Below are 57428 nucleotides of genomic sequence, written 5' to 3' on the forward strand. Positions count from 1 at the left end.
GGGCGACAGCTTGGCCAACCAGCGGCGCACCTGGTGAATGCTGGGGTGAGGTGGTTCGGTCTGCTCGACCAACTGCTGGTAGGCGGCTTCCACACTGGGCTTCTGCGGGCGTTGGTAGCGCTTGAGAAAGTCCCCAGCCCAGGGCGGCATGCTCATGTCGGCCTTGCGACGCTTGGGGGCCAGGCCGCGCTCTCCCTCCTTGCGGAATGCCGATACCCAGCGCTTGAGAGTTCGCTCACTGAGCGTGCGGGTCTCCGTCTTGCGGTCGTTGGCGATGGACACCCGTTCATTGAGGTATGGCGACAATTCGCCCGCCGAGGCCATATCGACCAGGGCCTGGATCGCACGTTGCTGGCTGACCATCTGGCTCATGCGCTCGATTTCACGCACGAACGCCACGCGGGCGGCCATGACGCGGCGCTGGGTATCGGAAAGCCGACGTGTCTCGACTGAGTCTTTCTCAGGTTCGACGACAGGTTCCGGTTCGGCCTGGCCGATGGTCTGGGCGATCAGGGCGTTCTGGGTCTCGGCAGGAAGGACAGCAAAGGAATACTCAACCGCCTTGGAGCCGATACGACGCTGGGCCTCCCAGCCCGCACGATCTGCAGCCTTTTTTACGCCGCGCTCAGTACCGGGCAGCCCCGGCAAACCAGCCAGTTCCTTAGCGGTGTACCAGTTGCGCATCATCGATGAGGTCTGGCAGTTCATTCCTCTTCCCCCATCAGCTTCTTCAGCTCGCGCATGTCGGCCTTGAGCTTTTCCATCATCCGCTGGCGCTTGCCGTACTCGGCCGCTAACGCCTCGCGGCCATAGGCCACCCGGCCGCCGCGTAGATGCACTAGCCAATCGGTGAAGGCGTGGCTATGACACACCTCCTCGAGCAACGGAGCGCGATAGAGGGGGATGTTGTGTTCGGTGCGTGCAGGCGAGCTCCAGGCATCCAGCATGTGCTTGGAGACGTCGTCACCTGAGAGCCGGCTCATCTGTGCCGCCACTTCATAACGGTCGACCAGGCAGTCCTTCAGCACCCCGCCGACCAGTTCGCTGACCTGGGCGGCATAGTTGCCACTGCCTGGGGCGGGCACGACAGGAGTAGGAACTTCAAAGATGTCTAATGTCTGGGTATCTCGGACACGCCGCATGTCTACGCCTCCACCACACGCTGACGATGCGTATTAGCGTTAGAGCCGCTAAGATGAAGCGTTGTTGATATTGATGCGCTCTTTTCCGCACGATTCGGGCGCTGGCGGTTAGGCGTGCCATCGGCATTCCAGCGCTCTGGCCAGATCGCACCAGGGTGGAGCCCGAGTTTCTGTGCAATAGCACGCTCAACTCGCGGGTACCGACGATGCTTTGCGTCCTTAACGGCGCTGCTGCCGATACCGAGCTCGTCGGCGAGCTTGTTTAGAGAACTGCCCCTGACGCGGAGTTGGTACTTCAACCACTCCCATCGATGTGCTGGTTCAAGAGGGACATCAGTAGCTTTCATAGCGTCACCTGGGTGGTGTTTTTTGGGATGTCTAACCCGTCCTTGGTCGTAAACATAACCCGAACATGGGATGATGTAAACCCATATTCGGAGTTCTGATTCCCCGTAAATGCATTCTTGCAACCCAAGTTTGGCTTTGCGCGAGGTTTCAGGTACTTGGAGAGAAACGGAACTCATGAGCTACGACTCAAACTCGGTTCCGAATGCCGAGAATGGAATCGGAACCCGTATCGCTGAGGTTGCTGACGGGATTGGCAATAGAAAGAATGCAGCGGAGGCGGCTGGGGTTTCGTTGTCCACGCTGAATAGGTGGATCATGGGAGAGTCAGTGCCCGTATTTGCCGGCGTTGCCCGGCTGGCTCAAGCTGGCGGTGTTTCCCTAGACTGGATAGCCACCGGACGCGGCGAAAGGACAGCAATGCGTAACCAGCCACACGAGGCAGGGGGCTATCGTCAGGAGGCCGACGACTTCGTATACATAGAAGAGATGGCAAGCACTGAAGAGGGGGTGCTCAGCCGTCGACATGCCGTGCGCCGTGACTGGCTGGCTGCCCAAGGCCTAGAGCCCAGCCGCCTCAGCTTCCTGGAGACGCGTGAAGACGCCATGGCGCCCACTATCCAGCCTGGCGACCTGTTGCTGTGTGAAACGTACCAGCACCGCACCGAAGGGCAGATCAAGACAGGGCTCACTCCTGGTGAACTCCCGCCGCAGGACGGCATCTACATCGTCCGCTTCATCCTGGACAACGCCACCAACTCGGCCATTCGCCGTCTGCGCCTGGATATGGCAGGCGGGCTGATATCCATCATGGAGGCTGAGGATCACCACATACACTTGTCCGAAGCCAAACAGCTCGAACGCATCCAGATCGTTGCTCGCGTGGTTGCTTCGTGGCGCTCTCTATAGGCGGTGCCATAAACCCCACAAAAAAACGCCGCTCCGGTTAGGAAACGGTGTTTTCTTATTTGCGCGTCTTTGGCACTGATTTCCCGCTCACCTACCGGAACGACCCTCTCTGAAACCCGCATCACTGCTGGGCTCGTTCCATGGGATCCCGTGTTTTCCCGCCAAATACCGCCGCTTGGTCTCTAGTGCCATATCTACCGCCAACCCACAGTAGGGGTAACGTCGGCTAGGTAGCGCTTGAGCGCGGCTTCGAGCGTCATGCGCTCCGAGGCGCTGCGCTGGATATAGACGCCACGCACCATCTCGTCTTCGGTGCGGCGTGCCCAGTCCTGAGCGTCTCGTTTGGTACGGAAGGTCTTGGCGGTGGTGGGCCAGCCGGTCTTGCGGATGACGGCTTTCCAACTACCGGCAGGGGTCTTGACGATGGTGGCCATGAAAGTCTCCAGGAGGCTGAAGGATCGGCACTGTACCGAAACTGTACCCTTGGACTATGGGACTCACCAGAGATAATTCGTAAGATACTGATTCCATTGGTGGGCCCAGCTGGACTCGAACCAGCGACCAAGGGATTATGAGTCCCCTGCTCTAACCAACTGAGCTATAGGCCCGCATCAGCGGCTGCGTATGATATCGAAAGCCGCCGGCCGAGGCCAGTGGCGATTCGCTCCAGTGCGACCAAGGATAACGTGGGGCGCGATCTCGTGGTCGTATCCCGTGGCGTGCGACGAGCCCTCACCGTTGATAATGCTTATCAATGTCATATTTGTTCATTATAATCCCGCCCGTCCCGAAACATTCCGTTCCGTTTTGCTCAACACAATTTACAAGGCACGACATGCATTCCATACGCTTGACAGCCGGACTCGCGGCACTGGCCGGCACCCTGCCCAGCCTGGCACTGGCCCAGGAGACCACCGAACAAGACACCATGGTCGTGGTCGGTTCGCGCACACCTTCCGAAATCAGCCAGATTCCCGGTGCCGTCTGGGTGATTGGCCAGGAGGAACTGCAGGACCAGGTACGCGCCGGCGCCGATCTGAAGACTGCGCTCGGCAAACTGGTGCCGGGGCTGGATCTCGCCCCGCAAGGCCGCACCAACTACGGCCAGAACATGCGCGGCCGCACCGCCCAGGTGCTGATCGACGGCGTCTCGCTGAATAGTTCGCGCGGCATCTCGCGGCAGTTCGATTCCATCGATCCGTTCAACATCGAGCGCGTCGAGGTGCTCTCCGGTGCCAGCAGCCTCTATGGCGGCGGCGCGACAGGTGGCTTGATCAACATCATCACCAAGAAGGGCGAGCGCGAGGGGTTCCACCTGGCCACCGAGACCAGCATGACCTCCGGCTTCAACGGCGGCGATGACCTGAACTACCGTCTCGCCCAGTCGATCAGCGGCGGCAACGAGAAGGTCAAGGGCCGCATCGCCGCTGCCTACGAGGACAATGGCCGCCACTACGACGCCAACGGCCAGGAGATCTTCCCCGACATCGCCCAGACCGATCTGCAGGACAACCGCAGCATCGACGTCATGGGCAGCCTCGACATCCGCCTGGCCGAGCAGCAGACCCTACAACTCGCCGCCCAGATCTACAAATCCGGCTACGAGGGAGATCGCGGTGTCTACTTCCCCGACCTGGATGCCGCCACGCCGAATCTCGGCGACGCTGGAATCCGCGACGGCTACGACTCCGACCGCGACCCAACCACCGACCGCAAGATGCTCAACCTGCAGTATCACCATGGCGACCTGCTCGGCCAGGACTTCTACCTGCAGGCCTTTCATCGCGAGGAAGAAGCCAGCTTCCAGGCCTTCCCCTATCCGGTCGTAGGCGGCTACCAGTTCAAGGCCTCCAAGCAGAACACCGATCTTTCCGGGCTCAAGGCGCTGTTCGATGCCGACCTGACCGACAGCCTGTCGCTGACCTACGGGATGGATCTGGACCGCGAAACCTTCGACGCCAACCAGATGTCGTTCGACAAGGCCGTCTCCGACGCCAGTGGCGGCCTGGTACAGCAGGATGCCGGGACAGAACCGCGTTACCCGAGCTACCAGGTCGACGGCATCTCCGCCTTCGCCCAGAGCGAATGGCAGGTCACCGAGGGGCTTAAGCTCTCCGCCGGCGTGCGCCAGCAGCACATGGATGTCGAGGTCGAGGACTTCAAGGGCGTTCCTGGCGGCGAAAACGACTATGACGCCACCCTGGTCAATGCCAGCGCTCTCTACGACTACGGTAACGGCCACCAGAACTGGTTGCAGTTCAGCCAGGGCTTCGAGCTGCCCGACCCGGCCAAGTACTACGGCAAGAGCGCGGACGTAAGCGTGGCCGAAAACCCGCTCTCCGCCATCAAGACCGATCAGGTCGAGATCGGCTGGCGCTATCGCGGTGCCGACTGGATGACCCAGGCGGCCCTCTATTACGCCTGGTCCGACAAGGCCGTGGAGAACGCCGAGGACCTCAGCGTCAGCGTGGTCGAGCAGAAGAAGCGTGACTACGGCTTCGAGGGCGCGGTGACCCGCTATTTCGACAACGGCTTCGAGGTCGGCAGTACCCTGCACATGGTCCGTTCCGAGCAGAAGAACGACGAGGGCGACTGGGAAAAGCGCGACGCCCGCTATGCCTCGCTCTCCTCCGCCACGGCCTATGTCGGCTGGCATGATCCGAATGGCGAGCGTTCCGCGCGTCTCCAGGCCAGCCATGCCTTCGATCTGGAGGATGCCGAAGACCGCGAGATCGAGGGCTACACCACCCTGGATCTGTCGTTGAGTCAGCGCCTGCCGGTGGGCGAGCTCAGCCTTGGCGTCTCCAACCTGCTCGACAAGCAGTACTCCACGGCCTGGGGCCAGCGTGCGGCGATGTTCTACTCGCCCTACTACGGCCCGGAATACCTCTACGACTATCAAGGACGCGGTCGCACCTTCACGCTCGGCTGGTCAATGGACTACTAAGCGCCTCGCCCGGGCGGCGGCCTCCGGGGACGACACCTGTCGTCCCCGCTTTGCTTCCCGCCACACCGCTTGCCTTCCCCTCCTCCCTAGCCGCTTCATCAACCGGCCTTTTGCGCCTCCGCATTGCCTCTGCGTGAAAAAAATTTCTCATCCGGGTTCAGAACTCGCTGCCTCATACGTCATCCCTGTGCTTGAACAAAAATGATAGGCATTCGTACTAACAGGTAGCCGCCTCATCTCATGGGTCTTGCAGGCCCTGGAGGCATCCGGCGCCGGGCCAACAGGCCCGGCGAAGAGGAACGAACAAGGTGATCTCATGACATCACGGCTAGAGGACAGACGAGAAGACAAGGCGAGTGGGCTCGGCACCGAGCCCGCTCCCCTGGCGGCCGATCAGCTATTCAACGCCCGACACGCCGAGGCGTACTGGCAACAGGCGACGCGCTGCATCGATCTGGTTCGCCGCAAGGTGGCCGATGTGGAGCGTCCCTTCAGCGGCGCCAGGCCCGAAGAACTCCGCGGCCACTTCGATGCCATCGACCTGAACGCACCGCTCGGCGAACTACGCCCGGCCCTGGATGAGTTGGAGCGCATCTATCTGGACGACGCCGTCTACTTTCACCATCCACGCTACGTGGCCCACCTCAACTGCCCCATCGTGCTGCCCGGCATCCTCGCCGAGACGATCCTGTCGCCAATCAATTCCTCCCTGGACACCTGGGACCAGAGCGCTGGCGGCACCTTCATCGAGCAGTCACTGATCGACTGGACGACACAGCGCATCGGCCTGGGCGATGAGGCCGACGGCGTTTTCACCAGCGGCGGGACCCAGTCGAACCTGATGGCCCTGATGATCGCCCGTGACCACCACGGCGCCTCGCTCGAGCGCCCGGGCGGCAACAAGCAACAGGGCCTACCGGCGGACTACCGCCAGTTGCGCATCCTCGGCTCGGAGATCAGCCACTTCAGCCTGCAGAAATCGGCGGCGATTCTCGGCCTCGGCTACCAGGCGGTGATGCCGGTGGCTTGCGACGCCGACTACCGCATGGACCCACAAGCCCTCTGCGAGCGTCTCGAGGAATGCCTGGCCACGGGACTGACACCCATCGCCGTGGTGGCCACCGCCGGCACCACTGACTTCGGCAGCATCGACCCGCTCGAGGAAATCGCCGCCCTGTGCCGGGAACACGGCATCTGGCTGCACGTCGACGCCGCCTACGGGGGCGGCCTGCTGTGCTCGTCTCGCGAACGCCATCGTCTGTCCGGCATCGAGCATGCCGACTCGGTGACCATCGACTACCACAAGACCTTCTTCCAACCGGTGAGTTGCAGCGCCTTTCTGGTGCGGCGCAGTGCCGACCTTCGGCACGTCACCCACCATGCCGACTACCTGAACCCGGAGAGCCAGGCCCTGGAGGGCACACCGGACCAGGTCAACAAGAGCCTGCAGACCACCAAGCGTTTCGACGCCCTCAAGCTATGGCTGACCCTGCGCATCATGGGCGCGGAGGCGTTGGGCGAGATGTTCGAGCGCGTCATCGACCTGGCCGGCGAAGCCCATGCCCATCTGGCGGCCCGGCCCGACTTCGAGATGCTGCTCGACCCACCGATGAGCACTTTGGTCTTCCGCTACCGCCCGGCGGAACTCGACGAGGCCGAACTCGACGCCATGAATGCCTGGATCCGGGAAGCCCTGTCGCGCGGCGGCGAGGCGGTGATCGCCGCCACCCGTGTCGAGGGGCGCCGTTACCTCAAGTTCACGCTGCTCAACCCGGATACCCGCCTCGACGATCTCATCGCCATCGCCGAACGCATCGCCCATCACGGTCACGCCTGGCGCGAGGCTCAGGCCAGCGCCACCGCTTCCTGATTCCGAGAGGACTCCATGACCCAGCACGTCCACGACTTCATCGCCATCGGCCTCGGCCCCTTCAACCTGGGGCTGGCCTGCCTGACCGACCCCATCGACGACCTCGACGGCCTCTTCCTCGAACGTCGCGACGGTTTCGACTGGCACCCCGGCATGCTGCTGGAAGACGCTCACCTGCAAACGCCCTTCCTGGCCGACCTGGTTACCATGGCCGACCCCACCAGCCGCTTCAGCGTGCTCAATTACCTGAAACAGCGGGGCCGGCTCTACAACTTCTATATCCGCGAGGACTTCTTCCTGCTGCGCGCCGAATATAACCGCTATTGCCAGTGGGCGGCGGCCCAGCTCGACAGCATCCGCTTCGGCACCGAGGTCCTGCGGGTCGAGCATGATGACGCCCTGGATCTCTATCGGGTGGGCTGCCGCAACACCACAAGCGGTGAGATGACCGAGCACCTCGCCCGTCGGCTGGTGCTCGGCACCGGCACGACCCCTTTCCTGCCGGAAGGCTGTCGCGATGTCGCACCGCGGCCCCTGCATTCCAGCGAATATCTCGATCACAAGGCCAAGCTGCAGCGCCAGCCGGCCATCACCCTGATCGGCAGCGGCCAGAGCGCCGCCGAGATCTACCACGACCTGCTCGCCGACATCGATCGCTTCGGCTACCGGCTCGACTGGATCACCCGCTCACCGCGCTTCTTCCCGCTCGAGTACGGCAAGCTGACCCTGGAGATGACCTCGCCGGACTACATCGACTACTTCCACGCCCTGCCCGAGGCCACCCGCAATACGCTGATGCAGCGTCAGAAGGGGCTCTACAAGGGCATCGACCTGGAATTGATCAACGCCATCTACGACCTGCGCTACACCAAGGAACTGAACGGCGAGGTCCAAAGCGAGCTGCTCACCAACACCAGCCTCGAAACCTGCCGCTACGACAGCGAGCATGGCGAGTATGACCTGACCCTGTGGCATACCGAACAGCAACGCCACTATCGCCACCGCACGCCGGCCCTGATCATGGCCACCGGCTACCGCTACCACATGCCGGACTTCCTGGCGCCGATCGCCTCGCGCATCGCCTTCGACGAATCCGGCCGCTATGCCGTGGGGCGTTTCTACGACATCGACGGCGGCCGCGGCGAGCTGTTCGTGCAGAATGCCGAACTGCACACCCACAGCCTGGTGGCTCCAGACCTGGGTATGGGGCCCTATCGCAACGCCTGTCTCATTCGCGAGCTGACCGGCCGGGAAATCTATCCCGTAGAAAGGCGCATCGCCTATCAGCGCTTCGGCGCCCCCAGCGAGGCGGTCTTCGAACCCCAGCGCCCGGAGCCCGCATGAGTCCGACGCCCTGGCTGGTAGCCGTGACAGCAGTGGCGGTGATCAGCGATGCCATGCTGCTGCCCTTCTACCCGCAGTTCTTCGCCGCGCGCTTTGGGGTGACCGATCCCTCGCACATCGGCCTCTACCTGGCGATGTGCGGTCTGGTGGTCATGCTGGCCCTGCCCGGCTGGGCACGCCTGGCGCGACGCATCGGCACCCTGCGGCTGTTGCTCGGCACCCAGTTGCTGGCCGGCGGCCTGAGCCTGTCCTGCGCGGAGGTCGCCTCGCTGCCGCTGTTCTGGGGCCTGTCGCTGGCCATGCTGGTGGCCAAGGCCAGCTATCTGCTGGTCTATCCCTACCTGATGCATGTCGAACCACAGGCACGCCACGCCACCCTCATCGGCACGCTCTCGGTGGTGGTGCACGCCGGCGGCATCCTCGGCGCCGTGGTCGGCGGCCTGGTACTGGAACACTGGCAGGCGGCCCAGATATTCCGGGTGATGGCGGTCAGCGATGCCCTGCAGGTCGTCGTCTGCCTGCTGCTGCTCCGGCGTGGTCGAGTGCCCCACTCAACCCCCAGCACCCCGTCGGTACCAGGCACCAGCGCCGCCCTCTTGCGTCTTGGCATGGTGATGCTGCTGTTCTATTTCAGCGCCCACCTGACGCGCCCTTTCTTCGCCCGTTACTGGGAGATGGCCTCGGGGCTACCGGGCGAGCTGCTGGCCGGCGCCGTCTTCGCCATTCCCGGTGGCGTGGCCGTGGCACTGCTGGCCTTCGACCTGCTGGGGCGTCGCGCCAGCGGCAGCGCCATCGTCTTGCCGCTGGCCATCGGCCTGATTGGCCTGCTGTTGCAGACCAGTGGCGACACAACCGCCATTTTCGCCGGGAGGATCCTGTTCGGTTGGGCGCTGTTCCGCGTCACCGTCCGCCTCGAGCTGCGGCTGTTCCAGCTCAGCACACCCGACCGATACGCCAGCGACTTCAGCAAGATCCACATCTTCCAGGGGCTCGGCGTGCTCATCGCGTCGTGGAGCGCCGGCCGACTGGTCGATGCCCACGGCCTGATCAGCCCCTTCATCGTCGCCGCGCTGGGCTTCGCTCTCTGCGCCCTGGCCTACCGCCTGCTGCTGACCGGAGACACGACAGCCGAGCGATCCACCGACTCCGTTTCTGCAAGGACTTGACCCATGAACCTCTTTCAACCGACACCGACCACCCGCAGCCTCTACTCCCGCCACGCCCATGGCCTGGGCACCTTCAGCCTGCGCCCGCTGCACCTGCCCGACGACCTGGCGCTGGTCCATGCCTGGGTCAGCGCCCCGCGGGCCCACTTCTGGGGTATGCAAGGGCACTCGCCGGAACGTGTCCTGGCCTTCTATCGCGACCTTCAGGAGAGCGACCACGCCCAAGGCTATCTGGGGCTGTTCGACGGCGAACCCGCCTTCCTGGTGGAGTGCTACGACCCACGCCACGACCCCATCGGCGAGCACTATGACGTCGCCGAAGGCGATAGCGGCATGCACTTCCTGGTGGCCCCGCCCGAAACGCCCCTGCCCGGCTTCACGACCCAGGTGATCACCACCATCCTGGCCTTCATGTTCGAGGATTCCGGGACGCGGCGCGTGGTGGTCGAACCCGACATCAACAACGCCGGGATTCACCCGCTCAACCGACGCGCCGGGTTTCACTATGAGCGCATCGTGGAACTCGAGGAAAAGACCGCGCACCTGGCGTTCTGCGACCGCGAGACCTTCGCCTCGGCGGTTAGCCGCCAGAACCCGCGCCTCGACCCGTCGCTGGCCGCCGAGCCGGGCCGTGCCACATCCCACCTCAAGCCCGAGCTCTGGAGCCATGCCAACCGCTGGCTGATCCGCAAAGCCATCGCCGAGTTCAGCCACGAACGGCTGATAGCGCCCGAGGCACTGGCCGTCGATGCAGCAGGCCACGGCGAGTATCGGCTCGTCGCGCCCGAAGGCAACATCGAATACCACTTCCGCGCCCGCCGTCTGGCACTCGATCACTGGGCGATCGATCTCGGCTCCCTGGAAAAGCGCGTCGACGGCGCCTCCGCCGAGCTCGACGCCCAAGGGTTCATTCTCGAGTTTCGCCAACCGCTGGGCATCGGCGAAGCCATGCTGCCGGTCTACCTCGAGGAGGTCGCCAGCACCCTGTTCGGCGGTGCCTACAAGCTCGATGACACCCGTCCCGACGCCGACGGCCTGGTCGGAGCCGACTTCCAGACCCTGGAGGCCGCCATGACCGAGGGCCACCCGGTCTTCGTCGCCAACAACGGCCGCATGGGCTTCGATGCCGTGGATTACCACGCCTACGCGCCGGAGGCCGCCGCGCCCATCACCCTGGTATGGCTGGCGGTTCACCGTGAGGATGCCCACTTCAGCGCCATCGAAGGCCTCGACTACGAACGCCTGCTGCACGAGGAGCTCGGCGAGGCCGGCCTGGCCGACTTTCATCGCCGGCTCGAAGCGCGCGGGCTCGCGCCGGACGACTACCTGCTGATGCCGGCTCATCCCTGGCAATGGTTCCACAAACTGGCCATCACCTTCGCCGCCGAAGTGGCGCGCCAGCGCATCGTCTGCCTGGGGCATGGGCACGACCAGTACCAGGCCCAGCAGTCGATCCGCACCTGGTTCAACATCAGCCAGCCTCGGCGGCGTTACGTGAAGACAGCGCTGTCGGTCCTCAACATGGGCTTCATGCGCGGTCTCTCGCCGCATTACATGTGCGCTACCCCGGCCATCAACGACTGGATCAAGCAACTGGTCGATGGCGACCCCGAACTGCGCGCCCAGGGCTTCACGGTACTACGCGAGCAGGCCGCCATCGGCTATCGCCGCGACGCCATCGAACCGGCCTTCGACCACTACAGCGCCTACAAGAAGATGCTGGCCTGCCTATGGCGGGAGAGCCCGATGCACTACCAGCAGGACGGCCAACGCCTGATGACCATGGCCGCCCTGCTGCACGTGGACGCCGAAGAGCACGCCCTGCTGCCACGGCTGATCGCCTCATCGGGACTCACCACCCTCGACTGGCTCGACCGTTACCTGCGCGTCTATCTGCGTCCGTTGCTGCACTGCTTCTATGCCCATGACCTGGTGTTCATGCCCCACGGCGAGAACCTGATCCTGCAACTCGAGGACGGCGTGCCGGTGCGGGCCATCATGAAGGATATCGCCGAGGAGATCGGCATCATGAACACCGAGGTGGAACTGCCCGGGGCCGTCTCGCGCATCAGCGTGGACGTCCCCGAACCGCTCAAGGTGCTGTCGATCTTCACCGATGTCTTCGACTGCTTTTTGCGCTTCATGTCGGCCCTGCTGGTCGAGCAGGGCGATATCAGCGAGGCGCGCTTCTGGGAGCGGGTCGCCCACTGCGTAATCGACTACCAGCGGGCGCATCCCGAGTTCACCGAGAAATTCGCGCGCTACGACCTCTTCGCGCCGGAGTTCACCCTTTCCTGCTTGAACCGACTGCAACTCAATGACCACCAGCAGATGATCGACCTGGCCGACCCGGCCGGCAACCTGCAGTTCGCCGGCACCTTGATCAACCCGATCGCCGCCTTCCGCCCCGAGAAAGAGGAGAAAGAGGAGAAAGAGGAAAAAGAAACGCAGGACGCAACGCGCGACATACCGGCCCAGGTCTAGGTGAACCGCTCAGTACCACCGCCCGGATCCCGCCAGGAGCCGGGCGGTGCTCAGTGATACCCCTCATGATCCCCGATACCACGGTTCCCAGGATGGAGCTACCCATGACGCCTTCTCTCGATCTCGACGCCCTCTTCCGGCGCCATGCCCAGGATCTCGCCGGCTATCTTCAGCGCCGGCTGTCCCGCCCCGAGCTGGCCGAAGACCTGTGCCAGGACGTTTTCCTGCGCCTCGGCCAGCATCCAGACCCCGATGCCCTCGAACAGCCCAGGGCCTATTTGTTCCGCATCGCCCGCAACCTGCTCATCGACCACCAGCGCCGCTGCCGCGTCCGTCCCGAAGGCCCGCCTGTGGATGCCTCCGGCATGTGCCTGACCTGCCCGCATGCCGACCCCGAGGCCGACGCCGAGCGCAGCCTGTGCTGGAAAGGGCTGCAGAGCGCCCTGGCGGAATTGCCGCCGCGACAGCGTCAGGCCCTGACCTGGCACCGGCTAGAGGGCCTCACCCAGGCCGAGATCGGTCGGCGCCTCGGCGTTTCGGAACGCATGGCGGGTCGCTACATCTCCCAGGCCCTCGAGGGCTGCCGGTGTCGACTGCTCGAATCGACCGCCTGAGCGACTCAATTTTGATAACGATTCCCATTTGTTTTACTATTCCGACACATCCATCCTCGACGGTGTCCCATGTCCTTCGCGCTGTCATCGCTGTACATCGGCCCCATGGAGCAATTGACACCACCGCGTGTGTCGACTCGCGCCACGCCCGATACCATTGCGGCCGCCGAGCTTCTGGACCCCGCCCGTCTCGAAGCATTGATGGCCGATTTCAGCGCCCGCTATCCCGGCGGCGACCGCCGCGCCCTGGTCTCGCTCTGGACCAAGTGGCATTTCGCCACCGTGGCCGCCACGACCCTGGCCGCCAACCTGATCCTCGAGCGCGACCTGCCCCTGGCGCTGGACGACCTGCGACTGATCCTGGCACCGGAGGGCCATATTGCTGGCCTGTGCCTCAAGGACGAAGGCCGCCCCCTGGCCGAGCTGGATGGCACCGCGCGCTTCACCACCCTGATCGATGAGCACCTGACACCCTTGATCGAAAGCCTGGCGGCCTATTCCGGGGCCTCGCCCAAGGTGTTCTGGAGCAATGCCGGCAACTACTTCGAGTACTTTGTCAGCGTCTTGCCGGCGCATCCCATGGCCACGGAGGCGATGGCCGAGCCGGCCCAGCGGTTGATGGCGTCCCGCAGCCTGGCCGACGGACGCCGCAACCCGCTGTACCAGCCGGTGCGCTATGTCGCAGCGAACGAGGCCTCCCCCAAGCGGGTCCGCCGGCTGTGCTGTATCCGCTACCTGATCGACGAACTCGGTTACTGCGAGAACTGCCCATTGGAATGCCGGGGCCACCGACGGCGTCAGGCGGAAACGACATGACGCGCCTCACCACCGAGCGCCAGCGCGTCCGGGCGCATACCTCGCAGGACCTCAGGGCCTATGGACAGCATTACGGCATCGACTACCACTTCCCTCATCTGGGCGACCGACCGCGTACCGTGGTGCGCGGCCGGGTCCAGGAGCTGACTCCCGGGCCGGGCATGCAACTGGTGGCCTCCGACATCGAGGTGCTGGAACGCTACGACTCCCGCTCCCGGGCCCCGGCGCCGCTGTCGATCATCGTCATGCTGGAAGGTGAGGCCGAGATCAGCCTGGCGCAACATCGCCTGACACTGCGCCCCGGCATGGCGCTCAGCGTCCAGCTCGACGATCGCCACGGCCTGAGCGCCGTGCAACCCGCCGGACAGCGCATCCGCGCCCTGACCCTGGGGCTCGACGAATCCCGGCTGACCGCCCTGGTCGGCGAGCCCGTTCCCTATCAGAGCTCGCACATGCGCGCCTGGCGCCTGCCTGCCACGCTGCGCAGCGCCCTCGAGGAGGCCATCGACACGCCCCTGGACGCCGCCGCGCAACGCCTTCAGCTCGAAGGCCTGAGCCTGCAACTACTGGCCCACGGCCTGCCCGACACCCGCCGAGCATCGCCGCCCGCTTCGGTCTCCCCCCCGGCCCCGGGCGAACAGCAGCGTCTCGAGCGGGTCCGCGAGGCCCTGCGCGCCGACCCGGCTCAGGAGCATCGTCTCGACGCCCTGGCCAGGCTCGCCGCCATGAGTCCCGCCAGCCTCAGGCGCAAGTACAGCGCCGCCTTTGGCAAGAGCGTCTTCGACGATCTACGCGAATACCGGCTCGCCCTCGCTCGGGATTACCTGACCCGTGGTTTCAGCGTGCAGCAGGCCGCCCATTTCTGTGGATATCGCCACGCCAGCAACTTCGCCACCGCCTTCCGACGCCATTACGGCGTCGCGCCGAGTTCCCTCGCCGAACATCTCTGAGCGCTGCGCATAAGCAGATGAGCACCCCGCATACTCATAACGGCCTATTAAAGGCAATAATTCTCATTACACAAGGGAGGCGCTGAATACATCGCCGAGCATAGTGAAGCGCAAGGCGCACGGAGCACAGAAAGCGAGACATAACACCTCGTTAGGCGAGCTTTCGAGTACCGCGCAACGCAGCGATTTGCATGCGCAGGCATTTATTCAGTGCTTCCCAAAGCTTCTTGGCCCGACAACAGCACACCCCCACAGGATACCCTGCATGTTCCGACCCACTCCCCTGGCGCTTGCCATCGCCCTGGCAACCTCCGGTACCGCCTTGACTACCCAGGCCCAGCAGACCGAACAGCTCGGTACCGTGACCGTCACCGGCACCGCAGCGACCAAGACCGAGACGCCCTTCAACGAGACGCCCCAGGCCACCTCTCGGGTCGAGCGCGATGACTGGGAAGAAAAAGGCGCCGAGACGGTGCAGCGCGCCCTGAACTATACGGCCGGGGTCTACGCCAACCAGGTCGGCGCCTCCAACCGCTACGACTACATCGTGATGCGCGGCTTCTCCGACGGCAGCCTGAGCAATACCTTCCTCGACGGCCTCAAGCTGATGGGCGATGCCAATTCCTACAGCTCGCTGGTCATCGATCCCTACTTCCTGGACAACATCGAGGTGGTCAAGGGACCGGCCTCGGTGCTCTACGGTCGCGCATCCCCCGGCGGCCTGGTCTCGATGACCAGCAAGCGGCCCGAGTTCGAGGACAGCGGGGAGATCCGTATCGGCGTGGGCAACAACGATCAGCGCAGTGCCGCCTTCGACCTCACCGGGCCGCTGGACGACGAGCGTCGCGTCGCCTTCCGCCTGACCGGCAAGGCCAGTGCCGCCGACACCCAGTTCGGCCCGATCGAGGAGGAGCGCTATGCCTTCGCGCCTCAACTGACCTGGGACATCACCGATGCCACTAGCCTGACCCTGCACGCCTACCTGCAGAAGGACCCCGAAGGCGGCTATCACTCCGGCGTGCCCTATGAAGGCGCGGTAGAAAGCCGCAACGGCCGGAAGATCGACAACAACTTCTTCGACGGCGAGGACGACTACGACAAGTTCGAGCGCACCCAACGCATGGTCGGCTACGACCTGGAACACCGCTTCAACGATGACTGGACAGCACGCCAGAAACTGCTCTACCTGAACACCGATGTTCATATGGATCAGGTCTATGGCTTCGGCTGGGCCAACGACACCGAACTCAACCGCTACTACGCCGGTGCCGAAGAGTCCATGGACGCCTGGACCCTGGACAACCAGTTGCAGGCCGAGCTGAAGACCGGCGCCGTCGACCACACCCTGCTGTTCGGCGCCGACTATCAGCGGCGCGAGAACGACGTGGTCTGGACCTCAGGCTCCTTCCCGACCATTGACGCCTTCAACCCCGAATACGGTGCCGACCCCATCGGTGATATAGCAACCACCAACGACGAGCGTCACGAACTGACCCAGACCGGGGTCTATATTCAGGACCAGATGGCCGTCGGCAACTGGCGCTTGTCCCTCGGTGGTCGCTACGACTGGGTCGACATCGAAAACACCGACAAGGGCACCGGCGACACCAGCAACCTGGACGACACCCAGTTCAGCGGCCGCGCCGGTCTGCTCTATGCGTTCGACAATGGCGTATCGCCCTATATCAGCTACTCGACCGCCTTCACGCCGACCAGCTTCATCGACGAAAACGGCGACCTGCTCAAGCCCATGGAAGGCCAGCAGCTCGAGACCGGGGTAAAGTACCAGCCCAACGGCACCCAGGACCGCTACAGCCTGGCACTGTTCCATATCGATCAGGAGAACGTGGCCACCAAGGAGCAGCCCTCCGATCCTTATGAGGCCATCGGCGAGATCGAGTCTCAGGGCGTCGAGCTCGAGGCCCACACCCAACTGACCGACAACCTGCGCCTGCAGGCCAGCTACAGCTTCACCGACATCACCTACGCCCAGAGCGACGACGGCAACGAAGGCAACCGCGCCATCTATGCGCCGCGTCACCAGGCATCGGTCTGGGGCCATTACCGTTTCGACGGCGGCACGCTCTCCGGTCTCGGCGCCGGCCTTGGCGTTCGCTACCGCGCCGATATCCAGGCCGACCGCGCCAACACCGAGCAGGTGCCAGACTATACTCTGGTCGACGCCGCCCTGAGCTACGACTTCGCCAACGTCGGCCTGAAGGGCGTTACCGGTCGCCTCAACGTCAACAACCTGCTGGACAAGGAATACGTGGCTTCCTGCAACTCGCTGCAGTACTGCTACTTCGGCGCGGAGCGTAGTGTGAAGGCCACCGTCAGCTACGCCTTCTAAATGAAACACTGATTTATTGCTGCGCTCCCTGAGCGTTGAGTCGTCGTCCGACAACTGGACTCATCCAACACCTTGACCTGATACCCCGGTGTGGCCTCCTCCCACCGGGGTTGATCTCTTCCCGGCCCTGGCAATACTGGGAAATGGACTCTCTCCATTTCCAGCCAACCGGTGAACGCCATGATCGACACGATATTGATGCATGAACCGGCGATCCGGCTCGGCGTCTTCACCGGCGTCTTGGCGGCGATGGCGCTCTGGGAAATCGCCGCACCGCGTCGGCCCCAGCGCTACTCACGCCGACAGCGCTGGCCGCACAACCTGATGATCGTGGCACTCGACACCCTGGCGGTGCGCCTGGTCTTCCCGCTGGCCGCGGTCGGGGCCGCCCTTCTCGCGGCCGAGCATGGCTGGGGCCTGTTCAACACGCTAGCCTCGCCGGGCTGGCTGGCGATTCTGGTGTCATTCGTGGCACTGGACATGGCCATCTACTTTCAGCATCGGCTGTTCCATGCCGTGCCCTGGTTCTGGCGACTGCATCGCATGCATCATGCCGATCTCGAATTCGACGTGACCACCGGACTCCGCTTTCATCCCCTGGAGATCCTGATCTCGATGGTCATCAAGCTTGCCGCGGTCATGGCGCTGGGCGCACCGATGCTCGCGGTGCTGATCTTCGAGGTCGTGCTCAATGCCACCTCGATGTTCAACCATGGCAATGTGCACTTGCCTGCCTGGCTCGACCGGCACCTGCGGCGGTTCGTGGTCACACCGGAGATGCATCGTGTGCATCACTCGATCATCCCCCGGGAGACCGACAGCAACTTCGGTTTCAACCTGCCCTGGTGGGACCACCTGTTCGGCACCTACCGCGCCCAGCCCGCTGCCGGCCACCTCGACATGACGATCGGCCTCGAGGCGTTCCGCGATGCCCGCGCCCTCCGGCTGGATCGCCTGTTGATCCAGCCGTTTCTCGACCCGTCTCGTCACGAGAGCGACAAGACGCCGCGTGCCTGACCATCACGTCGTCTGGCCGCGCCGCGTCACGTGCTCGATCCCGCTTCAGTCCGACAGCACTGCCCCGGCCTCGCCGGTCTGCACGCGCCACTGGGCCGCATATCGCCCTTGCCGCGACAGCAGCTCATCGTGGCGACCGCGTTCGACGACGCGCCCCGCCTCGACGACCGCGATCTCGTCGGCATGCACGATGGTCGAGAGCCGATGAGCGATCATGATCACCGTGCGCCCGTGGCCGATCCGCGCCAGCGAGCGCTGGATCGCCGCCTCGGTCTCGTTGTCCACGGCGCTGGTCGCCTCGTCCAGCACCAGGATCGGCGGATCCTTGAGCAACGCCCGGGCCAGCGACAGCCGTTGGCGCTGCCCGCCGGAAAGCCGTACGCCACGCTCGCCGACCGGTGTGTCGAGCCCTTGCGGCAGCGTCTGGATGAAGCCCCAGGCCTCGGCGGTGCGAGCCGCCTCGATCACCTCGTCCTCGTCGGCCTCGGGGCGACCATAGGCGATGTTGTCGCGCACCGAGCCCTCGAAGAGATAGACATCCTGACTGACCAGGCCGATGGCCTCGCGCAACGAGGTCAGGGTGAGCGTCTCGACCGGCTGGTCGTCGATCAGCACCTGGCCCTCGGCCGGATCCTGGAAGCGCAGCAGCAGCTTGATCAGCGTCGACTTGCCCGACCCCGTGGCACCCACCAGGGCCAGGGTGTGGCCGGACGGCACCTCGAGATCGACATCCTCGACCCCGGCGCCGGATTCGGCGTAACGAAACCCCACGCCCTCGAAGCGCACCGCGCCACGCACCGGACGCGCCAGATCGGAACCACCGGCGTCATGCACCTGGATCGGCGTGGCCAGCAGATCGAGGATGCGCCGGGTGCTGGCCATGGCCCGTTCGAACAGATCGATCACCTGGGCCAGCCCGGTCAGCGGCCACAGTAGTCGCTGGGTCAGGAACACCAGCACGCCATAGGCGCCGACATTGAGGTCACCGCGCAGGGCCATCATGCCGCCCACCGTGAAGGTCGCCAGAAAGCCGGTGAGGATCGCCATGCGAATCACCGGAATGAACGCCGAGCTGATGCGGATCGCCCGGCGGTTGGCCTCCACATAGGCCTCGCTGGTCTGACGCAGGCGCTCGGCCTCGCGCGCCTCGGCGGTGAAGCTCTTGATCGTCGCGATGCCCGCCAAGTTGTTGGACAACCGGCTGGCCAGCTCCCCAACACGCTCGCGCACCTCCGCGTACAGCGGCCCGGCCTTGCGCTGGAAGAAGAAGGCCCCCCATACGATCAGCGGAATCGGCGTGAAGGCCAGCAGCGCGATCAGCGGCGAAAGCACGAAGAACACCGCCCCTACCGCCACCACGGAGACCCCGACCTGGATCATGGAATTGGCGCCACCATCGAGGAAGCGCTCGAGCTGGTTGACGTCATCGTTCATGATCGCCACCAGGCGACCCGAGCTCTGCGCCTCGAAGAAGCTCATGTCGAGGCGTTGCGCGTGTTCGTAGGCATCCTGACGCAGCTCGGCCTGCAAACGCTGAGCCAAATTGCGCCACAGAATCTGGTAGAGGTACTCGAACAGCGACTCGCCGGCCCAGATGAAGAAGGTCAGTACCCCGAGCACCAGGATCTGCTCGCGGGCCGTGCTGAACCCCAGCCCGGCGACAAAGCTGTCCTCCTGGTTTACCACCACATCGATGGCCACCCCGATGAGAATCTCCGGGGCGATATCGAACAACTTGTTGATGATCGAACAGACCGTGGCGGCAATGATGTGCCGTCGATGCCCTCGGGCGTAACGCAACAGGCGTCCCAGAGCCTGAAAACTGCTCCTGCTCGACATGCGTGACACTCCTTGATCGCATGGAGACACCGGCGAGACGCCTCGACAATGCCGGCAAACGAAAAACGCCAGGGCCGGCGTGTCAGCCGACCCTGGCGAATCTACTATCGCCGCGCCCGGTCCGGGCGCGATCAGGCGTTGCCTCAGGCAGTGGCAGCCTGGTAGCGACGCTCGACTTCGTCCCAGTCGACCACGTTGAAGAAGGCCGCGATGTAATCGGGACGCTTGTTCTGATACTTCAGATAGTAAGCGTGCTCCCACACATCCAGGCCCAGCACCGGGGTGTTGCCGTTCATCAGCGGGCTGTCCTGGTTCAGGGTGTTCTCGACCACCAGCTTGCCTTGCGGGTCAACACTCAGCCAGGCCCAGCCACTGCCGAAGCGAGTCAGGGCTGCCTTGGTGAAGGCCTCCTTGAAGGCGTCGAAGCCGCCCAGTTCGCTGTCGATGGCCTCGGCCACCTTGCCCTTGGGCTGACCGCCGCCCTGCGGCGACATCATCTGCCAGAACATGGAGTGGTTGGAGTGGCCGCCGCCGTTGTTGATCACGGCCTGACGCTTGTCGCTGGGCACGCGATCGAGATTGGCAACCAGCTCGTCCACCGGCACTTCCTCGAGGCCAGTGCCCTCGAGCGCGGCATTCAGATTATTGACATAAGTCTGATGGTGCCGTGTGTGGTGGATCTCCATGGTCAAAGCATCGATATGGGGTTCCAGGGCATCGTACTGGTACGCAATCTCGGGCAGTGAATGCGGCATGATAAAGCATCCTCCTCGTTGATAAATGGTCGCGGGACCGCGACTCGTCGCATACAAGAGTATGGCAAATCAGGACTCTAGACACTAACGCAAAATGATTATCAATTTTCCATAGAATTTCTTCATCGACCTCATCGAGCGAATATTGATAACCATTCTTATCTGCTTTAGGCTAGCCGGGCGCGAGGCCATCGATGACGCCCTCACGCTCCCCAAGAGATGTGGAGTCCATCATGTTCGAAGTCAAGGCCGCGACCTTCGAGGTCAACGGCAGCCGGCTGTTGCATCCCACCGACCTCAGCTTCGACGAGGGGCGGGTCTACGGCCTGATCGGCCATAACGGCTCCGGCAAGTCGACTCTGCTCAAGCTGCTGGCCCAACAGCAACCCGCCAGTCGCGGCGAGGTGCGCTTCGACGATCGACCCCTGGCCCGCTGGGGCCACCGCGAGTTCGCCCGCCAGGTCGCCTACCTGCCCCAGCACCTGCCCAGTGCGGAGAACCTGACCGGTCGCGAGCTGATCGGCTTCGGCCGCTACCCCTGGCACGGCTTGCTCGGGCGGCATACCCGCGAGGACAGCGACCAGGTCGAGCGTGCCATCGAACTCACCCACACCCAGGCATTCGCCGACCGCCTCGTCGATACGCTTTCCGGCGGCGAGCGCCAGCGCGTCTGGCTGGCCATGCTGCTGGCCCAGGGCAGCCGCTTCCTGCTGCTCGACGAGCCCCTGGCGGCACTGGATATCGCCCATCAGGTCGAGGTTCTGGCGCTGGTGCGCCAGTTGTGTCGCGAACTCGGTCTGGGCGTGGTCATCGTGCTGCACGACGTCAACATGGCGGCGCGCTACTGCGATCACCTGGTGGCCCTGCACAGCGGTCGAATCCTTGCCCAGGGCAGCCCCAGGGAGATGATGGACGATGCTACCCTTGAGGCCATCTACGGCATTCCCATGCGTGTCATGTCCCATCCCGGTGGAGAACATCCCATCGCCGTCGTTCATTGACCTCAAGCCATGACGTCATGCTCCTGAGTTTCGGTCCCGCCCCCCGTTCCACCACGTACCGTCGCGCCACTCTGCGCGGGCTGGCCGTCTCGCTGCTACTCGGCTGTCTCATCATCGCGCCGACTGCCCTCGCCGCCTCGCCCCGCATCGCGACCCTCGACTGGACCCTGGCCGAGACCCTTCAGGCACTGGGCACGCCGCCCGAAGCGGTCGCCCAGGTCGATGCCTATCATGCCTGGGTCGGCGAGCCCCACCTGCCCGGAAGCGTGACCGATCTCGGCTTGCGCACCCAACCCAATCTCGAGCTGCTGTCGGACCTCGCCCCTGACCAGATCCTGATCTCGCCGATGTTCGCCAATCTGACACCACGCCTGTCGCGCATCGCGCCGGTGCAGAACTTCACGCTCTACACGCCCGGACGCGACACCTGGCAGGAAATGCGCGAACTGACGCATGGCGTCGCGGAACTCGTGGGCCGTCCCGAGGCCGCCAACCGGCTGATCAAGAGCACCGAGGCACGTATCGACGAGCTGCGTCGACAACTGCCCGATGACACTCCGCCGCTGCTGGTCGTCCAGTTCATGGACGCGCGCCACGTTCGCGTCTTCGGTGACAACGGTCTGTATCAGGCGGTGCTGGAACGCCTCGGCCTCGACAATGCCTGGCCCGGCAAGACGAACGCCTGGGGCTTCTCGCTGGCCGGCATCGAGTCGCTGGCGAATCTCGACGCCCGTCTGGTGGTGGTCGAGCCCTATCCCGCCGGCGTCCGCGAGACGCTCGAGAAAAGCGGGCTCTGGCAGGGGCTGATTCACGACAGCCGAGGCGAGCCCCTAGTACTACCGCCGGTCTGGAGCTTCGGCGCCCTGCCCTCGGCACAGCGCTTCGCCGAGCAACTCACCGCCGCGCTGGAGTCGCCTCATGCTCGCTAGGCCAGCCTTCCGCCTGACCCCGGGCGTCGCTTGCATCCTGCTCTGCCTGGCCCTCGTGGCGCTGGCCTCGACGAGCCTGAACGATGGCGCAGGGTTCACCGCCGGTCTGCAGGCCCTGTTCGGCAGCGCCAATCCCACGATGGACACCCTGGTGCTGCATTTCAGCTGGTGGCCGCGGCTGGTCATGTCGCTGCTGGCCGGCGGCGGCCTGGCGCTGGCCGGCGTGCTGATGCAGCAGGTATTGCGCAATCCACTGGCGGCGCCCACCACCCTGGGGGTGGCCAGCGGTGCCAACCTGGCCCTGATGGTCGCCACCCTGTTGGCTCCCGGACTGCTGGGCTGGGGACGCGAATGGGTCGCGCTGCTCGGCGGCGGGTTGGCCATGGCGCTGGTGTTCTCGCTGGCCTGGCGACGCGGGTTGGCCCCGGTGGTCGTGGTGCTCGGCGGTCTGGTGGTCAACCTCTACCTGGGGGCGCTGGGCATCGTGCTGCTGCTCTTCCACCAGGAGGAACTCAAGGGACTGCTAATCTGGGGGGCCGGCTCGCTAGCCCAGAACGACTGGAGCGGCGTGGCCTTCCTGGCGCCCCGCCTGGCCATCGGCGCCCTGGCAGCCTGGTTGCTGCTGCGCCCCCTGGCGGTGCTCGAACTCGACGACGCCAGCGCCCGCAGCCTGGGCGTCTCGCTGCGCGCATTGCGACTGGCCGGCCTCGGCTTGGCGGTCTTTCTCACCGGCTGCGTGGTCAGCGTGGTCGGCGTGATCGGCTTCATCGGCCTCGCCGCACCCAATATCGTCCGCCTGGCCGGCGCCCGTCGCCTCGGCCAGCGACTGCTCTGGTCAACGCTACTGGGCGCTCTGCTACTGGCCACCACCGACCAGTTGCTCCAACGTTTCACCGGCCAGGTATCGGGCCTGATTCCGACCGGCGCCGTCACCGCCGCCCTGGGCGCGCCCCTGTTGATCTGGCTGATTCCACGTCTGAAACTGCGCGGCGACCAGCCCCCCGGTACGGCCTCCGCGCCGGCCGGCCGCCACCCCACACCCGGCCGCCTGGCGGGCGGGCTGGTTCTGGGATTGCTCGTCGTGACGCTGGTAGCGCTGTTCGCCGGCCAGACCGCCAGTGGCTGGTCCTGGCTCTCGCCCGGCAACTGGGAGGTACTGCAGTGGCGGCTGCCCCGGGTCCTCGCCTCGGCCGGCTGCGGCGTGATGCTGGCACTGGCCGGCACCCTGATCCAGCGCGTCACCGCCAACCCCATGGCCAGCCCCGAGGTACTGGGCATCAGCGGGGGCAGCGCCATCGCCCTGATCCTGGCCATCTTTCTGCTGCCCGCGCCCGACAACCTGACGCTGGTCGGCGTGGGCACCCTGGGGGCGTTGGCCAGTCTCGGCGTGCTGCTCCTGATCAACGGTCGCAGCGGCCTGTTGCCCGAGCGCCTGTTGTTGACCGGGGTGGCGATCACCGCCGCCTTCGACGCCGTACGCGCCATCGTGCTGGCCGGCGGCGACCCGCGCGGCCAGCAGGTCATCGCCTGGCTGTCAGGCTCCACCTATTACGTCGACCTGACCAGCGCCCTGATCGTCGTCGCGCTAGCCTTGGTGCTCGGCCTGATGACCGGCCCACTGGCTCGCTGGCTGGATATCCTGCCGCTGGGCGCCGCCACCTCCCGGGCACTGGGCATCGGCCTGAAGCGATCTCGCCTGCTGCTGTTGCTGCTGGTCGCCCTGCTCACCGCCGCTGCCACCCTGGTGGTCGGTCCGCTTTCCTTCGTCGGCCTGCTCGCCCCGCACCTGGCCCGCCTGCTGGGTTTCTCCCGGGCGAGCATGCATCTGCTGGGCGCGGCCTTGGCCGGCGCCCTGTTGATGGTGCTGGCCGACTGGGTGGGACGCCAGTTACTGTTCCCGCAGGAGATTCCTGCCGGTATCGTCGCCTCCCTGCTGGGCGGGGCTTATTTCATGTGGGGGCTGCGCCGGCTCTAGGCATTGTCTGAAAACTGCCTGCGCTCGTCGACTTTTCAGACAGTGCCTAGTTACCGGGGGCAATCTACCGGGGCAATCGAGGCGGACGGAGACCATGCAATGACAACGGACGACATTCGATATCACAGCAGCCATTGGGGCACCTTTTCGGCCCGGCATCGCAATGGCACGCTGGAAATCACGCCGTTCGCCAAGGATCCCGATCCCTCCCCCGTTCTCGACAACATTCCAGCCGCGTTGAACCACCCGGCACGCTTGAGCAAGCCCCTGATACGCCGTGGATGGCTGGAAAACGGCCCGGGCCCCGACAGGCGTCGGGGCGAGGATGACTTCGTCGAAGTCGAGTGGGACGAGGCCCTCGACCTGGCGGCGAAAGAACTCAGGCGACTGGGTGCCGGGCCCGATCAGCGCCGGGATGGCCCTGTCGCCGGCGCCCACGTTTTCGGTGGTTCCTATGGCTGGGCCTCGGCCGGTCGCTTTCACCATGTCCAGAGCCAAATCCACCGCTTCCTCAATGCCGTCTTCGGCGGTTACGTCGGCTCGGTCGACAGCTATTCATCGGCGGCCGGGGCCGTCATCCTGGAGCTCGTCTGGGGCAACCCGCTGAACCACCCTCCCAGTTGGCGAGAGATCGCGGAAGATACCGAGTTGCTGATCGCCTTTGGCGGCCTGGCCCTGCGCAACCATTCTTCCAGCCCCGGCGGCACGAGCCAGCACGTTGCCCGGTCGACCCTCGAAGCCGCCGCTGCCCGGGGTTGTCAATTCGTCTCGGTCAGCCCGCTCCGCGACGATTTCGCCGACCTGCCCGAGGTCACCCGCTTGGCCCCGCGTCCCGCGACCGATGTTGCCCTCATGCTGGGGATGGCCTGGCACCTGCATGCCAGCGGCCGGGTCGACCACGACTATCTGGCCCGATACACCCGAGGCTATGAACATTTTGAGGCCTACCTGACGGGCAAGGCCGATGGCATTGCGAAAACCCCGGAATGGGCGGCGGAGATCTGCGACCTGCCCGCCGGGCAAATTGTCGACCTGGCCGAACGCGCTGCCAGCAAGCGCACCCATATCACCGTCGCTTATTCGCTACAGCGCTCACGCTACGGCGAAGAGCCGATCTGGATGGCCCTGACACTGGCCGCGATGCTCGGCCAGTATCCAAGCCGCGGCGCCGGCTTCTCCTACGGCCTCGCCTCGATCGGCAACCTGGGCAAGCCGCCTCTGGATGTGCCGCTGCCCGTCCTGCCGCAGGGGCGCAATCGGGTGGATGACGTCATCCCGGTAGCGCGCATCGCCGAGCTATTGCTGAACCCGGGCGAGCCCTACACCTACAAGGGTGAAACGCGCCACTACGCGGACATCCGGCTGGTCTACTGGGCGGGCGGCAATCCCTTCCATCATCATCAGGACCTGGAAAAACTACGCGAGGGCTTCACCAGACCGGACACGGTCATCATCCACGAAAGCGTCTCCACCGCCTCCACTCGCTACGCCGACATCATCTTTCCGGCCACGCTAAGCGCGGAACGCGAAGACATCGGCGCCAGCAGCCGTGATCCCTTCATGGTCCCGATGCAACAATTGGCACCGCCACGCCACGAGGCCCGTGATGACTACGCCATCTTCACCGAGCTGGCCGCCAGGCTGGATTGCAAGGAGCCCTTCACGGAGGGGCGGACCAGCCGGGAATGGCTGCGCCATATGTACAAGCCCACCCGGCGGGCACTGGGCCAACGTGGCCTGCCGGCCCCCGATTTCGATGAGTTCATGCTAGGTGAGCCGCTTGAACTGCCGGTAGCATCGGCTCCGGGGCACATGACGCGTTTCCACGAAGACCCGGATGCCAACCCTCTGGACACTCCCAGCGGCAAGCTCGAGATCTGGTCGGACATCGTCGCGAGCAGCGGCTTGCCGGGGCATCCCGCCTGGATCGAACCAGAGGAGTGGCTCGGAGGGGAACTCACCCGCATCCATCGTTTCCAGCTGGTGGCCAACCAGCCGAGAGGACGCCTGCACAGTCAGCTGGATTTTGGCGCGACCAGCATGTCACTCAAGCAGGATGGCCGGGAGTGCGCTCGACTGAATCCACAGGATGCCGCACGCATGGGCATTCAGGATGGCGATGTCATCCGCTTGTGGAACCAGCGGGGCGCGACGCTTGCCGCAGCGCGCATCAGCGACGACCTGCCGCCCTGCGTCGTCCAGCTCTCCACGGGCGCTTGGTATGCGCCGCGGGACCTCCAGGGCTCGGGCATGACCTGCGTTAACGGCAACCCGAACATCCTGACATCGGATATCGGCGCATCCGGGCTCAGCCAGGGCTGTGCCGGACAGCTGACCCTGGTCTCGATCGCCAGGTGGGACGCGCCGCTACCCGATGCGGTCCCCCACGAGGCGATGCTCCAGATTTCCCGTCGTCGCCCCCGTGAAGCAGCGCCGGGCGTCACACCGTCCGGCGATGCGTGATGCCGCCTACCACCGATAGCTCAGGCTGCCGATGACACTGCGCGATTCGCCGTAGTAGCACCAGAAGTCGCAGCTGGCCACATACTCCTTGTCGATCAGGTTGTTGACGTTGACCTGGGCACGCCAGTGATCGGCGAAGTCGTAGCTGGCCATGGCATCGACCAGGGTGTAGTCCGGCACCGTGATGTCGCCATCGACGCTCTCGCCGACATAGCGTACCCCGCCACCGAGCTTGAGCCCTCGCAGGGCACCCTGCTGGAAGCCGTAATCCAGCCAGGCCGAGGCCTGATGACGCGGAATCAAGGCGGCACGATTATCCTCGGCGTCACGGGCATCGGTGTAGGTGTAGGACGCCGTGAGCTGGAGCTGATCGGTCAGATACCCCACGCTTTCGATCTCCAGGCCCGTGGCGCTGCGTTCGCCGGCCTGAGCCTGATAACCAGCCGGGGTGGTTTCGAAGGAATTGGACTCCTCGATGTCGAACACCGCCGCGCTGACATAGCCATCCCAGAATAGCGGCGCATACTTGATGCCGGCTTCCCACTGCTTGCCTTCGATTTCCTCGAAGATCGCGCCGTCCACATTGGTCTCGGCCTGCGGGCTGAACGACTCGGTATAGCTCAGGTAAGGGCTGATCCCATTGTCAGCCAGATACATCACACCGCCGGAATAGGAAGTGTGCGACTGGGTCTCATCGACGGTGACATCGAGGGACTGATTGGTATTTTCCACGTCGGCACTGTCGTGACGAACGCTACCCAGCAGCACCCAACGATCATCGATGCGCAACTGATCCTGCACATAGATGCCAAGCTGCTGCTTGTCGATCTGTCGACCGAAGAGCTGGCTCCGATCCACCGGTGTGATGGAGGTATCGGGATCGAAGATATCGACGGTGTCATAGGTGAAGTCGTCGAATTCCTTGCCGTCGAGGCTCAGTTCCTGATAGTCGACCCCAAGCAACAAGGTGTTTTCCGTGCGTTCGGTGTACCACTTGCCGATCATGCGGTTGTCGACCGTCAGGTTGTCGATCTCGCCATCGCGCTGCAGGTGCCCACGATAGGCCGTGCGGCCATCGCCGGTGGCGAAATCCATGTAGGTGCTGCGCAGGTCCAGATCGAGATGGCTGTAGCGGAAGTTCTGTTCGAACTTCCAGGTGTCATCAAGCCGATGGCTCAGCTCATAGCCGAGGCTCACCTGGGTGCGCTCGTCCTTGTCGTAGTCCGGCGCCCCATAGTTGGTCTCGGGGTCGACCTTGCCGAAAGGCGTATCCTGAATCGTTCCATAGGCCAGCTTGAAGGGGTTTTCAGGGACGCCGTCGTCCTTCTGGATGCTGGCCAGCAGGGTCAGCTCGGTGTCATCCGAGATGTCCCACTCAAGGCTCGGCGCGAAGTAGTAGCGCTCGTTGTCGGTACCGTCCAGGTCACCATCGCGCTCCTTGTAGAGCCCGACCATGCGGTAGCGGACATCGCCGCTCTCGGTGACCGGCCCAGAGGTGTCGAAGGCCAGTTGACGGTGCTGCCGATTGCCGGCCTGGATGTTGATTTCACCGCGTGGCTCGGCCGTCGGTCGCTTGCTGACGGCGTTGATCAGGCCCCCCGAAGGCGCCTCGCCGTAGAGGATCGATGCCGGCCCCTTGAACACATCGACGCTTTCCAGACCATAGGGCTCCGGCGTCCACTCGTAATACCCCGGATCGAACAGGCGCAGGCCGTTCATGTAGGTTGCCTGATCGAAGCCGCGCACCTTGAACCAGTTGGTATTGTTATCCGCGCCATAATGCCCCGACAGCACACCGGCGCGATAACGAAAGCTCTCGTCGAGGCTCTGGACATTGCGCTCGTCCAGTTCCTCGCGCTGCACGCTGGATACCGAGCGCGGCGTCTCGGCAAGCGGCACCGCCACCTTCAAGGCCGTGGCGGTAACCACCACGGTGTCGGACTCGACGCCATCATCCTGGGCCAGGGCGCTCATCGGCAACCCCAGCAGTGCGCCGGACAAGGTCAGTCCCAGCGCACGCCGAACGGCAATCGCCATCGGTGAACGGAACGGGGTGGAAGGATGTGGATGTGGCATCGGCAAGCCTCGGTGGTAAGAATGGCAGCGAAAAAGTGACATCGTGCCGATATCGACGACATTCGGCACATGGATGTAGATGATAATTGTTGTTACCTAGATTCACAATTATCCACACATTTCACCACCGGCTCGATGTCCCCTCATCGTGAGCCCGATAGCCGGCACAGCGAGGAAATGATTATGCGGCGATGGGACAGAGACGCATTCCTTGCTACGCTCATTTTCTTTTCAAGGGTGCTGGTCAATGCAACACATCATGATGGGCGCCGGGATTCGGCGCCTGGGGCTTGGAATGGCCCTGCTCCTGCTGCCCTCGATGGTCGCGGCACACCCGCATGTATGGGCGGACATCAGCGTGAAGGTGATCCTCGATGATCAGGGCCGCGTCGAGGCATTGCGTCAGCGCTGGCGACTCGACCCCTTCTACAGTCTGGTGCTGATGGAAGAATTGAAGGCAGCCGAGGGAGACGCTCCCATGGAGGCCCGCCTCGACCAGTTGGGCTCGGAGATTCGCGACAACCTGGCACCCCGGGACTACTTCACCGAAATAACCCACGATGGCGAACCGGTCGAGACGGACGACGTCAGGGAGTACACCACCATGGCCCACAATGACCGGGTGGAGTTCATGTTCCTGCTGCCCCTGGCCCACCCCCTGGCACTGGGCCAAGCCCCTCTGCGTTACCGGATCTATGATCCGAGCTACTACATCGAGATGGTCCATGAGATCAACGACGACCAGACACCCCGGGCAGATGCCCTGGTGGTGACGGGAGCCGAGTGCACGACCCGCATCATCGCCGCCGATCCCGATCCAGAGCAGGTCGCCATGGCCTCCCGCCTGGACCGCACCGACGAAGCCCCGGATGGCCTGGGCCGCTTCTTCGCCGAAACGGGAGAGGTGCAATGTACTTCGTCATAACGTACGTCGCCATAACGTACGTCGCCATGATGCCCAGCCGGGAACGCCACCGTATTACCGCAACCTGGAGACGATACGATGCGCGACGCCTCTGATAAGCCGCCACGCGTCTCCGGATGGTGGATCGGTGCCCTGCTGCTGGCCACGTTTCTCTGGCTACTTTGGCAGTATGGCCAGCCTCTCGGCCTGCAACTGGTGGCCTGGCAGCGCGACCTGCATCGCGCCCTGACCCTCTCGATCAGCGAGCTTTCGGGAGCGCCCTCTCCACAGACCTGGAGCCTGCTGCTCGCCCTCAGCTTCGGCTACGGCGTCTTCCATGCCGCCGGTCCCGGCCACGGCAAGGCAGTGCTCAGCACCTACCTGCTCACCCAGGGCGGGGCCCTGCGACGCGCCCTCACCCTCTCATGCGCGGCCGCCCTGCTGCAGGCGCTGGTGGCGATTGCGCTGGTGGCAGTACTGGTACACGGTCTTGGCTGGTTGACGCGCCAGGCCCTCGGCTCGGTGGTCTGGGTCGAACGCGCCAGCTACCTGACGATCAGCCTGCTGGGTGCCTGGCTGTGCTGGCGAGCCATCCGGCAACTGCGCCACGCCCATCACCACCATGCCACTCATGACCACTCGCACCACACTCACCACTCGTCATGCGATTGCGCCCATCACATCACCCCGACTCAAGCCAACGATTGGCGCACCGCCCTGCTCACGGTGATCTCCATCGGCATCCGCCCCTGTAGCGGTGCCGTTCTGATGGTGGGTGCCGCCTCGCTGCTGGGGCATTTCTGGGTCGGCGTGCTGGCAGCATTGACCATGGCGGCAGGCACCGCACTGACGGTTTCCACCCTCGCCCTGGCCAGCGTCACGGCGCGAGGCTGGGCGGAACGCCACCTGGCCCGACAATCCCGTTCCGGGCACCTCCAGCGACGACTCGGCTGGGCAGCCCTGGGCGGCGGCCTGCTCATCCTGCTGCTGGGCATCGGCCTGTTTCTGGTCGACGGAACGAGCGACCGGGGCCCACTGCCCCTGCTGGAGACACCGCAGGCAGAGTCAGACACGGCCACCCCGCGCTCGCCCCTGGGTCTTTAGGGCAGAGGGTCTTTAGGGCAGAGCATCCTCGCGATAACAGAGGAAACGATGCCATGGCACGTGCTCGAGCAGCGGGTACGTGATACGCCGAGGCATCTCGGCGTCGAACAACGAGGAAACTGGCGGCAACCGATGTTAATCGACGGCGCCAGCACCGGACGGGTCTCCCGGGACCTCGTCACAGGCCCCGGGCTCAGCGATGGCTCCTGCGAGCCGACAGAGCGCAATGGCAGCCACACCACACAAGGCCAGCACCAGGGGCATGACATGAGGCCCCTGCACGACCAGGCTGGCGAGATAGCCCACGGCGGCGGCGACCAGGTAGTGCAGGGTGCCCATCAGGGCCGAGGCCACACCGGCCTGCGTTCCGCCAGCGTTCATGGTCAGCGCCGTCAGATTGCCGAACACCAGGCCGAGCGCACCGATCGCCACGGCCAGCAGCACGCCATAGACCTCGAGGGTGGCCATGTCCGCCATCACGGCCAGAAACAACAGCGCCCCGGCCAGGGCATGCAGGCCGAGCCCGAGCAAGGTGACCCGCGCGGGCGTCATGCCCCGCCCAGCCAGCTTGTTGGCCAGCGTTCCGCCAAGGATCAGCCCCACCGAATTGGCGGCGAACAGATAGCTGAAATGGGTCGGCGTCATGCCGAAATGCTCGGTGAACACGAAGGCAGCGGCACTGATGTAGGTAAACAGCGACCCCAGCACGAAGCCGCCGGCCAGCGTATAGGCCATGAAGACCCGGCGGCGCGACTGGGTGAGATAGCCGCGCATCACGCTGCCGGCGTTCAACGGAGTGCGCCGCTCCGGGGCCAGAGACTCGGGGATGGCCGCCAGGCTCCATACCAGGCCGATGCCACCGAGCACCGCCAGCACCCAGAAGATACCGCGCCAGCCACCATGCTCGAGCAGAAAGCCGCCCATCATGGGCGCCAGAACCGGCGCGACCATCATCACCTGCATCAGCAGCGAGAAGATTCTGGCGGAGCTTTTCACGTCGCAGAGGTCGGCCACGATCGCGCGCGGCGCCACCAGACCGGCGGCCGCACCGATGGCCTGGGCGAAGCGGGCGACCAGCAGCCACTCGAGGGTCGGCGCCAGCGCCGCGCCCACCGAGCCCGCCACGAAGATCACCAGCCCCACCATGAGCGGCATCCGGCGTCCGAAGCGTTCCAGCAGCGGGCCATACAGGCACTGACCCAGTGCCAGCCCGGCCAGGAACACGGACAGCGTCTGCTGGACGCTGCCGGCCGAGACCCCGTAGGTCTGCGCGATCATCGGCATGCCGGGCAGGTACATGTCGATGGCCATGGCATCGAGTGCCGTCAACAGGGCCAGCAAAATCACCAGCGCTATGCCTATAGCGCTCTGGGCCTGGTAAGTGGCCTGGCGAGCGGTCTGTTCAACCATGGCGCGCTCCTGCTACAAGACGTTCGATACTTTCGTTCATGAGACGCTCCAGAGCTTCGAGGCGCGCCTCGAAGCGCTCCTGGCCGATATAGATCAGCGCCACGTGCAGGCTGTCGACCAGCCCCATGTAGGCATGACCCATGACCTCGGCGTCCTGATCGGCGAGCCCCCCTCCGACGTGGCGACGCAGCGCCGTCGTAAAATCCATCAACAGCTGCTGCATGTAACCTTCATAGCCCTCTTGCAGCTCATGAAAGAGCGACTCGGGAGGGATATAGGAAGTGCGCAGTAAAAAGCGGAAATGGTCGGAGTCGGCGTAGCGGGCCAGCAAGGACTCGCAGTAACGGAGTCCCGGCAGAGTGGGCTCGGGCGCTTCGAAGCACTCGTGAGCAAAACGTGCCTCGACCTCCAGGGCGTCTTCAAAGACCGCCAGAAACAGCGCATCCTTGCTTTTTACATGCGAATAAAGCGATGCCTTGCGAATACCGGCATCGGCCGCGATACGGGACAGCGAGGCCCCCTCATAGCCATGCCGGGCGAACTGCACGACGGCGGCATTGAGTACCCGTCGCAGCGCGGGTGTCGTGGTGGATGACATCTCGTCGACTCCAGAACATTCAGGCCTTGATGACGTTTGCCCAAGGGGCGCTTGGCGTCGGCATTCTAACCCAAAAAACTACCGACCGGTAGGTAGCTTTTTCGATCATCAAAAAAATTGCCTTTCCGCCCGTCGGCCAGCCGGTCACGCTCGATGCGATCGTGACCGGCGCCTTGCGACATTATTCTTTTCAAAACATGGTGTTGTCGTTGGCGGAGTCTTCCGGCACCGTCTGGATCACATCCCAGTGCTCGACGATCTTGCCCTCCTCGACGCGGAAGATATCGACCACGGCCTCGCCGCGATCCTCATCGCCGTTGGTCGAGTGGACGTGCAGCCAGACCAGGTCACCATCGGCGGCGCTGCGCACGATCTCGCTTTGGTAGTCCGGGTTTTCCTTGAAGTAGCCGGCAAAGTAATCCACGAAGGGTGCCTTGCCGTCAGGCACTCCCGGATTGTGCTGAATGTAGTCCTGCGCCAGCACACGGGTGCTCTGCTCGGTCTCGTGCTCGTTGAAAAATTGATCATAGAACTCGGTGACCAGCGCACGGTTGGCCTCCTCGGTCTTTACGTCACGCTCGGATTGCGCAAAAGAAGCGACAGGCATGGCGAGTAACAGCGCGGTAGTGGCCACGCCCAGGGAGTTCAGGACCGACATAGGGATACTCCAAGTGTTGGTTGGGTCGATCAATAGCCGACGGTGAAGCGCTGGCGTGAATGGGCGGGCGCTTCAAGCTCATCCACCATCGCGATGGCGTAGTCTTCGAAGGAGATACTGGAGCCAGCGTCATGGGTCAGCAGTTGGTCCTGCCCGAGGCGAAACTTTCCGGTACGCTCGCCGGGCACGAACTCGGCCGAGGGAGACAGGAATGTCCAGTCGAGATCATCGACGCCGCGCAAGAAGTCCAGAAACTCGCCACCGGCGTACGCTTCGGGCTTGTAGGCTTCGGGGAAATCCGGCTGGTCGATGACCTTCTCGCCGGGCGCCACTTCAAGGCTGCCGGCCCCGCCCACCACCAGATAGCGTGCCACGCCGGCATCACGCACGGCTCCCACCAGCGTTCCGACATCGCTTGCCGTAAAGGGAACGGCGCTGATAACGGCGTCATGCCCCTTGAGCAGTGCTGCCAATGCCCGCTGGTCATTGGCATCGCCCTGCTTCGGCGTGACGCCGGGCAAGGGGGCAATCCTGTCCGTATTGCGAGCAATGGCGGTCACCTGATGCCCGCGATCGGACAGTTCGGCGAGAATACGCGAGCCTGCATCGCCCGACGCCCCGATAAGCGCAACTTTTGCCATGAGAAGTCTCCTTGAGTTCATTTCTGACACATGGTCTACAAGGCAGACCATGGGATAAACTTATGGGAGTTCCTGTGACGGCACAAGACGTCATCTTCACCTGACATGGTCACGTCAATGTGACCACTGAAATAGATGAAGGGCCACGACCATCCATGGAGAGATCATGACAACCACTCCTGACGGCAAAGAGGTGATTTTCGAACAGCCCTGCCCGATTCGCGACGTGCTCGACCGCATCGGCAATCAGTGGAGTCTGCTGATTCTGGAAGCCCTGGCTCCCGGTACCCTGCGCTTCAATGCCCTGATGCGCGAGATCGGCGATATCTCGAAGCAGATGCTCTCCCGCACGCTCAAGCAGCTGGAGCAGGATGGCTTCATCACGCGTACGCTCTACCCCGAGGTTCCCCCGCGGGTGGAATACACGCTGACCCCGCTGGGGCATTCCTTTCTCGAGCCGATGCAGCAGCTCGTGGACTGGGCGGATACGCATCACCACGCCATCGTGGCCGCTCGCGCTCGGTATCAGGCCGAGAACGATCAGGCCTGATAGCACGAGTACAGCTCTCGGCCCCCCCACCGTTCAGACGCTATCGAGGCTTCCCACCGCATCCTGGCTGGCCCGTTCCCGCTGCTGGCCGGTCAGTTCACGGAGCTGGCCATCGCGCATCTCGAGCAGACGGTCGGCATGACCGAAGTAGGCATCGTCGTGGCTGACGGCCAGCACCGTCTTGCCCAGTTCGCGAAGCCGAGGCAGCAAGGCCTGGTAGAAGGTGCGGCGGAACTGTGGATCCTGATCGGCGGCCCACTCGTCCAGCAGCAGGAAGTCACGCTGCTCGGCCACGGCCAGCAACAGCGCCAGGCGCTTGCGCTGTCCCTGGGAGAGTTGCGGATTGGTGACCCGATCGCCGTCGAAATGCAGCTTTTCCTCCATGGCCAGCCGCTCCAGCCAATCCTCCACCAGGGCGGGATCGGGCGCTGTGCCCTCTTGCCCCATCAGCCGGTCGAAGAGGTGGAAGTCGGTGAAGACCGCCGAGAAGCTGCGTCGATAGGCTTCCCACTGATCCGGCTCGAGTGCACAGCCATCGAGCAGGATCTCGCCCTCATGAGGCTGATAGAGCCCCGTCAACAAGCGGGCCAGGGTCGACTTGCCGCTGCCGTTGCCACCGATCAGGAATACCTGCTCGCCGCGTTTCAGGGTCAGGTCGATGGGCCCGACCGCGAAGCCCCGCCCCTGCTCGCCGTCGGCATAGCGAAAGGTGACGCCGCGCAGTTCCAGGGTCTGCCAGTCCCCCAGAGGCTCGCCACTGGCGAAAGCCTCGCGGTAATCGGCCAGTTGCAGGCTTTCGAGCTTATCGAAGGCGACCTGGGCGCCCAACAGGGTCGGCAACGCGCCCACTGCCTGGATCAGGGGCGTACGTAGAAACAGCAGCGTCAGGGAATAGGTCGCCGCCACATTGGTGTTGGCCCAGCCGAGCCCGTTGGCCAGGAAGAACGCCAGGCCGATGGCCCCAAGCATCATGATGTTGGACCAGTTGACGGCGCTCAGGTGGAAGGTGTCGGAGCGGATGATGTGATGGCGATACTCGCGGGCATTGCGGGTGTAGACCTCATCGAACAGCCGGCGCGCGCGATCGCGATTGAGCGCGAGTTCCTTGCGCCCTTCGATCACCGCCGCGTAATCCTGATAGAGGCGATCCTCGGTCTCGCGCACCCGCCCGAGATGCCGATAGACCCGTGAGACCAGCAGCCAGCCGACGATCACGGTCACCGCCACCCAGACAGCGGTGACCGCCAGCATGCCGGGCGACAGCCAGGCCAGGTACAAGGCCGACCCCAGCGTCAGGATCACGCCCTGCACCAGCTCGGGCAAGCGCACGAAGGCAATGGTGATCTGGCGCACGTCACTGGAGAGACTGGCCATGAGGTTGGCGCCGCCCAGTCGTTCGACACGCTCGATGTCGGTGTCGAGGATCCGCTTGATCAGCCGCCCCCGCAGCCGATAGACGAAATGGTGGCCCAGGGTGGTCAGGGCCAGTTGCGCCCCGAGGGTGATGCCCAGCAACAGCACGATCAGCCCGATGAACTGCGGCAGCACCACCAGCGGATCGCCATGGGCCTCGATCAACCGCCGGTTGATGAAGGCGATGACGCCGATTCCCAGACCGGCACTCGCCAGGCTGAGCGCCATGACAGCGATGAACGGCCAGCGATAGTGGCGAAAGACGACGCGCAAGAGTTCCACGGATGATCCTCGTCGAGACAATGGCGGGGCATTGTGGCGCATTGTCTCGGCAAGTCAACGACGCCCCGACGGTCTGGCGCATCAGACTCGCCACGAAAGATAAGCAATCATTTGCACCAGAAAATGTAAAACATTATCATTTGCCGCGCGTACCGGGTAACGCAACGCTGCGTACTGCCCAGCACAACAACCACCGACAATGTTTGCCCTGAGGGGAGCGCTGATTTATATCGCGAGCGCAGCAATAAATCCGTGTTTCCCTGGATCGATCAAGGAACGCTTGCCGTATGTCCATCACCTCCCAGCCGCGTCCAGCGCGACTGCGACCTCTCCTGCTGTGTACCGCACTGCCCGTTGCCGCGTTTGCTCAGACTGGCACAAGCGACGATGCCGCTTCGTCGGGTGCCGATGATCTCTCCCCGATGGTCGTCACTGCAACCCGCAACAAGAGCCTCGCAGGCAAGACGCCCCAGAAGGTCACCATCATTACCCGCGAGCAGATCGAGCAGCAGCTGGCGATCACCCAGGACCCCAGCCAGGTACTCAGCAACCTGGTTCCTTCCTACTCGCCCAGCCGCCAGAAGCTCAACAATACTGGCGAGACCTTCCGCGGCCGCTCGGTGCTGTTCATGATCGATGGCGTGCCCCAGAGCAACCCACTGCGCGATGGCGGGCGGGACAGTTACACCATCGATCTCTCCATGGTCGAGCGCATCGAGGTCATCCATGGCGCCAGCGCCGAGCACGGCCTGGGCGCCACCGGTGGCATCATCAACTACGTGACCAAGGGCTCAGATGGCCCCGGCGTCCGCCAACATGCCGGCATTAGCCTGACCAGCGACGACGACTTCAAGTCGGACGGCTTCGGCCACAAGCTGGACTACCGGATCAGCGGCCAACAAGGCGACTGGGACTATCAGTTTGCCGCCAGCCGCCAGGAACGTGGCGTCTTCTACGACGGCAACGACGAAATCGTCGGCATGGCCTATCACGGTGAAGTGCAGAACTCCACCAGCTACGACCTGATGGCCAAGGCGGGGTACTGGTTCGACGACAACCAGAACCTCGAGTTCTCCCTCAACCATTTCGACCTCGATATCGGCGACGACTATGTGCCGGTATCCGGCGATCGTGACGCAGGCATACCGACCACGGCCCGCAAGGGCACTCCGGATAACGACCCGGGCTACAACGAATCCACCACCGCCCGATTGTCGTACTCCCATGCCGACTGGCTGGGCAACGATGTCGACGCCCAGCTTTACACCCAGCGCTTCCGCGCCCAGTTCGGTGCCACCGGCCTTGGCTCCTTCCCCTACCAGGACGACGCCGGCAATACCCTTTATGACCACACGCGCAATGAGTCCGACAAGGTCGGCGCCAAGTTCACCCTGAGCCGCGACGGCCTGCTGGATGATCGCCTGACCCTGACCACCGGCCTCGACCTGCTGCAGGACGAGACCCAGCAAGTTCTGGTGAAGACCGACCGCAACTATGTGCCGGAAAGCCAGTTCCGCAATTATGCGGCCTTCCTGCAGGGCGACGTCGACGTCACCGACGCCCTGAGCCTGCATGCCGGGGTCCGCCAGGAGCATGCCAAGCTGAACGTCGACGACTACTCGACCGTGGATCGCAGCACGAGCGTCGAGAACGACCTGGTCGCGGTGAACGGCGGCAATCCCAGCTTCGACGAGACGCTGTTCAACGCCGGCATCGTCTATCAGGCTACCGACTGGGCCCAGCTCTACGCCAACTACTCCGAAGGCTTCGGCATGCCCGATGTGGGCCGTGTATTGCGAGGCGTCAGCACGCCTGGCCAGGGCGTCGACACCCTGATCGATCTCTCGCCCATCGTCACCGACAACCGCGAGATCGGCGCGCGCTTCAACTGGGATCGCTACGGGCTCGAGCTGAGCTACTACGAATCGAATTCCGATCTCGGCCAGCGCATCCAGCCCGATGCCCAAGGCAACTACCGCGTCCAGCGGGAGAAGACCGAAATCCAGGGCATCGAGATCACCGGCGAGGCCCGCTTGAACGATGCCCACGACCTGCGCCTCTCCTATACCCATGCCGAGGGCAAGTCCGACACCGACGGCGATGGCAGCGTCGACACCAAGTTGACGGGCCGCGACCTGGCGCCGGACACCCTGAAGCTGGCCTGGAGCGCGTCCTGGAACGACAAGCTGTCCACTCACCTGCAGTACAGTCGCTACTTCGATCGCAGCTTCGATGATCCGGCGATCGAATTCGACGGCTATGGCCTGCTCGATGCATCGCTGGCCTATCGCCTGCCGGTGGGCCGTGCCAGCCTGGGCATCGAGAACCTCACCGACGAGGACTACTTCACCTACTACTCGCAGTCGTTCCCCCAGTCATCCGCGCTCGAAGACGATCTGTACTTCAAGGGCCGTGGGCGAACCCTGACCCTGAGCTACCAGCTCGATTTCTGAAGCGGCCTGTCGAGCGGCACCCTCGGGTGCCGCTTCTTCTCCGCTTGCCTGCCCGACCTGCAAAGACCGACATACAATGCCCGACACCCTATCGCGTGGGCCCCAGGCGCTGACGGCCATGGCCAGCAGGCCTTTCCCCCGCTGGCTGGCAGCGCTGCTGGCATCCCTCCTGCCATGGACCGCCGCCCTCGCCACCGACGACGCCCGTGATGCCATCACCGTTGCCAACGCCTTCGGCGACACTCGCGTTCCTGCCACACCAGAGCGCGTCGTCACCCTCTACCAGGGGGCGACGGACAGCGCGGTGGCGCTCGGCATCACGCCGGTGGGCGTCGTCGACTCCTGGCTGGAGCAGCCCATGTATCGCTACCTGCGCGAGGCGCTGGCCGGCGTGGAGCACGTCGGCCTGGAGACCCAGCCCAACCTGGAGAAGGTGGCCTGGCTGGAGCCGGAGCTGATCGTGGCCACGCGCTTTCGGCACGAACGGGTCCGACCGCTGCTGGAACGCATTGCACCGACGGTCGCCACCGACAGTGTCTTCGACTTCAAGGCCACCCTGTCGCTGGTGGCCGAGGCCACGGGGCGGGAGTCCCGCGCCCGCGAACTGCTGCAGGCCTGGGACGCTCGCGTGGCGGACTTTCGCCGCAAGATCGCCGACCGACTGGGTGACGACTGGCCACAGAAGGCCGCCGTGGTGCGTTTCAAGAGCGATCACCTGCGCATCTATTCGACGGGATTCGCCGGCTCGATCCTCGATGAACTGGGCTTCGAACAGCCGGCATCCGTCCAGGACCAGGGCTGGGGCATGAAGCTGACCAGCGAGGAAAACATCCCGGTCATCAATGCCGACGTGATCTTCGTGCTGCTCGAACCGGACGACCCCGCCATCGCCCGGAACTACCGGCACTGGACGTCTCACCCCCTCTGGCAGCGACTGGATGCCGTGCATAACGACCGTGTCTTCGAGGTCGACGCGGTGAACTGGATCATGGGCGGCGGCATCCTGGCCGCCAATGCCATGCTCGACGATCTCTACCGCCACTATGGGCTGGACACCCCCAGCGAGACCGCGACGCTCAGCGCCGCGTGCTCCGCGGATAGCGCCGCGGAGCCCCGAGCCCGGGACGAGGAGCCGGACGCATGCTGAACCAGCGTGTTTCACGGATCGCGGGGCTGCTGCTGGGACTGGTGCTGGTCGCGACAGCCTTCGCGGCCAGCGTCATGCTGGGCACCACGGAGATCGCCCCGCCGACCTTCGTCCAGGCGCTGATTCACTACGATCCCACTCGGGTCGCGCATATCATCATCGTCACGGAACGCCTGCCACGCGCGGTCATCGCCGCCCTGGTCGGCGCCAGCCTGGCCATCGCCGGCGCCCTGATGCAGACCATGACCCGCAATCCCCTCGCCTCTCCGGGTATCCTGGGAATCAACGCCGGAGCCATGTTCTTCGTGGTCATCGCCGTCTCGCTGCTACCCCTCCACACGCCGGCCGAGGTTGTCTGGGCGGCGCTGCTGGGGGCCCTGGTCGCGGCCTGTCTGGTGGTGATGCTGAGCCGCGGCCGCCAGGGAGAACTGTCGCCGTTGCGGGTCGTCCTGGCGGGCGTGGCCATCACCGCCATGTTCGTCTCGTTCAGCCAGGGCTTGCTGATCATCGACCGCCAGAGCTTCGAGAGCGTGCTGTACTGGCTGGCCGGCTCCGTCTCCGGACGCGAGCTGTCGCTGGTGGTGCCGCTGCTGCCGCTGTTCGGCGGCGCCCTGCTGCTTTGTGCGCTGCTCGTCCGCCACGCCAATGCCCTGCTGCTGGGCGACGACATGGCCGAGGGCCTGGGCATGCACGCCGGTACCATCAAGCTGCTGCTCGGCTTGGTGGTGATCCTGCTTGCCGGCAGTTCGGTCGCGCTGGCCGGCATGATCGGCTTCGTCGGGCTGATCGTGCCCCACATGGCCCGGGGACTCTTCGGTGTCGACCACCGCTGGCTGCTGCCGGCCTGCGCCCTGCTGGGCGCGAGCCTGCTGCTGCTGGCCGATGTGGCCTCGCGCTTCCTGATGCCCCCGCAGGATGTACCGGTGGGCGTGATGACCGCCCTGATCGGCACGCCCTTTTTCATCTACCTGGCACGCAGGAAGCAGGCCTGACCATGACCCACTCCGCTTCCCTGAAACAGCAGGGCGATGGCACCGTCGATACTCGCGCGACCCGCTATCCGGGTATCGCCGCCCTGCTCGTGCTGGTCCTGCTGGCCAGCATGGGCCTGTCACTGAGCCTGGGCAGCTTCCCCACCCCGTTCGGCAGAGTGCTGGACGCGCTGGTCGAGCCCCGGGCAAGCGACATCGCCTTCATCATCTGGGAACTGCGCCTGCCACGCATCCTGCTGGCCGTGCTGGTGGGTGCGGCCCTGGCCGTGGCCGGTGCCATCCTCCAGGGCATCGTGCGCAATCCGCTGGCCTCCCCGGACGTGATCGGCATCACCAGCGGCGCCGCCTTGGCCGCCGTGGCCTTCATGGCATCGTTCGGTGCCGGCCTGAGTCTTCATTGGCTGCCGGCCTCCGCGCTGCTCGGCGCGCTGCTGTCCGCCCTGCTGGTGTTCCTGCTGGCCTGGCAACGGGGCATTGCGCCCTCGCGCATGGTGCTGGTCGGCATCGGGCTCTCCGCCGCCATGGGGGCCGTGACCACCCTGCTGATCGTGGTCAGCGACGATGCCGCCGCCATGACGGCCTATGTATGGCTGACCGGCAGCCTCTACGCCGCTCAGTGGCAGGACGTGCTCGGCATGCTGCCCTGGCTGCTGGTCGCCCTTCCCCTGTGCCTGACCCGGGCGCGGCACATGGACGCCATGGCGCTGGGCGATCATGTGGCCCTGGGGCTGGGCGTGAACATCCTGCGCAGCCGGCTGCTGTTGATGGCCTGCAGCGTGGCACTGGCAGGGGCGGCCGTGGCCTTCGCCGGAGGGCTCAGCTTCGTGGGCCTGATCGCTCCCCATATCGCCGCCCGTCTGGTGGGACGGGGCTTCGCCCGGCTGGTACCCGCCGCCGCCCTGGTCGGCGCCCTGATCGTGCTCTACGCCGATCTCCTCGGCCGGGTGGCCTTCCTGCCCGAGGACCTGCCCGCCGGCATCTTCGTCTCGGGCGTGGGCGCGCCCTTCTTCGTCTATCTGCTGTACCGAAGCCGTGATGTCGCTCGGGGCTGATCCGTCGACGCATTGCATGCGTTGAAAATGAGAACTTTTTATCTTACGGTCTTCGGCCCCGATACCACACCGACGAGTCGCCCCATGCCCTCGATCCCTGCCAAGCCACCGCGACTGACGGGCGAAGCCCTGTGCGCCGGCTACGATTCCCGGCGCGTGCTGGACGGTGTCGATCTGACGGTGGCCGAGGGCAAGCTGACGATATTGCTCGGTCCGAACGGTAGCGGGAAATCGACGCTGCTGAAGACACTGGCGCGCACCCTGACGCCCAGCGCCGGCCGTGTGTACCTCGATGGCCAGGACATCCATCGCCGCAACACGCGGGAGGTGGCCCAGCGCCTGGGTATCCTGCCGCAAGGCCCCACCGCACCGGAGGGGCTGACGGTCAGGCAACTGGTTGGCATGGGGCGTTTTCCCCACCAGCGGCTCTGGCAACAGGATGCCGAGCGCGATGCCCGCGCCATTCGCGAGGCCATGGCCCACGCCGACGTCACCGAGTTCGCCGAGCGCAGCGTCGACGCGCTCTCCGGCGGCCAGCGCCAGCGCTGCTGGATCGCCATGGTACTGGCCCAGGAGACGGACCTGATCCTGCTCGACGAGCCCACCACCTTTCTCGACCTCAAGGTGCAGGTCGACCTCCTCGAACTGCTCTCGCGCCTGGCCCACGAGCACGGCCGAACCCTGCTGGTGGTACTGCACGACCTCAACCTGGCCGCCGCCTACGCCGACACTCTGGTGATGATGCGCGACGGCGCCATTCTCCGGCAGGGCGCCCCGCGGGACGTTTTCACCGCCGCCAATCTCAAGGCGGTCTTCGATCTCGATGCCAACGTCATTCGCGATCCGCACTCCCGCCGCCTGGTGTGCGTGCCCACGCCAGGCGTGCACGCAGCCGCGACGTCCTCGCCGGCCATCAAAGGGGTAGCGCCATGAGCCAACGCTTCTGCGCCGTGGAAAGCCGCGCCATCGACGACCCGCTTGTCGGCAGCGGCGCTCATCTCGAACGCAACCTGCTGCTCAGTTGGCCGCGCCCCAAGTGGCAACGCAATCTGCGTCAGGCCAGCGACATGCCCGAGACGCTCTCGGCGGCCCTCCACGCCCTCCCCGACGAGGGGCGTCGCGTCAACCTGATCCACCGGCGGGAGCAGCCCGAACGACACCATCGCGTCTTCCTGATGCCGGAACGCCAGGCCTTCGATGTTCCCCGCGAGGCGCTGGGCGACTTCATCGCGGCGCTGCGACGCGGCGACGACCTGACCGCCTGGCGACCCGAGCCGGTCGACCGCTCCCTGGTGCTTTGCTGCACCCACGGCAAGAAGGACAAGTGCTGCGCCAAGTTCGGTTTCGCCACCTACAAGGCCATGGCCGAGGCGGTGCGCCACCACGACCTGCCCTTCGATGTCTGGGAAAGCACCCACCTGGGCGGCTGCCGGCTGGCAGCCAGCGCCCTGGTGCTGCCTCAGTTGCGCAAGTATGGGCGTATCGGCGACGACGACATCCTGCCGCTGCTGGAAAGCGAGGCCCGGGGGCGTCCTTATCTGCCCTGCTATCGCGGCGACTCACGCCTGACACCGCGTCGCCAGTGCGCCCAGGTCGCCGCCCTGGAATGGCTGGCGGCCCAGGGCCTGGAAGCGGACATCGAGGTCGTCGACGACGCCGAAGAGACCGACGCCCCCCACCACGAGGTGGCGGTGAAATGGCAGGCTGCGCACCGGCAAGGCTGGCTGACCATCACCTGCCACACCCTCGAGCTGTTGCGCTACGACACCTGCGCCGACCTGGCGGACGGCCCCTCGCCGAGCCAGGTATGGCGTGCCGTCGAGGTCCGCGAGAGCCCCCCGATACCGGCGTGACCCGGATGACGGCTCAAGGGGCCGTCGTGGTCAGCGATCCGGTGCCGTTGCGCGTCGGTTCGAGAATTTCCCTGGCCATCTCGCGGCCCGCGGCGGTGAGCATGAGCGTCTCGCCCCGACGTTCGATCAGGCCTTCGGTACAACTGCGCTCGACCACCCGATTCGCCTTGGCGCCATCCCACAGCAGGTGTTCACTCAGTGCCCGGGTGACATTCTCCACCCACTGCTCCGGGCCGTCCTCATGATTGTAGAGATGCACTGCCAGGGTGCGGATCTCGTTGATCCGACGCTGGCCACGCCGCCTCAGCACCTGGGCGATCATGCCGTAGCGCGGCCCGACCAGGAAGGCCAGCAGCAAGAAGACGCCGGTCATCACCGCCATCATCCCGCCGATGGAAACGTTCCAGGCTACGGCCAGGAAGTACCCCGAGACACTGGAGGCGATCGAGACCAGGGCACCATAGATAAACATCATCCACAGGCGGTCCGTGAGTAGATAGGCCGTCGAGGGCGGCACGATGACGAAGGCCACGAAGAGCACCGCCCCTACCGCGTCGAAGGCGGCCACGGCAGTGCCGCTGGTCAACAGCAGCAACAGGTAGAACAGCACCCCGGGAGCCAGCCCCAGCGCCTTGGCCAAGGCCTCGTCGAAGGTGGCGATCTTGAGTTCCTTGTAGAAGAGCGTGACGAAGGCGCCGTTGATCAGCGTCATGGCGCCCATCCATACCAGCGACTGAGGCACCCGGTAGTCGCCGATCGTCAGGGTATCGAGCCATACGAAGCCGATCTCGCCGAGCAGCACCGTGTGGGTGTCGATATGCACATCCCGCGCGTAGAGGTTGAGCAGCAACACCCCCGCCGAGAACAGCACCGGAAACACCAGGCCAATGGCAGCGTCCTTCTTGACCCGCCGCGTGCTGACCAGCAGTTCGGTGAGAAAGACGGTGAGCAGCCCCGTCAGGGCCGCGCCGACGATCTGCACCGGCCCGCTCTGCTGGTGGGTCAGCAGCCAGACGACGACGATGCCGAAGACGATGGAGTGGCCGATGGCATCGGACAGCATGCTGACGCCACGCAGCACCAGGAAGGTGCCCACCAGCGAAGAGGCGATGCCGACCAGGGAGCCGACCAGCATGATCATCAAGGGGGCGTTGTCGAACAATGATGCCAGCATCAGAATTCCTCCCGACCCAGGGAGTCGAGGATGCGTTTGGCTTCTTCATGGCCCGTTGTCGTCAGCACCCAGTGCTTGGCCCCGCCGGGCTCGTCCGGCGGCGCCGATCGCCACTCGACCAGGCCACGCTTCTGCAACTGACGCAGCGCCGTCCGGGTGCGATGCCCATGGTAGGTATCCAGCATACCCTGCTCGGAACGGAACACCGGGTCGGCGTGATGCATGGCAAGGCGATAGAGCGTGGTCAGCACCTGCTGGTAGCGCAGTCGACGTCGACCGCGCCACAGTCGCACGCCTTCCCAGACGAACCCGCGACCCGGCGCCAGCAGCAACGACACCATCACCACGCTCGACACGCTGAGAATGATCAAAGGGCCGGTGGCCAGCCCGCGCGACAAGGCGCTCAGCACGGCGCCGAACACCCCGCCCGACACACCGATCACGGCGGCAAGCATCACCATGCCCTCGAGTCGCCGGCTCCACTGCCTTGCCGCCACCGCCGGGGCGATGATCATCGCCGCCATCAGCACCACACCGACCATCTGCAAGCCGACCACCACGGCCAGGGCAATCATCACCGTCAGTATCACCTCGAGCCACATCACCGGCATGCCGAGCGAGGCGGCGAACTCGGGATCGAAGGACACCAGCTTGAATTCCTTCCACAATGCACTCACCAGCACCAGGGCCACCAGCGTGATGCCGCCCATGATCCACAGGTCGCTGCGCAGCGTCGCCGCGGCCTGGCCGAACAGGAAGGCGTCGAGGCCGCCCTGGGCGGCGTTGTTCATGTTCTGAATGTGGGTCAGCAGCACGACCCCCAGGGCAAAGGACGTGCTCAGGGTGATGCCCAGCCCGGCATCGGTCTTGAGCCGGCTGTTTCGCGTCAGCAGCAGCATCACCAGGGCGGCCAGCGCCCCGGTGGTCAGCGCCCCCAGCAGGATGATGCCCATCTCCCGGGCACCGGCGATGATGAAGCCGATACACACGCCGGGCAGGGCCGCATGGGACATGGTGTCGCCGAGCAGGCTCTGCTTGCGCAGCACGGCGAAACTGCCCAGCACGCCGCTGATCAGCCCCAGCAGCGCCGCACCGATGGCCACGTTGCGAATCGTGTAGTCATGCAACAGTTCGAGCGGCGACATCGTTACGTCTCCGCGGTCTTGTCGGCGGGCATGAAGGCCGCCTCGTCGAGCAGGGCGATCTGCCCGCCGTAGGCGCGGCGCAGATTCTCGGCCGTATAGACGTCCTCCACATGCCCCTGAGCGATGACCCGGATATTGAGGATCAACAACCAATCGAAATAACTGCGTACCGTCTGCAGGTCATGGTGGACGACGATCACCGTCTTGCCGTCATCGCGCAGGCGGCGAAGGATATCCACGATGGCCCGTTCGGTGGTGGCATCGACCCCCGCCATGGGTTCATCGAGGAAATAGACATCGGCCTGCTGCACCAGGGCCCGGGCCAGGAAGACCCGTTGCTGCTGCCCGCCCGAAAGCTGGCTGATCTGGCGATCGGCGAAGTCCTGCATGCCGACCATCTCCAGTGCCTGCATGGCTTCCCGACGCTCGCCCCGGCCCGGTCGCTTGAGCCAGCCGAGCCGGCCATAGAGCCCCATGGTGACCACGTCCAGGGCGGTGGTCGGAAAATCCCAGTCGACACTGGAGCGTTGTGGCACATAGCCCACCCGCCGGCGACGCGACCGGTAGGGCCGACCGAACAGGGTGACATGGCCCGCCACCGAAGGTACCAGGCCCAGCACACTCTTGATCAAGGTGCTCTTGCCGGCACCGTTCGGGCCGACGATGGCCGCCATCACGCCGGGCGGCACGTCGAAGTCGATGTCCCACAGCACCGGCTTGCTATGGTAACTGACGGTCAGATCCTCGACGTGCAGGGCCAGATCCGGTTCATGCAGCGGCGTTGTCATGGGCGAAGCGGACTCTCGTATAATAGTGGTAAGGTCGGGGAAGCGCCGAAGGCCTCATGAGGAGACGTTGTCCCAGCGCGCGGCCCATTCGTCGAGGGCCTCGGGCAGCGCCAGCGTCTCGCCGCCGAGCGCCTCGACGATGTGCTGGGTATTACGATACAGCATGCCGATGTAGGTGCCATCGGCGGTACCAGCTTCGCCCATGGCATCCGAATAGAGTTGGCCGCCGACAGATACCTCCTGCCCCTTCTCGCGCGCGGCTTCAATGACAGCCTGTACGGTACGGGGGTTGATGGTGCTCTCGACGAACACCGCCGGCACGTCGCGATCCACGACCACCTGCGCCATCTCGCGGATATCCGCCACACCGGTTTCGGTCTCGGTACTGATGCCCTGGATACCGGCCACCTCGATGCCGTAGGCACGCCCGAAATAGTTGAAGGCATCATGTGCGGTGACCAGGATGCGCTGCTGTTCGGGAATCGACGCGATGCTCTCCTTCACCCACTGATGCAGGGCCTCGAGCTGCTCGGTGTAGCGCGACGCATTGTCCTGAATCCGCGATTGGCAATCGGGTCGGGCCTCGCTCAACGACTCGGCGACGGTCGGCACGATCTGCGACCACAGGGCGACATCCATCCACAGGTGAGGGTCGATGCCATAGACATCCTGGACGGTGATCAGGCTGCCCGTGTCGATGGATGACGGCGCCACCGCCACCGTCGGCTTGATCTCGGAGAAACGCTCCAGCACATCACCAAGCTGACCTTCCAGGGAATAGCCGGAATAGAAGATCATCTCGGCCTGCTGGAAGGTGGAAACGTCACGGGCACTGGCCTGGTAGAGATGAGGATCGACGCCCGGCCCCATCAAGGTCGTGACCTCGGCGCACTCACCGCCGACCTCGGCGACCACATCCCCCACCATGCCGGTAGTGGCCACCGCCTGTACCGGCGCCGATTGCTGCGCCATGGCCGGCGCGGCAACCAATGCCGTCACCATCGAAAGTCCTGCCGTCATCAGCCGAATTGCCATCCTGTTCTCCCATGCATGAGCGCGAGCACGCAGGTATAGCATTGGCCATGCCCCCGAGTAAAAGCCGTTGCATCAATCGGTGCGATATATAATCTTAAGGAGGTCGCCTGGGCGGAACTTCCCGCGACAATGCCACACCCATCGGCCGTCGATTGTTCGGCGCCAAGGATCATGGAGAGACCCTAATGACTTCACGCACCCCACTCAACACCGCCATTCGCCCCGTCCTGTTCGGTGCCAGCCTGCTGCTGTCGGCCAGCGCGATCGCTGCCCCCGAAGGCCTGTATTCCGCCAACGAACTGCTCGATGCCGATGTCTACGCCAAGTCCGACAGCACCGAGGCCATCGGCGAGGTGGAAGACGTGCTGCTCGACAATGACATGCGCGTCCACTCCCTGGTCATCGATGCCGGCGACCTGCTCGACCTGGGCGACAAGCAGTACGTGGTCGACGCCGAGCACTTTACCGTCGAAACCCGCAACGGCGACAGCCTCGAAAACATCGAGTACAGCGTCCACCTCGACCTCGATGCCCAGGCCCTCGGCGAGCAGCCCGAATACACCGATACCTGGTGGAACCAGGCCAAGGACAATCTCCAGCAGGCATGGAGCGACACCAAGGAAGGCGCCGCCAGCGCCTGGGAAACCACCCGCTCGGCCACCAGCGACGCCCTCGACAAGGCCGGCGACGCCCTGAAATCCGCCGGCGAGAAGACCCAGCAGGCCGCCGACGACGCCACTCAGTAAGCCGCCTGGTCACTATCACTGGTGGAATACTTGAACAAGGTGGTGCCTGTAACGGGCACCACCTGACAAGTGGTTGCAAGGCCCACACAACACCCTGACCAGGCCGGGAAGAATTGTCGAAAGAGCAGGAGCTACGAGTAGCGATGTAGCGGTCAAGTATTCCTGGTCACTGGCTCTTGAGCATTCCAGGATGTCTTCGCTTCGGCGCATGCTGTTCCATGAGCTCTGCGATCCACTCGATGAATACGCGCAACTTGGTGCTTACATGCCGATTTGGCGGAAACGCCAGGAACAACGGCATAGGGTCGAGCCGCCAATCTTCGAAAAGGGGGACTAACTCACCGGAGACAAGATGGTCCTTGGCCATGTAGTCCGGTAACCACAGGATCCCCAAACCGGCCAGACCCGCTGCAAGATAACCGTTGCCATCGTCTATCGATAAAACATGACGGCCTTGGACCTTGATACTCTCTTCATGTCGGTGCATGGCGAAGGTCTTACCGATGCGGGAGCCCAGAAAACCCACGATACGGTGGTGCGTATTTTCCAGCTCTTGAGGATGCAAGGGCAAACCGGAACGTTCTATGTAGCTTGGCGCTGCATAGACCCCTAGCTGCAAGTCGCCGATACGTCGTGCTACCAGTGATTGATCGGTGAGTTCGCCACCACGCACGACACAATCCACCTTCTCATCGATCAGGTCCACCATGCGATCGCTGGCCCCCATGTCCAGCTGAATTTCCGGGTATCGGGCATGGAAGTCAGGTAGAACCGGTACAATAAGCATGCGAGCCAGCGGGCTAGGGACATCAACTCTCAGCCGGCCTCTGGGCAAGGCCGAGGCGCTGGACAAGCTCGTCTCGGCATCGTCCAGGTCAGCAAGCAGCCGTAGTACACGCTCATAATAGGCGGCACCGTCGGCGGTCACATTAACCTTGCGTGTAGTGCGATTCAGCAGCCTGACACGCAACCGTGCCTCCAGGTGCTGAACATGTTGCGTCACGCTTGTCTTTCTCATGTGAAGGGTTTCGGCGGCCTTGGTGAAACTGCCGGTTTCAACCACCCGCACAAACGCCTGCATTGCATCAAAACGGTCCATAGCTTCTCTGGTTAACTCTCCATGGGGGCTTTTGGCGATTGTTCGTGTTCTACAAACAGTCCTGACTAAACTTGCTCGTTTATTCGCCCTCCACCGGTTCCTAAAGTATCACCATCGTTCATACAGGTCGCTTCGACCCGTTGATGGAGACATGACATGACCAAGCGTGACGTAGTTTTCCCGGCCGGACGCCAAGAGCTCTATGAGCGGAACCGGTATTCACCGGCAATTCGATCCAATGGATTTCTCTTCGTTTCAGGCCAGGTGGGTAGCCGAGATGATGGTTCCCCTGAGCCGGACCTGGAGGCACAAGTCAGGCTCGCCTTCAGTAATCTAGTGGAGATCCTGGCAACGGCAGAGTGCACATTCGACGATGTAATTGATACCACTGTATTCATAGTCGATCCCGAATCGAAATTCGAGACGATCTGGAAGGTGGTACCCGAGTTTTGGGGGAACGCGCCGCACCCGACGCTGACTGCCGTCGGTGTCACCTGGCTCTATGGTTTCGATTTTGAAATCAAGGTAATAGCAAAGCTACCGGAATAAGCTACTGGGTGATCTGGCCACCATTAGGCCGGCTCGATATGGCAACGAGCCATCTCGAGCCAGCCGAATCGTCACACGGCTATGCTCGTAGCCCCAATAACGCTCGGCTGATTGAACGAGCACATTACTCAATATATCGCCTGCTGGGGGCGAAGCGTTGATATTGCGGTATTACTCAAGTCGTTTTACCGCTACGTCTTTTCCTGAACTGGGCTGCCTTGTAGCGATTTCCACACAACGCCATGCTGCACCAGCGGCGCTTGTGCGCCTTGGTGCGATCATAGAACCATAGGATGCAGTCAGGGTGCTCGCACTGCTTGATGAAGGCGAAATTGCCTTCAACCAATAGCTGCGCCACTGCCTCGGCGACCGGACCGAGCAAGGATGCGACCTCCTCGCCACACGCGGTGCGGGTCAACATCAAGTTGCCTCCACTGTCATGTTCCAGATGCGGGGCGCTGAGGTAGGCGTGCAGGTAGTCGTTCAGAGCACTCACATCGCCTATCTCTCCCTGCTTGCACTGAACGATGAGCCGACGTGCCGCCGTCCTCAGCGCTACCGCCTGCGTCAGTAGCTCGGTAGGGGCTATCGCCTTGTCTCCTGATGTCGAAACGACACCACACCGCTCCAGCCATCTGAGCACATCGTCGCCGTTGTTCCAGTATTCGATGTCCTCGTCGTTGCTGCGCGCCTGCGTGTTCAGCAAGTCCATTGCGAGATGGTCGCCCAGCATCGGCGCCTCGGCCGAGCTGCCGTCGCGCCGTGTTCCTGCATCCGTCATCTCAATAACCTCTAAAAATAATATTGACAGGTTACCCTGGGCCGCTCACACTCAATCAAGTAACCGCTTTTCTTTGATTAAAGTGGTTACCAAAATTCTACACGAGTCCTTAACGCCAAGGAAAGTCATGAACACAGCCACTACCCTTGCCGCCAACGCTGCTGAGAGCCCTGTACAGATCCACTACGGGACAGTGGACATCCAGGGTGCCAACATTTTCTACCGCGAGGCGGGATCGTCAGACGCGCCAACGGTGCTGCTACTGCACGGTTTCGCCGCCTCGTCATACATGTTCCGCAACCTGATTCCGCAACTGGCCCAGAAATACCATGTGATCGCCCCCGATCTCCCAGGATTCGGGCAGACGACCGTCATGCCTGGCGTTGAATTCACCTACACGTTCGACAACTTGGCATCGGTGATTGACGACTTCACCGTGACCAAGGGGCTAGATCGCTACGCTATGTACGTGTTCGATTACGGTGCTCCGGTCGGCTGGCGACTGGCGGTAAAAAATCCGCAGAAGGTCACCGCGATTGTGAGCCAAAGCGGCAATGCCTACGAAGAGGGTTTGAGTGCAGGCTGGGCAGACATGCGTAAAGCGTGGGCCGAACCGACCACCGCCAACCGCGAGGCTCTGCGCCGGTTCAACACGCTTGAAATGCTCAAGTGGCAGTACACCGAAGGCGTCCATGACACTTCGTTGATTCCTCCGGAAGGCTATCAGCTGGCCCACGCGGCAATCGAGCGCATTGGCGTCGAAGTACAGATGGACCTGCTGCTCGACTACGGCCAGAACATCAAGCAGTACACGCAGGTGCATGAGTTCTTCCGCCGATACCACCCTCCCACGCTGGCGATCTGGGGGAAAAACGATCCATTCTTCACACCGCCCGGCGCCGAAGCGTTCAAGCGCGACAATCCAAAGGCCGAGGTGCATTTCCTCGACACTGGGCACTTCGCCATCGAAACCCACGGCAGGGAAATCGCCGCGAGAATGCTGGAATTTCTGGACCGAAGCATCAGACCTTAACCCCCTTCTTTCGATAGCGGGCCAAGGCCAGTAATGCCAGTCCACCAAGTGGAGTTAACAGCTCGGAGTACAGTATTTTATATCTTGCTGAATCACATGAAATGGCCACTTCATCGATAGGAGGTGGCCATTTTTTAACTGACTAGCTTCAGGAGAATGGCCGCTTCGGTTGAGCACCTATTCCCTGTCACACCTGTCGACTGTTTGATAGCTGCCGGGAACCACCAATGCTTCGTGGCCTATTCTCGAATCCGCCGCAACCCCGTCAATATCGGGGCTCCACTCTGCGGATCATGCATCAGGGTGCAATCCACACCGTAGAGTTCACGAACCAGCTCGCGCGTGACCACCTCGCCGGGCGGTCCCGCCGCCACCACTCTGCCCTCGCGCATCGCCACCAGGTAATCGGCATAGCGACAGGCAATCGGCAGGTCGTGCAGCACCATCGCCAGGGTTCGCCCCTCGTCGGCCAATTGCCGCACCAGCTCGAAGACTTCCAGTTGATGCCCAAGGTCGAGGGCCGAGGTCGGTTCGTCAAGCAACAGCAATGACGTCTGCTGGGCAATGATCATGGCGATCCAGGCGCGCTGGCGCTGTCCGCCGGAAAGCGAATCCAGCGGGCGATCGGCCAGGGAGTGCAGGTCCGCCGCTGCCAGCGCCTCGTCCACCACCCGACGATCCTCGGCCGACCATTGCCGCAACCAGCTCTGATGCGGCTGGCGACCGAAGCCGATCAACTCGGCAACGGTCAGCCCTTCCGGCGCCCGGGCTTCCTGGGGCAGCAACGCCAACCGCCGAGCCAGCTCCCGGGCCGGTAGTCGGACGATTTCGCTGCTATCGAGCAGCACATGGCCACCCTGCGGCGCGTGCAGGCGCGCCAGCCCCGCGAGCAGGGTCGACTTGCCGCACCCATTGGGGCCGACGATGGCGGTCACCTTGCCTGTGGGCAGGCAGAGATCCAGATCGACGACGACCGGCGTGCGGTCGTGGGCGAGCGTCAGTTTGCGAGCCTCCAGCGAACAAGCCACGGCATTCATCTCAGGCGACTCCTTGTGAACGAGGACGAATCAGGATCCACAGCAGCCAGGGCCCACCGACCACGGCGGTGACGATACCCACTGGAATCTCGAGCGGCGACAGCATCAAGCGCCCGACCAGGTCGGCCAGTACCATGATCAGGGCACCGGCCAGGGCCGATGCCAGCACCGGCACGCTACGCCGCGAGGCCAGGTGCCGGGCCAGCTCCGGGCCGAGCAGACCGACCATTCCCACCGGGCCGGCCACGGCCACGGCCAGGGCGGTCAGCGCGACCGAGGTGATCAGGACCTGGGCGCGACGTCGCCCCAGGCGGCTTCCCAGGCTGCGGGCCACGGATACGGAAAAGCCCATCAGGCTCAGGGAACGGCCCAGGGCCAGTGCCGCCGGCAGCCCCAACGCCAGCCCGATGGTCAACGCCCACACCGCGCCCTCGGGTCGAGCGCTGAGCGAGCCCACCGTCCAGGGATAGGCGGCATTGGCCACATCGATGGCGACCCGCGCCAGCAGCAGGTTAGTGATGGCACCGAACACCGCCCCGACGCCGATGCCGGCAACGATGAAGCGATAGCCCCGCGTGCCGCCCCCAAGCACCAGGCCGAAGGTCAGCGTCGTGGCGGTGGCAGCACCGGCCAGCGCCATGGCCGGTGGCGCCAGGCCGAAGCCGAGCCCCACCACCGAGGCCACGGCGAACGCCGTGGCACCGTTGTCGATACCGATGATGCCCGGCGTGGCCAGGCGATTGGCGGCCAGCGTCTGCATCAAGCACCCCGCCAGGGCAAAGGCCGCGCCAGTGGCAAGCGCCGCCCCGAGACGCGGCAGACGCAATGCGGAGACGAGAAAGGTCGACAAACCATCCCCCGTACCATGCAGGGCCGCGAGCACCTCGGCGGGCGACAACGTACGCTCGCCGAAACACAGATAGGCCAGCGATGCCGCCAGCACCAGGACCAGCAGCAGCAGGTTGGCAGCCAGGCTGCGACGATCCAGCAATACACTGAAACCGCCCCAGGCCAGCCGTCGGGTTCCCCGAGGCGATGCGACGGCATCCTCGGTTTCGACCCGGTCCAGTCGGGGCGACGATTGAACAAGCAGAGTCATGCGTTTCCTATAACATCGGCAGGCGGCGGCGCCTTACCACGGCGACCAGCACCGGCGCACCGCACAGCGCAGTCAGCACGCCGAGCGGCAGCTCCGAAGGCGCCACCACCCGCCGCGAGATGACATCGGCGACGAGCACCATCAGCGGCCCCAGCAACAGGCACAACCAGAGGCTGCGGCGAATGTCCGGCCCTGCCAGGGCCCGCGCGGCGAAGGGCACCACCAGGCCGACGAAGGCAATGGGGCCGGCAATGGCCGTCGCACCACCCACCAGCAGCGCAACCACCAGGATCGCCAACAGGCGAACCCGGCCGGGATGATGGCCGAGCCCGGCGGCGAGCCGCTCGCCCAAGGCCAGCGCGGCCAGTGGCCGCGCGATGAGCAGGGTGATCGCAGCAGCCACCGCGAAGCTCGGCAGAATTGCCAACAGATCCGCCAATTGTCGGCCGGACAGGCTGCCGACCACCCAGAAGCGTATTTCGTCGGCGGCACGTTGATCGAACAGCAACAACAAGGTGGTCAGCGCCGCCAGCAGCCCCGAGAAGGCCGCACCGGCCAGGACCAGGCGCACCGGATCGTGCCCGAGGCCACGAAAGCGCGCCACACCCAACACGCAGAGGCAACCGAGCAGAGCACCGAGCTGGGCCACACCGACCCTCAGCGTGGCCGCCGAAGTTCCCAGCAGCAGGGCGATGGCCACTGCGAAGGCGCTGCCGGCGCTGACGCCAAGCAAGCCGGGCTCGGCCAGCGGATTGCGCGACACCGCCTGCAGCAAGGCACCGGCAACGCCCAACGCCATGCCCACAGCCAGGCCGACCAGGGTCCGCGAGCCGCGCAGGGTGCCGACCACGAAACGCGCCTCGTCGTCTCCATGCCCCATCAGGACCGCCAGGGCGCGTTCCGCCCCCACATCACCCGCGCCCCATAGCAGGCTGGCCAGGCAGGCCAGCAACAGCAAGCCGGCCAGGGTCATCCCCTGGCCGGCCAGACGCCGATGAGCGGCACTCGCGATCATTGCTCGTCGGACAGCTGGGCCGCCTCGATGTCGTCGAGAACGGCCTGGGCGGCCAAGGGCCCGGAAGCGCTGGTCCAGAGCTGACCGTCCACCGGGATAACGCGATCGCGCTTAGCCACCTCGAGTTGGGAAAAGGCTGGCGACTGACGCGCGGCAGCCAGTGCCTCGCGACCGTCTTCGTTGAGCGTGGCCATGAACAGCAGCTCCTCATCGACCTTGCCCAGGTTTTCCAGGCTCAGCGGATCGCTGTGAGGCCGTCCTTGCTTGACCAGCCCGGCGTCGGTGACATCAAAGCCAGTGGCTGCGAGCATCCCCGTGGAGAAAAGCTCAGTCGACATCACCAGCGGCCCTTGCGGCATCCAGCGCACCAGCGCCACTGACGTACCCTCGGTGCCCAGGCGTTCGGCGAGAGCGTCGGCGCGGTTTTCCACGGCCTCAATGGCAGCATCCACCTCCTCGGCATGGCCGAGCGCTTCGCCATACAGGCGTGCCTCGCTTTTCCAGCCATCCGGCGAGAACCCTGCGCTTTCAGGCACCACGGTGGGCGCTAGCTGTGAGATCAGCGCGTACTGCTCATCGCTCAGGGTCGGTGCGGCGAGAATCAAGTCCGGGTTCTGAGTGGCGATCGCCTCGAGATTGAACTCCCGACTGGTGCCCACCATGGCGATATCCGGCACCTGCTCGCTCAGATAATCGGCCACGCTCTCGCCGCCTCGCGTGGCCACGGCGGCCAGCGGCGTGACGCCGGCAGCCAGGGCGGTATCCAGCGCCCCTTCGTAAAGCGTGACGACACGCGACGGCTGACCGTCGATTTCCACCTCACCATAGGCAGTGTCGAGGGTTCTGGCCTGGGCGGGGCCGGCGGCAATGGCGAGCGCCGCCATCAGGCAGGCGCCCAACAGGGGCGATGTCTTGAGCGGGGAAAGTGACATGATGTCTCCTCGGCTCACTGGGCCCAACCGCCACGGCAGCGTGGTGCCCAGTGTTGATGGGTCTCGAAGGGTAGCGTGCTACGGCGTCGACAGCGCTTGGGTGATCTCGTCCATCTGAGCCCGCACGCTCTGCAGGCCGTCACCGGAGAGATACCAGAGTGTCGGGGACAGCACCTCGACGCGGATCGCCTCGCCTCCCGCGCTGCCAAGTGCCTCTTTCAGCGTCGACGGGTCCAGCGGGGTATCGCCGATGGCTGCGCTGCGATCGACAACGAACAGCACATCCGGAGACATCTCGGCGATGGCCGCCGGCGTCAGCGGGTAGAAAGTGCGGGCGCCATGGCTCACCGGCTCGACCGAGTCCGGCAGCGCCGGTTGCGAGACCTGCAACAGTTCGCTGACCACCGGCTCCTGGCGCAGCGAATAATGGCCATCGTTGTGCGTTACCACCACCGCCTCAGCATCTTCCGCCAGGCTCGCACGTGCCGATTCGATATCGGCGTGCAGCGTCTCGAGCCGCTCCTGTGCCTGAGCTTCGGCGCCATACAACGCGGCCAGCCCCATCACCTTGTCACTCAGCGCATCGAAGTAATCCCCCTCGCCGAGGGTAACGTCACGCGTCTCGGCCACGGCTTGCAGGTCTTCCTGCGACGCCGACTGGCGACCGGTAATCAGAATCATCCCTGGCGACAGTTCTGCGATGGCGTCGAGATCCGGAGACTTGAGCCCTCCGACATCGGTGCGCCCCTCAAGAAGGTGCGAGACATAGTCCGGCGCAGCCTGATGCGGCACGCCGACGATATGCGACTCGAGCCCCAGTGCTTCCAGGGTATCCACGGCCCCCCAGTCGAAACTGACCACGCTGGGGCCATCCTCCGACGACGACGATTCGGCCTGGGCACCCAGGGGCAAAGCCGATACCAGCAGCGCGGCCACGGGCAGCGTC

At 64.3% G+C, this 57428-nt stretch carries 50 protein-coding genes and 1 tRNA gene (2 of these 51 only partly in view); 27 read left to right on the forward strand and 24 right to left on the reverse strand.

Annotated features, from left to right (window positions below; all coding sequences use genetic code 11):
• The 3 genes in view from FZZ93_RS02575 to FZZ93_RS18700 are tightly spaced (at most 2 nt apart) and all read right to left on the reverse strand, a layout consistent with a single transcriptional unit that may run on beyond the window.
• Positions 1-708: the 5' end (the start) of a DNA-binding protein gene (locus tag FZZ93_RS02575; RefSeq protein ID WP_187774440.1), read on the reverse strand. It extends 1359 nt beyond the left edge of the window; the window shows 708 of its 2067 coding nt (coding positions 1-708); the start codon lies at positions 706-708; its stop codon lies beyond the left edge, outside the window.
• Entirely contained in the window at positions 705-1142 is a 438-nt protein-coding gene (locus FZZ93_RS02580; RefSeq protein WP_149320756.1) for a hypothetical protein, read from the reverse strand. The genes FZZ93_RS02575 and FZZ93_RS02580 overlap by 4 nt, the downstream gene beginning before the upstream one ends.
• 2 nt (positions 1143-1144) lie before the next feature.
• Positions 1145-1666 (reverse strand): helix-turn-helix domain-containing protein, encoded by a 522-nt coding sequence (locus FZZ93_RS18700; protein WP_223111756.1) that lies wholly within the window; start codon positions 1664-1666, stop codon positions 1145-1147.
• Here FZZ93_RS18700 and FZZ93_RS02590 point away from each other — a divergent pair.
• The gene (locus FZZ93_RS02590; protein WP_149320757.1) at positions 1665-2396 is read left to right on the forward strand and encodes a LexA family transcriptional regulator; all 732 of its coding nucleotides are present in this window, start codon (positions 1665-1667) and stop codon (positions 2394-2396) included. The two genes, FZZ93_RS18700 and FZZ93_RS02590, sit on opposite strands and share 2 nt — an antisense overlap.
• A gap of 194 nt (positions 2397-2590) precedes the next feature.
• Here the strand turns inward: FZZ93_RS02590 and FZZ93_RS02595 are convergent, their stop codons facing one another.
• Both FZZ93_RS02595 and FZZ93_RS02600 read right to left on the reverse strand, forming a co-directional pair.
• Positions 2591-2830, reverse strand: a complete 240-nt coding sequence (locus FZZ93_RS02595) for a hypothetical protein (RefSeq protein WP_246146071.1) — start codon at positions 2828-2830, stop codon at positions 2591-2593.
• A 97-nt stretch (positions 2831-2927) separates the two neighbouring features.
• Positions 2928-3004: transfer RNA gene (locus tag FZZ93_RS02600), tRNA-Ile, on the reverse strand.
• Positions 3005-3231: 227 nt separating this feature from the next.
• Between FZZ93_RS02600 and FZZ93_RS02605 the strand changes: the two genes are divergently transcribed.
• The 10 genes from FZZ93_RS02605 (at position 3232) to FZZ93_RS02650 (ending at position 17954) form a co-directional block, all read left to right on the forward strand.
• On the forward strand, positions 3232-5343 hold the full coding sequence (locus tag FZZ93_RS02605; RefSeq protein ID WP_149320758.1) for a TonB-dependent receptor: 2112 nt from the start codon (positions 3232-3234) through the stop codon (positions 5341-5343).
• A gap of 316 nt (positions 5344-5659) precedes the next feature.
• Entirely contained in the window at positions 5660-7213 is a 1554-nt protein-coding gene (locus FZZ93_RS02610) for a pyridoxal phosphate-dependent decarboxylase family protein (protein ID WP_149320759.1), read from the forward strand.
• 15 nt (positions 7214-7228) lie between these two features.
• Positions 7229-8557 (forward strand): lysine N(6)-hydroxylase/L-ornithine N(5)-oxygenase family protein, encoded by a 1329-nt coding sequence (locus FZZ93_RS02615; protein ID WP_149320760.1) that lies wholly within the window; start codon positions 7229-7231, stop codon positions 8555-8557.
• Complete coding sequence (locus FZZ93_RS02620; RefSeq protein WP_149320761.1) at positions 8554-9723, forward strand: MFS transporter; 1170 nt, start codon at positions 8554-8556, stop codon at positions 9721-9723. The genes FZZ93_RS02615 and FZZ93_RS02620 overlap by 4 nt, the downstream gene beginning before the upstream one ends.
• A gap of 3 nt (positions 9724-9726) precedes the next feature.
• Entirely contained in the window at positions 9727-12207 is a 2481-nt protein-coding gene (locus tag FZZ93_RS02625) for a GNAT family N-acetyltransferase (protein ID WP_149320762.1), read from the forward strand.
• Positions 12208-12311: 104 nt separating this feature from the next.
• Entirely contained in the window at positions 12312-12821 is a 510-nt protein-coding gene (locus tag FZZ93_RS02630) for an RNA polymerase sigma factor (RefSeq protein WP_149320763.1), read from the forward strand.
• 69 nt (positions 12822-12890) lie between these two features.
• Positions 12891-13637 carry a siderophore-iron reductase FhuF gene (gene fhuF / locus FZZ93_RS02635; RefSeq protein WP_149320764.1) on the forward strand — a complete coding sequence of 249 codons (747 nt, stop codon included), beginning with the start codon at positions 12891-12893 and terminating at the stop codon, positions 13635-13637.
• Entirely contained in the window at positions 13634-14587 is a 954-nt protein-coding gene (locus FZZ93_RS02640; protein ID WP_149320765.1) for a helix-turn-helix transcriptional regulator, read from the forward strand. Before fhuF ends, FZZ93_RS02640 begins: the two co-directional genes overlap by 4 nt.
• Before the next feature lie 265 nt (positions 14588-14852).
• Entirely contained in the window at positions 14853-16937 is a 2085-nt protein-coding gene (locus FZZ93_RS02645; RefSeq protein WP_149320766.1) for a TonB-dependent siderophore receptor, read from the forward strand.
• A gap of 180 nt (positions 16938-17117) precedes the next feature.
• Positions 17118-17954: a sterol desaturase family protein gene (locus tag FZZ93_RS02650; protein WP_149320767.1), complete on the forward strand. Its 837-nt coding sequence runs from the start codon at positions 17118-17120 to the stop codon at positions 17952-17954.
• A 45-nt stretch (positions 17955-17999) separates the two neighbouring features.
• Here FZZ93_RS02650 and FZZ93_RS02655 read toward each other — a convergent pair whose 3' ends face one another.
• A complete protein-coding gene (locus FZZ93_RS02655; protein WP_149320768.1) occupies positions 18000-19793 on the reverse strand; it encodes an ABC transporter ATP-binding protein in 1794 nt (597 codons plus the stop codon).
• 143 nt (positions 19794-19936) lie between these two features.
• Positions 19937-20548 carry a superoxide dismutase gene (locus FZZ93_RS02660; protein ID WP_149320769.1) on the reverse strand — a complete coding sequence of 204 codons (612 nt, stop codon included), beginning with the start codon at positions 20546-20548 and terminating at the stop codon, positions 19937-19939.
• Positions 20549-20781: 233 nt separating this feature from the next.
• Here FZZ93_RS02660 and FZZ93_RS02665 point away from each other — a divergent pair, with 233 nt between their 5' ends.
• From FZZ93_RS02665 to FZZ93_RS02680, 4 genes are all read left to right on the forward strand, one after another.
• Positions 20782-21549: an ATP-binding cassette domain-containing protein gene (locus tag FZZ93_RS02665; RefSeq protein WP_149320770.1), complete on the forward strand. Its 768-nt coding sequence runs from the start codon at positions 20782-20784 to the stop codon at positions 21547-21549.
• Positions 21550-21566: 17 nt separating this feature from the next.
• Positions 21567-22478 carry an ABC transporter substrate-binding protein gene (locus FZZ93_RS02670; protein ID WP_149320771.1) on the forward strand — a complete coding sequence of 304 codons (912 nt, stop codon included), beginning with the start codon at positions 21567-21569 and terminating at the stop codon, positions 22476-22478.
• Positions 22468-24453 carry a Fe(3+)-hydroxamate ABC transporter permease FhuB gene (gene fhuB / locus FZZ93_RS02675; protein ID WP_149320772.1) on the forward strand — a complete coding sequence of 662 codons (1986 nt, stop codon included), beginning with the start codon at positions 22468-22470 and terminating at the stop codon, positions 24451-24453. Before FZZ93_RS02670 ends, fhuB begins: the two co-directional genes overlap by 11 nt.
• Positions 24454-24552: 99 nt before the next feature.
• Positions 24553-26916, forward strand: a complete 2364-nt coding sequence (locus tag FZZ93_RS02680) for a molybdopterin-dependent oxidoreductase (RefSeq protein WP_149320773.1) — start codon at positions 24553-24555, stop codon at positions 26914-26916.
• A gap of 6 nt (positions 26917-26922) precedes the next feature.
• Here the strand turns inward: FZZ93_RS02680 and FZZ93_RS02685 are convergent, their stop codons facing one another.
• Positions 26923-28992 (reverse strand): TonB-dependent siderophore receptor, encoded by a 2070-nt coding sequence (locus tag FZZ93_RS02685; protein WP_149320774.1) that lies wholly within the window; start codon positions 28990-28992, stop codon positions 26923-26925.
• A gap of 247 nt (positions 28993-29239) precedes the next feature.
• Between FZZ93_RS02685 and FZZ93_RS02690 the strand changes: the two genes are divergently transcribed.
• Both FZZ93_RS02690 and FZZ93_RS02695 read left to right on the forward strand, forming a co-directional pair.
• Positions 29240-29917, forward strand: coding sequence for a DUF1007 family protein (locus FZZ93_RS02690; RefSeq protein WP_149320775.1), 678 nt, complete (start codon positions 29240-29242; stop codon positions 29915-29917).
• A gap of 78 nt (positions 29918-29995) precedes the next feature.
• A complete protein-coding gene (locus tag FZZ93_RS02695) occupies positions 29996-31000 on the forward strand; it encodes a nickel/cobalt transporter (RefSeq protein ID WP_149320776.1) in 1005 nt (334 codons plus the stop codon).
• A gap of 135 nt (positions 31001-31135) precedes the next feature.
• Here the strand turns inward: FZZ93_RS02695 and FZZ93_RS02700 are convergent, their stop codons facing one another.
• The 4 genes from FZZ93_RS02700 to FZZ93_RS02715 all read right to left on the reverse strand — a co-directional run bounded on the left by FZZ93_RS02700 (position 31136) and on the right by FZZ93_RS02715 (position 34307).
• Positions 31136-32410: a multidrug effflux MFS transporter gene (locus FZZ93_RS02700; RefSeq protein WP_149320777.1), complete on the reverse strand. Its 1275-nt coding sequence runs from the start codon at positions 32408-32410 to the stop codon at positions 31136-31138.
• Complete coding sequence (locus FZZ93_RS02705; RefSeq protein ID WP_149320778.1) at positions 32403-33008, reverse strand: TetR/AcrR family transcriptional regulator; 606 nt, start codon at positions 33006-33008, stop codon at positions 32403-32405. The genes FZZ93_RS02700 and FZZ93_RS02705 overlap by 8 nt, the downstream gene beginning before the upstream one ends.
• Before the next feature lie 190 nt (positions 33009-33198).
• Positions 33199-33666 (reverse strand): nuclear transport factor 2 family protein, encoded by a 468-nt coding sequence (locus FZZ93_RS02710; RefSeq protein ID WP_149320779.1) that lies wholly within the window; start codon positions 33664-33666, stop codon positions 33199-33201.
• 29 nt (positions 33667-33695) lie between these two features.
• Complete coding sequence (locus FZZ93_RS02715) at positions 33696-34307, reverse strand: NAD(P)-dependent oxidoreductase (protein ID WP_149320780.1); 612 nt, start codon at positions 34305-34307, stop codon at positions 33696-33698.
• Positions 34308-34473: 166 nt separating this feature from the next.
• Here FZZ93_RS02715 and FZZ93_RS02720 point away from each other — a divergent pair, with 166 nt between their 5' ends.
• A complete protein-coding gene (locus FZZ93_RS02720) occupies positions 34474-34857 on the forward strand; it encodes a winged helix-turn-helix transcriptional regulator (RefSeq protein ID WP_149320781.1) in 384 nt (127 codons plus the stop codon).
• A 33-nt stretch (positions 34858-34890) separates the two neighbouring features.
• On the opposite strand, the gene FZZ93_RS02725 is transcribed toward FZZ93_RS02720, so the two are convergent.
• A complete protein-coding gene (locus tag FZZ93_RS02725) occupies positions 34891-36552 on the reverse strand; it encodes a multidrug ABC transporter permease/ATP-binding protein (protein ID WP_149320782.1) in 1662 nt (553 codons plus the stop codon).
• Between the two features lie 287 nt (positions 36553-36839).
• Here FZZ93_RS02725 and FZZ93_RS02730 point away from each other — a divergent pair, with 287 nt between their 5' ends.
• The 6 genes from FZZ93_RS02730 (at position 36840) to FZZ93_RS02755 (ending at position 44049) form a co-directional block, all read left to right on the forward strand.
• A complete protein-coding gene (locus FZZ93_RS02730; RefSeq protein WP_149320783.1) occupies positions 36840-39005 on the forward strand; it encodes a TonB-dependent receptor in 2166 nt (721 codons plus the stop codon).
• 118 nt (positions 39006-39123) lie between these two features.
• A complete protein-coding gene (locus FZZ93_RS02735) occupies positions 39124-40152 on the forward strand; it encodes an ABC transporter substrate-binding protein (protein ID WP_149320845.1) in 1029 nt (342 codons plus the stop codon).
• Positions 40146-41144, forward strand: a complete 999-nt coding sequence (locus FZZ93_RS02740) for a FecCD family ABC transporter permease (protein ID WP_149320784.1) — start codon at positions 40146-40148, stop codon at positions 41142-41144. The genes FZZ93_RS02735 and FZZ93_RS02740 overlap by 7 nt, the downstream gene beginning before the upstream one ends.
• Positions 41145-41146: 2 nt before the next feature.
• A complete protein-coding gene (locus FZZ93_RS02745; RefSeq protein WP_149320785.1) occupies positions 41147-42196 on the forward strand; it encodes a FecCD family ABC transporter permease in 1050 nt (349 codons plus the stop codon).
• Between the two features lie 84 nt (positions 42197-42280).
• The gene (locus FZZ93_RS02750; RefSeq protein WP_149320786.1) at positions 42281-43129 is read left to right on the forward strand and encodes an ABC transporter ATP-binding protein; all 849 of its coding nucleotides are present in this window, start codon (positions 42281-42283) and stop codon (positions 43127-43129) included.
• Positions 43126-44049 (forward strand): ferredoxin family protein, encoded by a 924-nt coding sequence (locus FZZ93_RS02755; RefSeq protein ID WP_149320787.1) that lies wholly within the window; start codon positions 43126-43128, stop codon positions 44047-44049. Before FZZ93_RS02750 ends, FZZ93_RS02755 begins: the two co-directional genes overlap by 4 nt.
• 13 nt (positions 44050-44062) lie before the next feature.
• On the opposite strand, the gene FZZ93_RS02760 is transcribed toward FZZ93_RS02755, so the two are convergent.
• From FZZ93_RS02760 to FZZ93_RS02775, 4 genes are read right to left on the reverse strand one after another with little or no spacing between them, the layout of a single operon-like run.
• Positions 44063-45223 carry a metal ABC transporter permease gene (locus FZZ93_RS02760; protein ID WP_149320788.1) on the reverse strand — a complete coding sequence of 387 codons (1161 nt, stop codon included), beginning with the start codon at positions 45221-45223 and terminating at the stop codon, positions 44063-44065.
• Complete coding sequence (locus FZZ93_RS02765) at positions 45223-46368, reverse strand: metal ABC transporter permease (RefSeq protein WP_149320789.1); 1146 nt, start codon at positions 46366-46368, stop codon at positions 45223-45225. The genes FZZ93_RS02760 and FZZ93_RS02765 overlap by 1 nt, the downstream gene beginning before the upstream one ends.
• A 2-nt stretch (positions 46369-46370) precedes the next feature.
• Entirely contained in the window at positions 46371-47156 is a 786-nt protein-coding gene (locus tag FZZ93_RS02770) for a metal ABC transporter ATP-binding protein (RefSeq protein ID WP_149320790.1), read from the reverse strand.
• A 54-nt stretch (positions 47157-47210) separates the two neighbouring features.
• Complete coding sequence (locus FZZ93_RS02775; RefSeq protein ID WP_149320791.1) at positions 47211-48191, reverse strand: metal ABC transporter solute-binding protein, Zn/Mn family; 981 nt, start codon at positions 48189-48191, stop codon at positions 47211-47213.
• Positions 48192-48376: 185 nt separating this feature from the next.
• Between FZZ93_RS02775 and FZZ93_RS02780 the strand changes: the two genes are divergently transcribed.
• Positions 48377-48937: a PRC-barrel domain-containing protein gene (locus FZZ93_RS02780; protein WP_149320792.1), complete on the forward strand. Its 561-nt coding sequence runs from the start codon at positions 48377-48379 to the stop codon at positions 48935-48937.
• 166 nt (positions 48938-49103) lie between these two features.
• On the opposite strand, the gene FZZ93_RS02785 is transcribed toward FZZ93_RS02780, so the two are convergent.
• Positions 49104-50036 (reverse strand): LysR family transcriptional regulator, encoded by a 933-nt coding sequence (locus FZZ93_RS02785; RefSeq protein ID WP_149320793.1) that lies wholly within the window; start codon positions 50034-50036, stop codon positions 49104-49106.
• Between the two features lie 156 nt (positions 50037-50192).
• Between FZZ93_RS02785 and FZZ93_RS02790 the strand changes: the two genes are divergently transcribed.
• Entirely contained in the window at positions 50193-50585 is a 393-nt protein-coding gene (locus tag FZZ93_RS02790; RefSeq protein WP_149320794.1) for a RidA family protein, read from the forward strand.
• 175 nt (positions 50586-50760) lie between these two features.
• Here FZZ93_RS02790 and FZZ93_RS02795 read toward each other — a convergent pair whose 3' ends face one another.
• On the reverse strand, positions 50761-51366 hold the full coding sequence (locus tag FZZ93_RS02795) for a CGNR zinc finger domain-containing protein (protein ID WP_149320795.1): 606 nt from the start codon (positions 51364-51366) through the stop codon (positions 50761-50763).
• Between the two features lie 127 nt (positions 51367-51493).
• Here FZZ93_RS02795 and FZZ93_RS02800 point away from each other — a divergent pair, with 127 nt between their 5' ends.
• Positions 51494-52399: an alpha/beta fold hydrolase gene (locus tag FZZ93_RS02800; protein ID WP_149320796.1), complete on the forward strand. Its 906-nt coding sequence runs from the start codon at positions 51494-51496 to the stop codon at positions 52397-52399.
• 239 nt (positions 52400-52638) lie between these two features.
• Here the strand turns inward: FZZ93_RS02800 and FZZ93_RS02805 are convergent, their stop codons facing one another.
• The 5 genes from FZZ93_RS02805 to FZZ93_RS02825 form a co-directional block, all read right to left on the reverse strand.
• Positions 52639-53436 carry an ABC transporter ATP-binding protein gene (locus tag FZZ93_RS02805; protein WP_149320797.1) on the reverse strand — a complete coding sequence of 266 codons (798 nt, stop codon included), beginning with the start codon at positions 53434-53436 and terminating at the stop codon, positions 52639-52641.
• A gap of 1 nt (position 53437) precedes the next feature.
• A complete protein-coding gene (locus FZZ93_RS02810; protein ID WP_149320798.1) occupies positions 53438-54535 on the reverse strand; it encodes a FecCD family ABC transporter permease in 1098 nt (365 codons plus the stop codon).
• 7 nt (positions 54536-54542) lie between these two features.
• Positions 54543-55550: a FecCD family ABC transporter permease gene (locus FZZ93_RS02815; protein ID WP_149320799.1), complete on the reverse strand. Its 1008-nt coding sequence runs from the start codon at positions 55548-55550 to the stop codon at positions 54543-54545.
• Positions 55547-56482, reverse strand: coding sequence for an ABC transporter substrate-binding protein (locus FZZ93_RS02820; RefSeq protein WP_149320800.1), 936 nt, complete (start codon positions 56480-56482; stop codon positions 55547-55549). Before FZZ93_RS02820 ends, FZZ93_RS02815 begins: the two co-directional genes overlap by 4 nt.
• A 78-nt stretch (positions 56483-56560) precedes the next feature.
• Positions 56561-57428, reverse strand: the 3' portion of a protein-coding gene (locus FZZ93_RS02825; RefSeq protein ID WP_149320801.1) for an ABC transporter substrate-binding protein. Its footprint extends 17 nt past the window's final position; the window shows 868 of its 885 coding nt (coding positions 18-885); its start codon lies beyond the right edge, outside the window; its stop codon occupies positions 56561-56563.

The organism is Halomonas eurihalina, from assembly GCF_008274785.1.
Taxonomy (GTDB): Bacteria; Pseudomonadota; Gammaproteobacteria; order Pseudomonadales; family Halomonadaceae; genus Halomonas; species Halomonas eurihalina.

Excerpts from the sequence above, each read along its gene's own strand:
- FZZ93_RS02580 (WP_149320756.1), bottom strand. The coding sequence starts at position 1,142 with ATGCGGCGTGTCCGAGATACCCAGACATTAGACATCTTTGAAGTTCCT.
- FZZ93_RS02590 (WP_149320757.1), top strand. The coding sequence starts at position 1,665 with ATGAGCTACGACTCAAACTCGGTTCCGAATGCCGAGAATGGAATCGGA.
- FZZ93_RS18700 (WP_223111756.1), bottom strand. The coding sequence starts at position 1,666 with ATGAGTTCCGTTTCTCTCCAAGTACCTGAAACCTCGCGCAAAGCCAAA.
- FZZ93_RS02595 (WP_246146071.1), bottom strand. The coding sequence starts at position 2,830 with ATGGCCACCATCGTCAAGACCCCTGCCGGTAGTTGGAAAGCCGTCATC.
- FZZ93_RS02605 (WP_149320758.1), top strand. The coding sequence starts at position 3,232 with ATGCATTCCATACGCTTGACAGCCGGACTCGCGGCACTGGCCGGCACC.
- FZZ93_RS02610 (WP_149320759.1), top strand. The coding sequence starts at position 5,660 with ATGACATCACGGCTAGAGGACAGACGAGAAGACAAGGCGAGTGGGCTC.
- FZZ93_RS02615 (WP_149320760.1), top strand. The coding sequence starts at position 7,229 with ATGACCCAGCACGTCCACGACTTCATCGCCATCGGCCTCGGCCCCTTC.
- FZZ93_RS02620 (WP_149320761.1), top strand. The coding sequence starts at position 8,554 with ATGAGTCCGACGCCCTGGCTGGTAGCCGTGACAGCAGTGGCGGTGATC.
- FZZ93_RS02625 (WP_149320762.1), top strand. The coding sequence starts at position 9,727 with ATGAACCTCTTTCAACCGACACCGACCACCCGCAGCCTCTACTCCCGC.
- FZZ93_RS02630 (WP_149320763.1), top strand. The coding sequence starts at position 12,312 with ATGACGCCTTCTCTCGATCTCGACGCCCTCTTCCGGCGCCATGCCCAG.
- fhuF (WP_149320764.1), top strand. The coding sequence starts at position 12,891 with ATGTCCTTCGCGCTGTCATCGCTGTACATCGGCCCCATGGAGCAATTG.
- FZZ93_RS02640 (WP_149320765.1), top strand. The coding sequence starts at position 13,634 with ATGACGCGCCTCACCACCGAGCGCCAGCGCGTCCGGGCGCATACCTCG.
- FZZ93_RS02645 (WP_149320766.1), top strand. The coding sequence starts at position 14,853 with ATGTTCCGACCCACTCCCCTGGCGCTTGCCATCGCCCTGGCAACCTCC.
- FZZ93_RS02650 (WP_149320767.1), top strand. The coding sequence starts at position 17,118 with ATGATCGACACGATATTGATGCATGAACCGGCGATCCGGCTCGGCGTC.
- FZZ93_RS02655 (WP_149320768.1), bottom strand. The coding sequence starts at position 19,793 with ATGTCGAGCAGGAGCAGTTTTCAGGCTCTGGGACGCCTGTTGCGTTAC.
- FZZ93_RS02660 (WP_149320769.1), bottom strand. The coding sequence starts at position 20,548 with ATGCCGCATTCACTGCCCGAGATTGCGTACCAGTACGATGCCCTGGAA.
- FZZ93_RS02665 (WP_149320770.1), top strand. The coding sequence starts at position 20,782 with ATGTTCGAAGTCAAGGCCGCGACCTTCGAGGTCAACGGCAGCCGGCTG.
- FZZ93_RS02670 (WP_149320771.1), top strand. The coding sequence starts at position 21,567 with ATGCTCCTGAGTTTCGGTCCCGCCCCCCGTTCCACCACGTACCGTCGC.
- fhuB (WP_149320772.1), top strand. The coding sequence starts at position 22,468 with ATGCTCGCTAGGCCAGCCTTCCGCCTGACCCCGGGCGTCGCTTGCATC.
- FZZ93_RS02680 (WP_149320773.1), top strand. The coding sequence starts at position 24,553 with ATGACAACGGACGACATTCGATATCACAGCAGCCATTGGGGCACCTTT.
- FZZ93_RS02685 (WP_149320774.1), bottom strand. The coding sequence starts at position 28,992 with ATGCCACATCCACATCCTTCCACCCCGTTCCGTTCACCGATGGCGATT.
- FZZ93_RS02690 (WP_149320775.1), top strand. The coding sequence starts at position 29,240 with ATGCAACACATCATGATGGGCGCCGGGATTCGGCGCCTGGGGCTTGGA.
- FZZ93_RS02695 (WP_149320776.1), top strand. The coding sequence starts at position 29,996 with ATGCGCGACGCCTCTGATAAGCCGCCACGCGTCTCCGGATGGTGGATC.
- FZZ93_RS02700 (WP_149320777.1), bottom strand. The coding sequence starts at position 32,410 with ATGGTTGAACAGACCGCTCGCCAGGCCACTTACCAGGCCCAGAGCGCT.
- FZZ93_RS02705 (WP_149320778.1), bottom strand. The coding sequence starts at position 33,008 with ATGTCATCCACCACGACACCCGCGCTGCGACGGGTACTCAATGCCGCC.
- FZZ93_RS02710 (WP_149320779.1), bottom strand. The coding sequence starts at position 33,666 with ATGTCGGTCCTGAACTCCCTGGGCGTGGCCACTACCGCGCTGTTACTC.
- FZZ93_RS02715 (WP_149320780.1), bottom strand. The coding sequence starts at position 34,307 with ATGGCAAAAGTTGCGCTTATCGGGGCGTCGGGCGATGCAGGCTCGCGT.
- FZZ93_RS02720 (WP_149320781.1), top strand. The coding sequence starts at position 34,474 with ATGACAACCACTCCTGACGGCAAAGAGGTGATTTTCGAACAGCCCTGC.
- FZZ93_RS02730 (WP_149320783.1), top strand. The coding sequence starts at position 36,840 with ATGTCCATCACCTCCCAGCCGCGTCCAGCGCGACTGCGACCTCTCCTG.
- FZZ93_RS02735 (WP_149320845.1), top strand. The coding sequence starts at position 39,124 with ATGGCCAGCAGGCCTTTCCCCCGCTGGCTGGCAGCGCTGCTGGCATCC.
- FZZ93_RS02740 (WP_149320784.1), top strand. The coding sequence starts at position 40,146 with ATGCTGAACCAGCGTGTTTCACGGATCGCGGGGCTGCTGCTGGGACTG.
- FZZ93_RS02745 (WP_149320785.1), top strand. The coding sequence starts at position 41,147 with ATGACCCACTCCGCTTCCCTGAAACAGCAGGGCGATGGCACCGTCGAT.
- FZZ93_RS02750 (WP_149320786.1), top strand. The coding sequence starts at position 42,281 with ATGCCCTCGATCCCTGCCAAGCCACCGCGACTGACGGGCGAAGCCCTG.
- FZZ93_RS02755 (WP_149320787.1), top strand. The coding sequence starts at position 43,126 with ATGAGCCAACGCTTCTGCGCCGTGGAAAGCCGCGCCATCGACGACCCG.
- FZZ93_RS02760 (WP_149320788.1), bottom strand. The coding sequence starts at position 45,223 with ATGCTGGCATCATTGTTCGACAACGCCCCCTTGATGATCATGCTGGTC.
- FZZ93_RS02765 (WP_149320789.1), bottom strand. The coding sequence starts at position 46,368 with ATGTCGCCGCTCGAACTGTTGCATGACTACACGATTCGCAACGTGGCC.
- FZZ93_RS02770 (WP_149320790.1), bottom strand. The coding sequence starts at position 47,156 with ATGACAACGCCGCTGCATGAACCGGATCTGGCCCTGCACGTCGAGGAT.
- FZZ93_RS02775 (WP_149320791.1), bottom strand. The coding sequence starts at position 48,191 with ATGGCAATTCGGCTGATGACGGCAGGACTTTCGATGGTGACGGCATTG.
- FZZ93_RS02780 (WP_149320792.1), top strand. The coding sequence starts at position 48,377 with ATGACTTCACGCACCCCACTCAACACCGCCATTCGCCCCGTCCTGTTC.
- FZZ93_RS02785 (WP_149320793.1), bottom strand. The coding sequence starts at position 50,036 with ATGGACCGTTTTGATGCAATGCAGGCGTTTGTGCGGGTGGTTGAAACC.
- FZZ93_RS02790 (WP_149320794.1), top strand. The coding sequence starts at position 50,193 with ATGACCAAGCGTGACGTAGTTTTCCCGGCCGGACGCCAAGAGCTCTAT.
- FZZ93_RS02795 (WP_149320795.1), bottom strand. The coding sequence starts at position 51,366 with ATGACGGATGCAGGAACACGGCGCGACGGCAGCTCGGCCGAGGCGCCG.
- FZZ93_RS02800 (WP_149320796.1), top strand. The coding sequence starts at position 51,494 with ATGAACACAGCCACTACCCTTGCCGCCAACGCTGCTGAGAGCCCTGTA.
- FZZ93_RS02805 (WP_149320797.1), bottom strand. The coding sequence starts at position 53,436 with ATGAATGCCGTGGCTTGTTCGCTGGAGGCTCGCAAACTGACGCTCGCC.
- FZZ93_RS02810 (WP_149320798.1), bottom strand. The coding sequence starts at position 54,535 with ATGACTCTGCTTGTTCAATCGTCGCCCCGACTGGACCGGGTCGAAACC.
- FZZ93_RS02815 (WP_149320799.1), bottom strand. The coding sequence starts at position 55,550 with ATGATCGCGAGTGCCGCTCATCGGCGTCTGGCCGGCCAGGGGATGACC.
- FZZ93_RS02820 (WP_149320800.1), bottom strand. The coding sequence starts at position 56,482 with ATGTCACTTTCCCCGCTCAAGACATCGCCCCTGTTGGGCGCCTGCCTG.